Annotated in this window: 57 protein-coding genes and 1 tRNA gene (2 of these 58 running past the window's edge); 44 read left to right on the forward strand and 14 right to left on the reverse strand. The window is 42.9% G+C overall.

Going from position 1 to position 57,671, the window contains the following annotated elements:
* Together Q0R52_RS26525 and Q0R52_RS26530 are read left to right on the forward strand one after the other, a co-directional pair.
* Window positions 1–1,092, forward strand: the 3' portion of a protein-coding gene (locus tag Q0R52_RS26525) for an alkene reductase (protein ID WP_295800975.1). 54 nt of this gene lie to the left of the window's left edge; only the last 1,092 of its 1,146 coding nucleotides appear in the window; its start codon lies off the left edge, out of view; the stop codon is at window positions 1,090–1,092.
* 46 nt (window positions 1,093–1,138) lie between these two features.
* Complete coding sequence (locus Q0R52_RS26530; RefSeq protein WP_295800977.1) at window positions 1,139–1,564, forward strand: hypothetical protein; 426 nt, start codon at window positions 1,139–1,141, stop codon at window positions 1,562–1,564.
* A 225-nt stretch (window positions 1,565–1,789) separates the two neighbouring features.
* On the opposite strand, the gene Q0R52_RS26535 is transcribed toward Q0R52_RS26530, so the two are convergent.
* The 5 genes from Q0R52_RS26535 to Q0R52_RS26555 all read right to left on the reverse strand — a co-directional run bounded on the left by Q0R52_RS26535 (window position 1,790) and on the right by Q0R52_RS26555 (window position 8,445).
* On the reverse strand, window positions 1,790–2,320 hold the full coding sequence (locus Q0R52_RS26535) for a dual specificity protein phosphatase (protein WP_295800979.1): 531 nt from the start codon (window positions 2,318–2,320) through the stop codon (window positions 1,790–1,792).
* 3 nt (window positions 2,321–2,323) lie between these two features.
* Window positions 2,324–3,208, reverse strand: a complete 885-nt coding sequence (locus Q0R52_RS26540; protein WP_295800981.1) for a YegS/Rv2252/BmrU family lipid kinase — start codon at window positions 3,206–3,208, stop codon at window positions 2,324–2,326.
* Window positions 3,209–3,602: 394 nt separating this feature from the next.
* A complete protein-coding gene (locus Q0R52_RS26545) occupies window positions 3,603–6,050 on the reverse strand; it encodes a TonB-dependent receptor (protein WP_295800985.1) in 2,448 nt (815 codons plus the stop codon).
* Between the two features lie 396 nt (window positions 6,051–6,446).
* Complete coding sequence (locus Q0R52_RS26550; RefSeq protein WP_295800988.1) at window positions 6,447–8,090, reverse strand: PspC domain-containing protein; 1,644 nt, start codon at window positions 8,088–8,090, stop codon at window positions 6,447–6,449.
* 22 nt (window positions 8,091–8,112) lie between these two features.
* Entirely contained in the window at window positions 8,113–8,445 is a 333-nt protein-coding gene (locus Q0R52_RS26555) for a PadR family transcriptional regulator (protein WP_252793899.1), read from the reverse strand.
* Between the two features lie 184 nt (window positions 8,446–8,629).
* Between Q0R52_RS26555 and Q0R52_RS26560 the strand changes: the two genes are divergently transcribed.
* The 6 genes from Q0R52_RS26560 to Q0R52_RS26585 all read left to right on the forward strand — a co-directional run bounded on the left by Q0R52_RS26560 (window position 8,630) and on the right by Q0R52_RS26585 (window position 18,021).
* A complete protein-coding gene (locus Q0R52_RS26560; RefSeq protein WP_295801000.1) occupies window positions 8,630–11,869 on the forward strand; it encodes a SusC/RagA family TonB-linked outer membrane protein in 3,240 nt (1,079 codons plus the stop codon).
* A gap of 41 nt (window positions 11,870–11,910) precedes the next feature.
* The gene (locus tag Q0R52_RS26565) at window positions 11,911–13,389 is read left to right on the forward strand and encodes a SusD/RagB family nutrient-binding outer membrane lipoprotein (protein ID WP_295801004.1); all 1,479 of its coding nucleotides are present in this window, start codon (window positions 11,911–11,913) and stop codon (window positions 13,387–13,389) included.
* Between the two features lie 99 nt (window positions 13,390–13,488).
* Window positions 13,489–14,469 (forward strand): hypothetical protein, encoded by a 981-nt coding sequence (locus tag Q0R52_RS26570; RefSeq protein WP_295801007.1) that lies wholly within the window; start codon window positions 13,489–13,491, stop codon window positions 14,467–14,469.
* 197 nt (window positions 14,470–14,666) lie between these two features.
* The gene (locus Q0R52_RS26575; RefSeq protein ID WP_295801009.1) at window positions 14,667–15,647 is read left to right on the forward strand and encodes a carboxypeptidase-like regulatory domain-containing protein; all 981 of its coding nucleotides are present in this window, start codon (window positions 14,667–14,669) and stop codon (window positions 15,645–15,647) included.
* 120 nt (window positions 15,648–15,767) lie between these two features.
* Window positions 15,768–16,736: a carboxypeptidase-like regulatory domain-containing protein gene (locus Q0R52_RS26580; RefSeq protein ID WP_295801013.1), complete on the forward strand. Its 969-nt coding sequence runs from the start codon at window positions 15,768–15,770 to the stop codon at window positions 16,734–16,736.
* A gap of 256 nt (window positions 16,737–16,992) precedes the next feature.
* Window positions 16,993–18,021 (forward strand): carboxypeptidase-like regulatory domain-containing protein, encoded by a 1,029-nt coding sequence (locus Q0R52_RS26585; RefSeq protein ID WP_295801016.1) that lies wholly within the window; start codon window positions 16,993–16,995, stop codon window positions 18,019–18,021.
* Window positions 18,022–18,087: 66 nt separating this feature from the next.
* On the opposite strand, the gene Q0R52_RS26590 is transcribed toward Q0R52_RS26585, so the two are convergent.
* Complete coding sequence (locus tag Q0R52_RS26590; protein ID WP_295801020.1) at window positions 18,088–18,492, reverse strand: DoxX family protein; 405 nt, start codon at window positions 18,490–18,492, stop codon at window positions 18,088–18,090.
* A gap of 95 nt (window positions 18,493–18,587) precedes the next feature.
* A complete protein-coding gene (locus tag Q0R52_RS26595) occupies window positions 18,588–19,532 on the reverse strand; it encodes an LD-carboxypeptidase (RefSeq protein WP_295801443.1) in 945 nt (314 codons plus the stop codon).
* Window positions 19,533–19,663: 131 nt separating this feature from the next.
* Between Q0R52_RS26595 and metG the strand changes: the two genes are divergently transcribed.
* The 29 genes from metG (at window position 19,664) to Q0R52_RS26735 (ending at window position 46,708) form a co-directional block, all read left to right on the forward strand.
* Window positions 19,664–21,733, forward strand: coding sequence for a methionine--tRNA ligase (gene metG, locus Q0R52_RS26600; RefSeq protein WP_295801022.1), 2,070 nt, complete (start codon window positions 19,664–19,666; stop codon window positions 21,731–21,733).
* Window positions 21,734–21,847: 114 nt separating this feature from the next.
* Window positions 21,848–21,919, forward strand: a tRNA-Arg gene (locus Q0R52_RS26605).
* Between the two features lie 252 nt (window positions 21,920–22,171).
* Window positions 22,172–23,389 (forward strand): site-specific integrase, encoded by a 1,218-nt coding sequence (locus Q0R52_RS26610; protein WP_295801026.1) that lies wholly within the window; start codon window positions 22,172–22,174, stop codon window positions 23,387–23,389.
* Window positions 23,390–23,460: 71 nt separating this feature from the next.
* Window positions 23,461–23,997 carry an ORF6N domain-containing protein gene (locus Q0R52_RS26615; protein WP_295801029.1) on the forward strand — a complete coding sequence of 179 codons (537 nt, stop codon included), beginning with the start codon at window positions 23,461–23,463 and terminating at the stop codon, window positions 23,995–23,997.
* A 294-nt stretch (window positions 23,998–24,291) separates the two neighbouring features.
* Window positions 24,292–24,849, forward strand: coding sequence for a BfmA/BtgA family mobilization protein (locus Q0R52_RS26620; protein WP_295801034.1), 558 nt, complete (start codon window positions 24,292–24,294; stop codon window positions 24,847–24,849).
* 1,283 nt (window positions 24,850–26,132) lie between these two features.
* Entirely contained in the window at window positions 26,133–26,954 is an 822-nt protein-coding gene (locus tag Q0R52_RS26625; RefSeq protein WP_295801037.1) for a DUF2249 domain-containing protein, read from the forward strand.
* Window positions 26,951–28,237, forward strand: coding sequence for a cytochrome C oxidase subunit I (locus Q0R52_RS26630; protein WP_295801039.1), 1,287 nt, complete (start codon window positions 26,951–26,953; stop codon window positions 28,235–28,237). Before Q0R52_RS26625 ends, Q0R52_RS26630 begins: the two co-directional genes overlap by 4 nt.
* On the forward strand, window positions 28,224–28,556 hold the full coding sequence (locus tag Q0R52_RS26635; RefSeq protein WP_295801041.1) for a metal-sulfur cluster assembly factor: 333 nt from the start codon (window positions 28,224–28,226) through the stop codon (window positions 28,554–28,556). Before Q0R52_RS26630 ends, Q0R52_RS26635 begins: the two co-directional genes overlap by 14 nt.
* The gene (locus Q0R52_RS26640; protein ID WP_295801043.1) at window positions 28,556–29,740 is read left to right on the forward strand and encodes a hypothetical protein; all 1,185 of its coding nucleotides are present in this window, start codon (window positions 28,556–28,558) and stop codon (window positions 29,738–29,740) included. The genes Q0R52_RS26635 and Q0R52_RS26640 overlap by 1 nt, the downstream gene beginning before the upstream one ends.
* 79 nt (window positions 29,741–29,819) lie before the next feature.
* Window positions 29,820–30,773, forward strand: coding sequence for an iron-sulfur cluster repair di-iron protein (gene ric / locus Q0R52_RS26645; RefSeq protein ID WP_295801046.1), 954 nt, complete (start codon window positions 29,820–29,822; stop codon window positions 30,771–30,773).
* Window positions 30,774–30,816: 43 nt separating this feature from the next.
* Entirely contained in the window at window positions 30,817–31,245 is a 429-nt protein-coding gene (locus tag Q0R52_RS26650; protein ID WP_295801049.1) for an Rrf2 family transcriptional regulator, read from the forward strand.
* Between the two features lie 182 nt (window positions 31,246–31,427).
* A complete protein-coding gene (locus tag Q0R52_RS26655) occupies window positions 31,428–31,922 on the forward strand; it encodes a cytochrome c (RefSeq protein ID WP_295801052.1) in 495 nt (164 codons plus the stop codon).
* 20 nt (window positions 31,923–31,942) lie between these two features.
* A complete protein-coding gene (nosZ, locus tag Q0R52_RS26660) occupies window positions 31,943–33,925 on the forward strand; it encodes a Sec-dependent nitrous-oxide reductase (protein ID WP_295801055.1) in 1,983 nt (660 codons plus the stop codon).
* 58 nt (window positions 33,926–33,983) lie between these two features.
* A complete protein-coding gene (locus Q0R52_RS26665) occupies window positions 33,984–34,559 on the forward strand; it encodes a hypothetical protein (protein WP_295801059.1) in 576 nt (191 codons plus the stop codon).
* Window positions 34,556–34,996: a nitrous oxide reductase accessory protein NosL gene (locus tag Q0R52_RS26670; RefSeq protein WP_295801061.1), complete on the forward strand. Its 441-nt coding sequence runs from the start codon at window positions 34,556–34,558 to the stop codon at window positions 34,994–34,996. Before Q0R52_RS26665 ends, Q0R52_RS26670 begins: the two co-directional genes overlap by 4 nt.
* Entirely contained in the window at window positions 34,996–36,231 is a 1,236-nt protein-coding gene (locus tag Q0R52_RS26675) for a nitrous oxide reductase family maturation protein NosD (RefSeq protein ID WP_295801064.1), read from the forward strand. Before Q0R52_RS26670 ends, Q0R52_RS26675 begins: the two co-directional genes overlap by 1 nt.
* Window positions 36,219–36,935 (forward strand): ABC transporter ATP-binding protein, encoded by a 717-nt coding sequence (locus tag Q0R52_RS26680; RefSeq protein WP_295801067.1) that lies wholly within the window; start codon window positions 36,219–36,221, stop codon window positions 36,933–36,935. Before Q0R52_RS26675 ends, Q0R52_RS26680 begins: the two co-directional genes overlap by 13 nt.
* Complete coding sequence (locus Q0R52_RS26685; protein WP_095702892.1) at window positions 36,929–37,696, forward strand: ABC transporter permease subunit; 768 nt, start codon at window positions 36,929–36,931, stop codon at window positions 37,694–37,696. Before Q0R52_RS26680 ends, Q0R52_RS26685 begins: the two co-directional genes overlap by 7 nt.
* On the forward strand, window positions 37,696–38,115 hold the full coding sequence (locus Q0R52_RS26690; RefSeq protein ID WP_295801071.1) for a hypothetical protein: 420 nt from the start codon (window positions 37,696–37,698) through the stop codon (window positions 38,113–38,115). The genes Q0R52_RS26685 and Q0R52_RS26690 overlap by 1 nt, the downstream gene beginning before the upstream one ends.
* Before the next feature lie 2 nt (window positions 38,116–38,117).
* The gene (locus Q0R52_RS26695) at window positions 38,118–38,498 is read left to right on the forward strand and encodes a hypothetical protein (RefSeq protein WP_295801074.1); all 381 of its coding nucleotides are present in this window, start codon (window positions 38,118–38,120) and stop codon (window positions 38,496–38,498) included.
* 141 nt (window positions 38,499–38,639) lie between these two features.
* Window positions 38,640–40,916 carry a TonB-dependent receptor gene (locus Q0R52_RS26700; RefSeq protein ID WP_295801077.1) on the forward strand — a complete coding sequence of 759 codons (2,277 nt, stop codon included), beginning with the start codon at window positions 38,640–38,642 and terminating at the stop codon, window positions 40,914–40,916.
* A gap of 42 nt (window positions 40,917–40,958) precedes the next feature.
* A complete protein-coding gene (locus Q0R52_RS26705) occupies window positions 40,959–41,648 on the forward strand; it encodes a Crp/Fnr family transcriptional regulator (RefSeq protein WP_295801079.1) in 690 nt (229 codons plus the stop codon).
* Window positions 41,649–42,296: 648 nt separating this feature from the next.
* On the forward strand, window positions 42,297–43,391 hold the full coding sequence (locus Q0R52_RS26710) for a site-specific integrase (protein WP_295801082.1): 1,095 nt from the start codon (window positions 42,297–42,299) through the stop codon (window positions 43,389–43,391).
* 22 nt (window positions 43,392–43,413) lie between these two features.
* Complete coding sequence (locus tag Q0R52_RS26715; protein WP_295801089.1) at window positions 43,414–43,707, forward strand: amidohydrolase family protein; 294 nt, start codon at window positions 43,414–43,416, stop codon at window positions 43,705–43,707.
* A gap of 25 nt (window positions 43,708–43,732) precedes the next feature.
* The gene (locus Q0R52_RS26720; RefSeq protein ID WP_295801091.1) at window positions 43,733–44,482 is read left to right on the forward strand and encodes a 6-phosphogluconolactonase; all 750 of its coding nucleotides are present in this window, start codon (window positions 43,733–43,735) and stop codon (window positions 44,480–44,482) included.
* Window positions 44,483–44,630: 148 nt separating this feature from the next.
* Entirely contained in the window at window positions 44,631–45,872 is a 1,242-nt protein-coding gene (locus Q0R52_RS26725) for a family 20 glycosylhydrolase (protein WP_295801094.1), read from the forward strand.
* Window positions 45,841–46,059 carry a hypothetical protein gene (locus Q0R52_RS29415; protein WP_366520956.1) on the forward strand — a complete coding sequence of 73 codons (219 nt, stop codon included), beginning with the start codon at window positions 45,841–45,843 and terminating at the stop codon, window positions 46,057–46,059. The genes Q0R52_RS26725 and Q0R52_RS29415 overlap by 32 nt, the downstream gene beginning before the upstream one ends.
* Complete coding sequence (locus tag Q0R52_RS26730) at window positions 46,016–46,240, forward strand: hypothetical protein (RefSeq protein WP_295801097.1); 225 nt, start codon at window positions 46,016–46,018, stop codon at window positions 46,238–46,240. Before Q0R52_RS29415 ends, Q0R52_RS26730 begins: the two co-directional genes overlap by 44 nt.
* 9 nt (window positions 46,241–46,249) lie before the next feature.
* Complete coding sequence (locus tag Q0R52_RS26735) at window positions 46,250–46,708, forward strand: PH domain-containing protein (protein WP_295801099.1); 459 nt, start codon at window positions 46,250–46,252, stop codon at window positions 46,706–46,708.
* A gap of 66 nt (window positions 46,709–46,774) precedes the next feature.
* On the opposite strand, the gene Q0R52_RS26740 is transcribed toward Q0R52_RS26735, so the two are convergent.
* The 4 genes from Q0R52_RS26740 to Q0R52_RS26755 all read right to left on the reverse strand — a co-directional run bounded on the left by Q0R52_RS26740 (window position 46,775) and on the right by Q0R52_RS26755 (window position 50,017).
* Window positions 46,775–47,764, reverse strand: coding sequence for a protein-glutamine glutaminase family protein (locus Q0R52_RS26740; RefSeq protein ID WP_295801101.1), 990 nt, complete (start codon window positions 47,762–47,764; stop codon window positions 46,775–46,777).
* 31 nt (window positions 47,765–47,795) lie between these two features.
* Window positions 47,796–48,584 carry a hypothetical protein gene (locus Q0R52_RS26745; RefSeq protein WP_295801105.1) on the reverse strand — a complete coding sequence of 263 codons (789 nt, stop codon included), beginning with the start codon at window positions 48,582–48,584 and terminating at the stop codon, window positions 47,796–47,798.
* 26 nt (window positions 48,585–48,610) lie between these two features.
* Window positions 48,611–48,958: a hypothetical protein gene (locus Q0R52_RS26750; protein WP_295801106.1), complete on the reverse strand. Its 348-nt coding sequence runs from the start codon at window positions 48,956–48,958 to the stop codon at window positions 48,611–48,613.
* Window positions 48,959–49,132: 174 nt separating this feature from the next.
* A complete protein-coding gene (locus Q0R52_RS26755) occupies window positions 49,133–50,017 on the reverse strand; it encodes a hypothetical protein (protein ID WP_295801110.1) in 885 nt (294 codons plus the stop codon).
* 165 nt (window positions 50,018–50,182) lie between these two features.
* Between Q0R52_RS26755 and Q0R52_RS26760 the strand changes: the two genes are divergently transcribed.
* From Q0R52_RS26760 to Q0R52_RS26775, 4 genes are all read left to right on the forward strand, one after another.
* Window positions 50,183–50,410, forward strand: coding sequence for a hypothetical protein (locus Q0R52_RS26760; RefSeq protein WP_295801113.1), 228 nt, complete (start codon window positions 50,183–50,185; stop codon window positions 50,408–50,410).
* Between the two features lie 70 nt (window positions 50,411–50,480).
* Window positions 50,481–50,972 (forward strand): hypothetical protein, encoded by a 492-nt coding sequence (locus tag Q0R52_RS26765; protein WP_295801116.1) that lies wholly within the window; start codon window positions 50,481–50,483, stop codon window positions 50,970–50,972.
* Between the two features lie 143 nt (window positions 50,973–51,115).
* Window positions 51,116–51,454, forward strand: a complete 339-nt coding sequence (locus Q0R52_RS26770) for an RNA-binding protein (protein ID WP_295801119.1) — start codon at window positions 51,116–51,118, stop codon at window positions 51,452–51,454.
* A 46-nt stretch (window positions 51,455–51,500) separates the two neighbouring features.
* Entirely contained in the window at window positions 51,501–51,689 is a 189-nt protein-coding gene (locus Q0R52_RS26775; RefSeq protein WP_295801123.1) for a helix-turn-helix transcriptional regulator, read from the forward strand.
* A 149-nt stretch (window positions 51,690–51,838) separates the two neighbouring features.
* Here Q0R52_RS26775 and Q0R52_RS26780 read toward each other — a convergent pair whose 3' ends face one another.
* The 3 genes from Q0R52_RS26780 to Q0R52_RS26790 all read right to left on the reverse strand — a co-directional run bounded on the left by Q0R52_RS26780 (window position 51,839) and on the right by Q0R52_RS26790 (window position 54,447).
* Window positions 51,839–52,609 carry a hypothetical protein gene (locus tag Q0R52_RS26780; RefSeq protein WP_295801125.1) on the reverse strand — a complete coding sequence of 257 codons (771 nt, stop codon included), beginning with the start codon at window positions 52,607–52,609 and terminating at the stop codon, window positions 51,839–51,841.
* A complete protein-coding gene (locus Q0R52_RS26785; RefSeq protein ID WP_295801128.1) occupies window positions 52,603–53,607 on the reverse strand; it encodes a hypothetical protein in 1,005 nt (334 codons plus the stop codon). Before Q0R52_RS26785 ends, Q0R52_RS26780 begins: the two co-directional genes overlap by 7 nt.
* A 78-nt stretch (window positions 53,608–53,685) precedes the next feature.
* Window positions 53,686–54,447 carry a metallophosphoesterase gene (locus Q0R52_RS26790; protein WP_295801133.1) on the reverse strand — a complete coding sequence of 254 codons (762 nt, stop codon included), beginning with the start codon at window positions 54,445–54,447 and terminating at the stop codon, window positions 53,686–53,688.
* 196 nt (window positions 54,448–54,643) lie between these two features.
* Here Q0R52_RS26790 and Q0R52_RS26795 point away from each other — a divergent pair, with 196 nt between their 5' ends.
* The 3 genes in view from Q0R52_RS26795 to Q0R52_RS26805 are tightly spaced (each overlapping or abutting the next) and all read left to right on the forward strand, a layout consistent with a single transcriptional unit that may run on beyond the window.
* Window positions 54,644–55,861: a hypothetical protein gene (locus Q0R52_RS26795; protein ID WP_295801136.1), complete on the forward strand. Its 1,218-nt coding sequence runs from the start codon at window positions 54,644–54,646 to the stop codon at window positions 55,859–55,861.
* A complete protein-coding gene (locus tag Q0R52_RS26800) occupies window positions 55,861–56,406 on the forward strand; it encodes a hypothetical protein (RefSeq protein WP_295801138.1) in 546 nt (181 codons plus the stop codon). Before Q0R52_RS26795 ends, Q0R52_RS26800 begins: the two co-directional genes overlap by 1 nt.
* Window positions 56,391–57,671: the 5' portion of an AAA family ATPase gene (locus Q0R52_RS26805; protein ID WP_295801140.1), read on the forward strand. The gene runs 681 nt beyond the window's last position; 1,281 of the gene's 1,962 nt are visible here — the first part of the coding sequence; its start codon is at window positions 56,391–56,393; the stop codon falls past the right edge of the window. Before Q0R52_RS26800 ends, Q0R52_RS26805 begins: the two co-directional genes overlap by 16 nt.

Consider the following 57,671-nt stretch of genomic DNA (forward strand, 5'->3'; position numbering starts at 1 on the left):
CCGGTAAAATTAGGCCGGTTGGCGTTGAAACATCGTATAATTATGGCACCGCTTACCCGGCTAAGAACTGATATGCCAGGAAATATCCCCAATGATATGATGGCAGCGTATTATAGTCAAAGAGCGACTAACGGCGGCTTAATCATTTCTGAAGCGACTGTAGTTTCATCAAATGGACATGGTTATTTTGGGGCGCCGGGAATACACACCGATGAACAAACTGAAGGTTGGAAAAAGATCACCAGTGCTGTCCACAAAAAGGGAGGAAAGATATTTTCACAGCTTTGGCATGTGGGGCGTCAATCACATGTGGATTTGCAACCCGATAGCGGTCTGCCGGTAGGACCATCGGAAGTGTATCACGAAAATTTTGCTTTGACTCCCGAAGGCTGGGTTCCGGTGTCGCAAAACCGGGCATTGACTATACCGGAGATCCATGCTATTATTGAGGATTTTCGCAAAGGAGCAGAACGCGCAATGAATGCAGGATTTGATGGTGTGGAAATACATGCCGCAAACAGCTATTTACTGGACCAGTTTTTACAGGACATTTCCAACAAACGTACAGATCAATACGGTGGCAGCATCGAAAACCGTGCTCGTTTTTTGCTGGAAGTAACTGAGGCTGTAGCATCTGTTTGGGGAGGCAACCGTGTAGGGGTACGTGTAACTCCGAGTGGAACATGGGGAGGTATGGGCGACTCGAACCCAGTTGCATTATTTGGCCATGTAGCCGAACAGCTGAACCAATTTGGCCTGGCTTATCTGCATGTGGTTGATCCCCGGATTTTAAATAACATAGAAAAAGAAGAAGGATATATGGCGCCTGTTGCTGCCGGGCAAATAGGTCGGATATTTAAAGGCCCTATTTTGGCTGCCGGCGGATTTACCCGTGAAGACGCTGAAAATACGCTTCAAAAGGGAGATGCTGATGCAGTCGTATTCGGACGTTTCTTCATTGCCAACCCTGACCTCGTAGAAAGGTTTAAATATGGTTATGAGCTGAATGCCTATGATCGTGAAACATTCTACGGCGGTGATGAAAGAGGATATACCGACTATCCATTTTATCAGCCGGAAGTTTACGTCTAAATGTTTAATAGCAAATCAAAATTTAATTTTAATAAATAGGTATACTATGAAATCTGTAAATATTATCTCGATTTTCACCGGCATTTCAATGTTTATGTTTGGTTTCCTTAAATTGTTTTACCCGATCAGCGAATGGTTCCATATCCAGATTTCAAAAAGCGGCTTGTCAGGCTATTTATATTGGCCGGGCATACTAAGTGAAATTTTAGTAGGGTTGCTGTTGCTCTCGGCTGTTTTCTTTAGAAAAAGAATACCGCTGCATTTGCTAAAAATAGTTTTGCTGTTCGGATCGATGTGGGTTATTGGGAATATGGCCGTTGCCGTGTATGTGCATTTGCAACCCGCTGTTCCTGCCTATGTACTGCCGTTAAAAATTAAACCGCCATACATGCCTTTATTTTTTATCGTGCTCGCTGCAATAAATATGCTTTTGATCAGCAAGGTACCGGCGAAAGCCGAAATTGATTTTTAAAAAAGAAGGCGCTAATAATTCGTTATTTTTTGAAGGGTCGGCCACGTATTTGCATGTTGATTTGATGAAATATCTGATAATCAGTATGTTTCATATTGTTCCACCGTTCCGCAGAAAAATAGAACGCTTTAAGCATTCAGATTGTGCGGGTTTTATTTATAAAATCGGTATTCAAACAAAATGCCTTAACTGGCGAAGTAAGTTGTTGAATAACAGCCGTGGTGGTCAACTATTTTTATAATAGGTTTCCAATTCCCTTAAACGCTCCAGCTGGCCTGGTCGCGGGTTAATAAAGGGACGCGCTTTTTTAATTAGCATGAGTGCGTCATCCAGGGTTAGGCCCGTTTTCAACAGGTAAGCCGTTGCCATGGTTGGTCCGCGGCCGAGCCCCTGCCGGCAGTGAATGTATACCTTCCCGCCGTTTTTGATCTCCGCATCGGCGAAATCAGCGCCCCGTTGCAATACCGCCAATGGTGGCGGTGTATTATCGGTGGTGGGCAAATGCAGGTATTTAATGCCTTTATACTGCGCTTCGTTATACACTGAATGGATCCGCATATTTATAATGGCTGTTATACCCAGCGCCACCAGTTTACGCAAACCCACTAAGTTGTACTGGCTGCCCAGGTAAAGGCTGGCCGTAATTTCGCAACGTTTAAGGCGGGGCATCCCGAAGATTACCCGGTAAATATTATCGGCATTATATCGCAGGAATAAACCGGTGATGGTGAACAGGCTTTTTATTTTGGCAAGCATAGCTTATTTCTTTTGTGCAGGTACGAGTATCCGTATAGATTTAGGCACGATTTCTATCTTTAGTTTTTTGGCGGAGCGCGCCGCATCGTCGCAGATATAGGTTTGTTTTTTGGGCAGGCTGATGGTAACGTTTTTACAGGTCCAATGCTCCAACACGTCTGACTCCTGCTGAAACAGCGTACTGCCGGCCACTTTTAGCAAGGAACTGAGATCGGTATCATGCATCAGGATTACGTCAAGCAGCCCGTCGGTTACACTAATGCCCGGCAGCAGGTCGAAATCGCCGATCCCGATATTCCCGGAATTGGTCACTGTTAGCGCCACACCGCTTGCGGCTATTTTTTGCCCATCGATCTTCAGCCGGTAATCAACCGGCTTTGCAGCGGCTACCGTCTGCACTGCTGTTACCCCGTAGGCCAGCTGGCCAATTTTGTCTTTTAAACTCCTGTCCGCTTCGGTCACCATGGCTGCCATTATACCCAGGTTCACCCTCAGCAGGAAGGGTTCGCCATTAACCAGGCCCATATCGATGGTCCTGATGCGGTGCCCTTTTAGCAGCAGGGCCAGCGCTTCCACCGTGTCGGTGAGTATGCCCAGCTCTTTTGCCATTACGTTAGCTGTGCCGCCGGGGATGATGGCCATAGGTAGCGATTTTCCATGCAATGCTGCCGCTACCGCGGTGACACAACCGTCGCCACCGTAAACGGCTACCAGGTCGGTATTGCCGATCAGCGACCGCGCTATTTCGCCCGCCCCTTTGTCTTTTTTAGTAACCGAAATGTCCCAGTTAACCCGGCTGCCGATAAACAAACGGTTGATATAAGACAAAACGGGTTCTTCCTTGCCTGAAGCTGGATTGATGATAAAATGTATATGTTTAAATTTCACGCGTGCGGTTTTGATAGCAACACCAATTGCACGGATAAGTTTAGCTGCAAAAGAACTTCATGGTATGATAATGATAATTTAACAGCAGGTGGGTGGGATAATAAGGTGCCGGCAATTGCCAGGTCAGCTTTGCAAGCTAACATAAGCGGTTTGATGGTTTTTCGCGGTTGATATCAATAGATTTATGTTGCATAAGCTATCGACATGTTTTGTCAATCAAAAAAGCGGACGTGAAAAGTACTGACACCAATTTGTCAGTACTTTTCACGTTTTTTAGCCTGGCAGATAATGTAAAACCGCGTTACTGATACAGAAACGCGGTTTTTATATTGCCTGGTTGACTTTCCACTGTTCCACCCTGTTCCTTATGTTTCACTGTGAACAGGAACACTGTCTAATTCCCTTTCACCCTTCCTTTTTCGTCGTCGGCGCCGCTTTGGTGCTGGCGGGCCTTTATTTTACTGTTGCCAAAATTGTAGGTGAAGGTAAGGCGGGCCACCTGGCTGTCGCGCTTTTGGCGGATGTCGAGGTCAATGCTTTGGTACTTGCTGGTAACATCGTTGCGGCGGGTGTTAAAAATATCGCTCACCGAGAATTTAATGTTAGCCTTTTTAGCGGCGAATGAATGACTCACCCCGGCATCTACCGAATATTGCGGATGAACGCTAAACAAACCATAAGTTAATGCCGACTGGTAATTTGGCGTTAGCTCAAACCTGTACCCTTTAATAGGTGTAAAGGTTTCAGTAGCGCGGAACTGGTAAGCAAATTGCCCCTTGTCTAAATTACCCCCCTCAAGCCCCTTCGATTTAAAACCCAGGTAAAAGGCGGTGAGGTTTACGTCGCCGGTCCACCATTTGGTAATGGTATAGCTGGAGTAAAGGTTAGCATTGTAGCCGTTTTGCACCTGCAGGTTTTGCTGGGTTACAAAGGCAACCTTGGTTGCCGGGTCGGTTCCGGGTACTTCGGTCATTACGTCGGTAGTACGGTTGTAACCCAGTGTTAAAGTGGTGTTCTTATTATAGGTGTAATTCAGTTCGAAATTATTGGTGTATTGCGGCTTTAAGTACGGGTTGCCTTTTTGGTAGGTGTATGGGTCGAGCCTGTAAACAAAGGGGTTAAGGTTGTCGTACTGCGGGCGGTCAATTCTGCGGCTGTACGAAAAGCTAAGTTCGTTTTTGTCGTTAAAAGTATGGTTAACAAATACGCTTGGAAAAAGGTTGAAATAATTGCGCGCAATGTGCTGAACAATATTTGACGAGTCGCCGGTAGCGTTTGAGCGGGTGTACTCGCCACGTAAGCCAAGCTGTACCGATGTGCCTTTAAAATCTTTGTTAAAGTTTAAATAGCCAGCCTCAATTTTTTCGTCGTACATAAAATGGTTGGTGCTTTGGTACGAATCGCCTGCCGCCAATTTTTCCATCAGGTCGTTATCAGTTTTTACATCGCTGAATTTTGCGCCGGCTTCCATTTTTAACGATTTGCCGAGCGGCTTGCTGTAGTCAACTTTAGCCGTTTTTATTTCGATGGTTGATGGTGTAAGATTTCCCAGGAAAGCTTGTGGGTGCTGCAGGCTGCCATCGGCCAAAAAGAAGTCAGTTACATACTGGGCTGTAGAGTTATTGGTAAATTTAGAATAGTCCAAGTCAGCGCTGATCTGCTGGCCGGTGGTATCTATTTTATATGTGTCGTTTAAATTGGCAGCAAAGCTGTGGAAAGTTTGCCGGATGCTGGTAACCGTACGCAGCGACGAATCGACCTGGTTAAAATTACGGCCGATATTTGTGCGGTTGTCATTGCTGTCATTTTCTGAGTTAAAATAGCCGTTAACTACAAAGCCCAGCGTGTTTTTCGACGATGTATTAAAATCGGCGCCAAGGCGATAGCTGTTGTTGTGGCGGCTTTGTGGCATGGCGGTATACTGGTTAAAGTAAGTTTGATGGCCGGCAGTGTCGGTAACAATACGTTTTAAACCGATATCCTGCATACGTTTATTATCATCGTGACTGAATGAGCCGAATATATTCACCTCGCCAACTTTATGGTTTAACTGGATGGTGCTGTTATCGCGGCCATATTTGCCTTTGCCAACACCTACGGTAACACTACCGTTGGTGCCGCTTTGCTTATTCTTTTTTAGTTTGATATTGATAATACCTGAGTTGCCAGCCGCATCGTATTTGGCAGAGGGGTTGGTGATTATTTCGATAGATTGTATGGTTGTACCATCGGTTGAGCGCAAAAGGGTAGCCAGCTGTGCCGAAGTAAGATAGGTGAGTTTATCGTTTATCATTACGGTTACGCCCTGTTTGCCTTTCAGGCTGATGTTGTCGTCTTTATCAACAGAAACACCCGGAGCACGCTCCAATATTTCCAGGGCAGAGTTACCGGCGGCAAGCACGCTGTTTTCGACGTTCATAACCGTGCGGTCGACTTTGCGTTCGATCAATGGTTTTGTAGAGGTTACAGTCACCGCATTTAATGCATGACTTACCTGCTGCATTATCAATTGCGGCACGGTAACAGTAGCGCCATCCGCAACGGTAAACGGCTGACTGGTGGTTTTTTGATAACCAACAACAGTAGCCTTTATTATATAGGTGCCATTAGCCACACGATCGAAAGCATAGGCGCCGGCATCGTTACTTAGAGTTCCTTTAACAACCGATGAGTCGGTGGCTTTTAGCAAGGATACGGTGGCAAAGTCCATCGGTTTGTTTTTATCGTCGAGCAAGGTGCCGGTTATTTTTGCCGAAGATGATTTGGAGGGTTGCGCATACGCAGCAATCCCCGCGGATGTTAGAAGAATAATGGCAAGTAGTTTTATAAATATTGATTTCATGATGCTTAATTTTCAGGCAATAAATTGCCAGGTAAAAGAATTTTGTTCTTTTTTAAAAGGTGTTAAGTAAATTTTGATTGTTCCGGCTATTTGCCGGCAGATGGTGTTATTTTATGTAGTCGTTGTTTATTTCATAGTCGTTAAGTGCGTTATTCGTGTTTCCGGGCAATAGCACAGGCGTAGCCTTTGTATTGCTTTGTTTGTAAGATGTACAAAAGGCTGCAAAGGTTACATCGTATTTCCTGCTTTTTGGTCAAAAGGTGGTTTTCATCGGTAAACTGCCCTTTTTCATCGGCGAAATTTTCAGTTTGTTTGGCGGCGCTTACGGTAAAAAAATAGCGATGGGTTTCAAACCCATCGCTATAATAATTTTTCTGATTGTTATGTACCGGTGAATTACTGCTTCACCGCGCTATCAGTCCTAACAGTATCCCTTTTAACCGGCACAATAGTATCAACCTTGCATTGCAGCCCGTTATTGGTCATATTAAATACCGAAAAAGTAGCTTTATTATCAGTGTGGTTTAAATCGCGGCAATCATACAGGTTAACGCCTTGTACATAATTATCAAGCTTTTGGTCGATGATCACTTTTGCGTTTAACGGCAATTTTAAGGTAAGCACAACTTCTTCGGCATGCCACACGCGATTTGGCCTTTTACGCAGGGTATAGTCAAATTTTAATACAGTATCCTGTTGTGCAAAAACGTACGTGGTGTTACGGGCATTATATAGTGCGGTTTCGTAATTGGAGCCGCTGGCCCGGTATGATTCTTCCAGCACGGGTTTGTTTATGTCGCTATGTTCAATATATAGCGTAACGCTGCGGGGGCCGCTGTGGAAGTCGTTGTAATCCTCATCGGTAACTACCATGTTTTTAAAGTGGTTTTTAATATCCAGCCTCAGGCTGTCTTCGTGCGAGAAATATTTGATATCATTCAGCTTTAAATAATAGGTGTTGTTTTTTGTTGGCTTTAAATCAACTGTTTCGGTAAAGCTGGCTTGTTCCCTAAAGCCTGTTGCAACTTTGGTTGCATAGAATATAAGCATCCCCAATGAACACAGCCACAGCACCAATAAAACGGTACCTGTAGACCTGCCGATACTGCCCACGTTAAACACGCCTTTAATAGTTACCAGTATAATGGTGATAACCGGGATAAAGGCCACGAGGAAGCCGGTTGTTAAAATGTTATTGACAAGCTCACTGTTGGCCAGGCGGAACGGCAGAAAATGGTCGCCAAAATCGGCGCCGAAGCCAATAGTGCCGATGAACACCACCACCAGGAAAATAGCAGCTCCAAATGCCGCCAGCAGCAGGCATACCCCGAACATTTTTATGAGCACTTTACCTGCGCCGTTAAAAAAGATACCCAGGTGGTGGAAAAAGTCGCCGGCAAAATCGCGGGCTTTGTAAACAAATGGCCTGGCTTCATCTCCGAAGTTTGAAAGATTTTGACGCATCGAGCTCATTTCCTCTTCGAAGTTCTTTTTAAAGCCCTGCAGGTTTTGTTTTTCGCCTTTCATGGCCATCCTGTCGGCACGGCTTACAGCTTTGGGTATCACTATCCATAGTATTATATATAATAGCAAACCGCTGCCGCCAACCGGGATAAACAATGCAAATGCAAGCCTCATCCAAACAGGGTTTATATTAAAGTAATTTGCAATGCCAGAGCAAACACCAGCTACCAAATGATCATCAGGGTCGCGGAATAGTCTGCGGCCTTCGGTGCTATAATTGTATATAGGAGCGTGAGCTTCGTCGTTCTCGGCGCTTTCAAAATCAGCCACCGATCCCATTTGCTCAATAACCTGGTTAACGTCCTGCTCCACAATAACCTGCCGGTTTTCTTTCTCAAGCAGTTCGCTGAACATTTCGGCAATGCGGTTTTCAATATCGGTAGTAATTTCAAGGCTGTCGGCCGAGTTTGAAAAATGACGTTTTACCTCCGTCATGTAGTTTTTAAGTATCTCGTAGGCATCCTCTTCAATGTGAAACACGATGCCGTTTATATTTATGATGATAGTTTTGTTCATGATGATAATAATTTGCGGTTTTTTATTTTCTGTCTCCAATAGCTGTCTGAACAGCAAATAATAACTCTTCCCAGGTCTTGTCCAGTTGCGCCAGCACCGTTTTACCCTCTTCTGATAAGATATAGTACTTACGAGGCGGCCCCGATGTGCTCTCTACCCAGTTATAGGTAAGGAGCCCATTGTTTTTTAAACGGGTGAGCAAGGGATACAAAGTACCCTCAACTACAAGCAGTTGGGCTTTTTTAAGCTCGGCGATGATATCCGAAGCATATGTTTCGCCCTTTGCAATTATGGAAAGAATGCAATACTCCAGTATCCCTTTCCGCATTTGGGTTTGTGTGTTTTCAACAATCATACTACAAAGATATATGTTTTAAATTGTATTATGCAATACATAGTACTAAAAATATTTCAACTATAGGCGAAACATAGTTTATTTTAAAAAAAAGCAATGTTTTTTAAGATTTAGCTTGACAATTTGATAATGTAACACTACTTTTATGATTAATTAACTATTAACTGATCTTATTATTAACGAAATGAAAAAACTTTTACTAGTAAGTTTGTGTTTCATAATGTTTTGCGCTACGCAGGCATTTGCACAAAATCGAACAATTACTGGTACGGTTACTTCAAAGGATGACGGTTTTCCGCTTCCAGGAGTAAGCGTTACAGTACCCGGAACTCAAGTTGGTACAGTAACCAACGACTATGGTAAGTTTACCATCAAGGTGCCGGCATCGGCAAAATCATTAGCATTCACATTTGTAGGTTACAACAGGGTTGTTATCGCAATTGGTGCAACTGACATTGTAAATGCGACCCTTGAGACAAATGCAAAAGAGTTGAAAGAAGTTGTGGTAACCGGTGGTTACGGCATTAAGCAAACAGCCCGTTCAAACTCAAACTCTGCACAGGTGGTTACCGCTACCGAACTGAACACTGTTCGTGAGCCAAACATTAACAACGCTCTTGCCGGTAAAGTTGCTGGTATCCAGGTGCGCAGCCAGTCGGCAGCAGCTTTGGGCCGTAACACCGAGGTAAGGTTGCGTGGTGCATCAGGTTTTGGTACTGGCGTTGGCGCACTTTATGTGGTTGACGGTACTATCCTGCCTAACATTGATGACTTAAACCTTGATGACGTTGAAAGCGTTACAGTTTTGCAAGGTGCAGCAGCAGCAGCCCTATTAGGTTCGCAAGGTGCTAACGGTGCAATCGTAATCACTACTGCAAAGGCTAAAAAGAATGGCGGCTTAAACGTTGATCTGCGTATTGGTGCAACCTGGGACAAGGCTTACATTGAGCCTAACTACCAAAATACTTATGGTGGTGGTAACAACCCGGTATTTACCCAGTATGTTTGGAAAGCAGGCGATCCTGATCATTGGAAATCATTGAGCGGTAAATATTACCCTGATTATTCTGATGATAGCAGCTGGGGCCCCAAAATGGTTGGCCAGGAGTATATTCCATGGTATGCATGGTATGCCGGTACAAAATACACCGGTAAAACAGCTTCATGGACACCACAGCCGAATAATACTTCTGAATACTTCCAAACAGCGCCACTGCTTGACAACAGTTTAACTTTTAACAAAGCAGGCGACGATTACAGCTTTAAATTAAGCTATGGTAACGTTTACCAAAAAGGTATTATTCCTGACCAGGACTTGAAGAGAAATACGCTGAACTTAAATTATAACTATGATTTAAGTAAGCACTTCTCGTTATCAGCTAACATTAACTATACCAACCAAAAACTGCACGGTATAGTCGACGATGGTTATGCTAACCTTGGAACAGGTGGCTTTACTCAATGGTTCCACCGCGATATTGACATGGGTATATTGAAAGAGCTTAGAGGCTTACAATACGGCCCTAACCAGTATGCAACCTGGAACCACAACGACCCTAATGCATGGAACCCGGCTAACCCAACTTCGTTTTATGGCGCAAACTACTGGTATAACTACTATACCTTCGAAGATTTGGAGCAGATTCACTCAAACCGCGACCGTTTATACGGAAATATAGCCTTCACGTACAAAGTTAATAACGACTTAAACTTTAGGGTTACTTACCGTAAACAACAAAATACTACATGGGGCGAAACCATTGTGCCTACTGCGCTTGAAATTGGTGCAACACAAACAGGTGTAAAAGCAGGCTATTCTACAGGTACAAGTTACTCAAACCGCGAAAATTTAGAGTTTTTAGCAACCTACCACAAAAAGGTAAAGGATTTCACTGTTGACGCTAACTTCGGTACTGACCGTTTTAACTCAACTGCAAAATCAAACTCAGCAAGTACTGTTGACGGTTTAACCATTCCTGACCTTTATACTATAGGAAACAGCGTTAGCGCTCCATCTATTGGTAACGGAAGAGTAACTGAAGCTTACAATGCTGTATTAGGTCACTTAGCCTTGAGCTGGAAAGACCTGATTTATTTGGACGGTTCGGCACGTAATGATTGGTTCTCGACTTTCCCACAAGCTAAAAATGATGTGTTATCAAAATCAGCAGGTTTATCATTCGTTTTCAGCGACTTGCTGAAAAGCCAGGATAAATGGTTGAGCTACGGTAAAGTTAGGGCCAGCTACGGTCAAATACCTAAAGCGTTAGGTTTTGGTAACGAAGATTTTGGTGCTTACCGTTACCCTGGTGCATCATACGGCGTAAACCCTCAGAAATTTAACGGTCAGTTGATAATGACTACTCCTGACCAAAGCGTTGACCCTAAGATTCACGGTTCAACAGTAACTCAGAAAGAGTTAGGTTTGGATCTGCGTTTCCTGAATGACAGGATCAGCATTTCCGGAACTTACTTTACCGCTTCTGAAAAGGACATTCCATTCTCAATTGGTGTGAACGGTGCCAGCGGTGTAAACTCTATTCTGACTAACTTTGGTGATGTTGAACGTAAAGGTTTCGACATAAACGTTAACATTTACCCGGTAAAAATCCCTAATTTCTCTTGGCAGGTTTCATTAGCCTACGAGAACTTATTACAGGATAAAGTTGTTGAAATCAGTAACAAGTACAACGTACAGCAAGTTATTGTTAGATACAATACGTTCTCACAAGTGCCTTACCTGGTTCAGAAAGCCGGTGCTGCATGGGGCCAGATATTTGGTTCAGGTATCCTCCGCAATTCTGCAGGTGTGCCAATCCTTGATGGTTCTGGTTTCTACCAGAGAAACCCTGCTGTATATTACGGCAGCGCGCTTCCAAAACATACAGGTGGTATACAAAATACATTCAACCTGTTTAAGGATTTCGCCTTTAACTTTAACATAGATTACCAGTTTGGCGGTAAATTCGCTTCATTAACTGATGCCTTCGGTTCATTCTCTGGTACAACTTACCGTACTGCAGCATTAAACGACAAAGGTAATCCTGTTCGTGATAACGTTGCTGACGGCGGTGGTATCCACCAAACAGGTGTTGATGCAAACGGCAAACCGGTTAGCATGTATGTTAGTGCTTATGATTACTATCACAACAACTTTAACAACGGTACTGAAGATGAGTTTGTTTATGACTTAACCTTCATTAAATTGCGTGAGGCTGGTATCTCATACAAAATCCCTGTTAAAAAATTGGGAATTGGTAATGTTATCAAGAATGCAACATTCCAGATACAGGCACATGACCTTTGGTTAATATATGCTAAAACAAAAGATTTCGATCCATCACAGATTAGTGCAGTATCAGGGGAATCAGGACAATTACCTGGAACAAGAGGTTTCGGATTTAACTTAAAAGTTGGTTTCTGATCGGTAGATAAACGAAAATTTAATTTAAATATTTAAAAACGATGAAAAAGATTTATATATACACGCTAACGACCCTTACGTTATTGGGGGCCGCAAGCTGTAAAAAACCAAGCGACTTCGGCACGACCAACAACGACCCGACCGCGGTTCGGAACCCTGTTGTGAGCGCGTTGCTGGCAAACGTAGAAAATAACCTGCCAAGTTACGTGGCAAATGGCGCATTATCCGGAGGATCGTATGCTCAATATTTTTCTGAAACCCAATATCCCGGCACTTCGCTTTATTCGGCGCCTACTAATAGTTTTGTAGGAACTTACAATGGCGACCTTGAAGATTGCCAGAACGTTATTAGCCTTAATCAAAGCAAAAACTCGGTTGCTGCTGCCACCATATTGCAGCAGTACATTTATTGGATAACAACAGATTACTGGGGCGATGTCCCTTATAGCCAAGCCTTACAGGGCCTTAAGGCTATCACTCCGGCTTATGATAAGCAGGAGGATATTTATAAGGGCATCGTTACCAAGGTTCAAGCCGCTGTTGCTTCAATGGACGGTGGTTCGGTACCGGGAGACCTTTTTTATGGCGGCGATGCTGCATCATGGAAAAGAGCAGGTAACTCGTTAGTAATGCTGGTTTCTATCCAGGCATCTAAAAAAGTACCGGGAGCAAGTGATTTTTATGCAACTGCATTTAAAGCTGCTTTAGCTGCAGGCCCTATTACAACAAATGCACAAAACTTTGGTGTAGCCTATCCTGGTGGTAGCTTCAAATCGCCATGGTACAACCTGTTTAACGGAAGACAAGATTGGGCTGAAAGTAAAACCTTTACTGACTACCTAAAGTCTACTAACGATAACAGGCAAACTGTTACTGGTGGTTCGTATAGCGATCCGGCCCAAACTACCGGTGGTACAGTAGGTTCGGCCGACGGTGTTCCTTTCGGTGTTGACCGTACTACAGCTAATAACTACATTGCTGCAAACTCTGATTGGGCGATGGTGTTGCGTGCAGACAAACGCACCCAGGCTTCGAGGGTTGAAGTTATAACTGCTTCTGAAATTGCCCTTGCAACCGCTGAAGCTATTAACATAGGCTGGACAACCGGCGACCTGGTTGCCACTTATCAAAATGGTGTTAACCTTTCATTTGCACAATGGGGACTTGATGCACCTACAGCTACATATTTCAGCAACGCTAATGTTGTAGTAAGTGGGGCACCCGGTATTGCAAACGAAAAAAACATTGCTGTACAACAATGGGTAAGTGCATATCCTGATGGCCATATGGGTTGGGACATCTGGCGGAAAACAGGGTACCCTGCTCTTAAACCAGCCCCTGCCGCATCAAACTCGTCAAAACTGATTGTTAGAAGGTATATGTATGCAACTTCTGAACAAACAACTAACGCTGCAAACGTAAAAGCTGCCAGTGCCCGCGAAGTAGGCTATGCGCCTGGGGTAGATTCACAGGATAATGCAGTTTGGTGGGATGTTATTGGTTTAACATTGCATCCGTAAGCCGAGAGCAGATAGCAAAAACATAAATGAAACTGTCATGGACTTGTGTTCATATGGGAAGGTCCATGATAGTTTAGTAACAATTAAAAAATTATAAAAATGAAAAATAAATTTTTAAAATATGCGTTTCTTGGCTGCTCGCTGATGCTTATTTTCAGCGCCTGCCGTAAGGACCCCTTTAGCGGGACAGAAACAAAGCAATCAGGCACTACGTTTGTTTATATAACAGAAGCTGGCGGTAGTCCGTATTATCAATTTTTTGATGTATTTAGCGACGTTAAGCCTGTGGTACTTTTCACTGTTAGGCGTGATGCTTCCAGTAATTCTGATTTGCAGAAAGCTGTAACCGTTACCCTCACTGCTCAGCCTGATTCTACAGATAATTTAGGTTTGACACCTTTTACCAGCGATCTTTACACTACTCCGAGTGCTGCTGATCTTGCAGCGGGCGGTTTGTATTCAAGCTCGAAAGGTGTTACGGTTAGCGGCGATGGTTCCGTTATAACTTTAAATTTTGCGGCAGGCGAATTCATTAAGAATATAATTTTTAAGGTGGATGGTAGCAAACTCGACCTTTCAAATACTTACGGCTCGGTTTATAAAATTACCAGCATGAGCGCTTTCAAACAAAAAGCAAGTCTTGGCACAGTTGCGGCGGGTGTTGCTGTGAAAAATGCGTATGACGGTACTTATGCTCTTACCGGGACAGTTTTTCGGTTTGTAGCAGGCGGAGCTCCTGAAGATAATTCTAATGGTTTGAGTGGTTCTATTACTGCGGGTGTGACAAGCACAGTTATAACTAAAGGCCCCGTTAGTAATAACTTCAACATCGCTTGGGCAAACGGCGGTGGTGTAGGTGGTATTGATGGATTGTATTTTACTGTAGACCCGGCAACTAACAAAGTTACAGTGGCTTCAACAGGTAATCCAAATTTGCACAATATTGATGGCATGGACAATTTTTACGATCCGGCTACCAAGACATTTACATTGAATTTTGCATGGTTCGGCGGAGCGCCGCCACCAGTAGGCTCGAGCAGGCAAGCACACGTGCAGCTTGCTTACTCAGGTCCAAGATAACAATTAGCATACTTTGCTTAAGCCGCCCCACTAAATTTGGGGCGGCTTTTTTTATGCCCTGCATTTAACTGTTCGTAGTACCGGTCGTTTACAACAATAGGCTCATTGTCAGCGTTTATAATTGGTACTGCCTGTTACAGCAACATATAATTTGTAATTTTTTCGTATATTACCAATAACAAAATCAAACGCAATTAATGAAAACAATCTGGGTGCTTTTTTTGACAGCTGTTATCAGCGTCAATTCGTTTGGCCAAACAACCTCAATTAGTGGAACGGTAAAGGATGCGCAAGGTCAGCCTATTCCCCTGGCTTTTGTGCGCGACGTGCAACATTATTATGCAACTTATGCCGACTCGGCAGGCTCGTTTCTGCTTAAAGCCGATCCTTCATCGGTGTTAGTTGCAATTGCCAACGGTTTTGCAGATACGCAGGTTAAAATAGAGAATAAAACCGTTGTGAATATAGTTATGCCGACAGGTACATCGTCGTCGGCAAATGCGGCAGGTAATTCCGCAGGTTTGGCTGGTCCGGAGACTGATGGCGGCGGTGGTGTGCCTTATTATCAAACCCTGATGACGCAAACCGGCTCAAGCACAGCCGTTGCCGCCGGGTTTGCGCACGAGCCTACAAGAGGCAGCCAGTTTTTGCTGCCGCATTGGGTACACGGTTTTGCCATTGGTATTAAAGATTCGCTTTGGTTTGATATTAATAATTTATATAATTACGACAAGGCCAGCGGCTCCCTGTTGTTTACTAAAGATATGAAGACGGTGATGCGGATTAATAAGCCGGGGATAAAATACTTTAGCCTTTTTAACGGCAAATTACTTCCTCTTACTTTTGAAAACGCCCCGGCAATAAGTAAAAAGCCTTACATCGAGGTGCTGTTAAATAACGCCAAATACAAAATATACAAGCAAACAGATAATAAGCTCGTTCAGGCCGATTTTAAAAGCGACGGGGTTATTACGTCAGGTAACAGGTACGATGAATATGTTGACTATGAGCATTATTATTTCGTTAAAGCGGGCGATAAGCCAAAGGGGATTTCTTTAAAGAAAAAGACGCTGAAAGAGTTGCTTGGCGGGGATGCCGACAAATTTATAGCCGCCCAGGGCGACCGGGATGTAGATGACGACTACGTACGCGAACTTGGCTACAGCCTGGCCCAATAATTTCGTTGTAACATTTTTTTTACCTTCAAACAACCCGGTTTATCTAAATGATGGGAACCGCACGTGCGTTCTGCAAAGAATATTTTTATCTTTAGGCCTTAAATCTTTTCAATATAAAATATGAAGACTATTACTACAAGCTTATTACTTATACTCACCAGCGCAGCTGCGTTTGCACAAACAATTGAAGTTAGGGGCACGGTGAACAATCAGAAAGGCCAGCCCGTTCCATATGCTTTTGTACGCGATGCACAGCATAATTATGCAACCTTTGCCGATTCAACCGGTACATTTATGCTAAAAGCGGATCCGGCGTCGGCGCTGCAGGTGTCTGCCGGCAACTATAAGGAGACACAGGTAAAAATCGAGAATAAAACAAATGTTGCGGTGGTTTTGCCGGCCGATGCTCCACAAGGTGGCGTTGCATCTTTAAAATCGGTAAAAGCCGAGATAAATGACGAGTTTTTGCATCGCGGCCAATTGATGTTTGGGGGTGATGCAAGCCAACAGCAGGTTAAGTCCGGCTTTACGCAGGAGGCTACCAGGGGCAGTCGCTATTTGTTCCCTGATTGGATTCCCGGATTTGGCATAAACAAAGGAGACTCGCTTGTTGTTGAGAAAGCCAATATGTACAACTACGACAAAATAAGCGGCAACATCTTATACACAAACGACGGTAAATCAATGGCCGCTGTTTCGAACAGCCAAATCAAGAGCTTTAGTTTGTTTGATAAAAGAGGACAGGCGCACGTTTACGAAAGCTCACCGGTTATAAAGGACAAGTTGTTTGTTGAAGTATTGTTGAGCACTCCTAAATATAAAATATACAAAAAGAGTGACTCAAAACTTAGCAGGGCTGATTTCCATACAGACGGCGTGCTTGAAATGGGGCATAGATATGACGAGTATGTGGATAATGACCGCTATTATTTTGTAGGGGCAGACGGTAAGGCGCAGTCCATTTCGCTTAAAAAAAGCACCTTAAAGAAACTTTTAGGCGGTGATGCCGATGCATTTATTGCATCACAAGGCTCGAAAGATGTTGATGACGATTATGTTAGGGAACTGGGTAATAGTTTAGCCAAATAAATTTCGGGAGAACCGAGCCAATGACTTTTAGTAAGCCGGACAAGTAGTCCGGCTGTAAACAGGCGGCCTTTAACAGGTCGCCTGTTTTTTGTAACAATTTTGCGATGATTGGGGACTGTTGTACAAGGGTTGACTAAGAAATTACGTTGTTTGGCGGTTTTTCGACTGATTGCCAACTGGTTGTTGTGCTAACAGTTTTTTTTTGGTAACTTAAAGGCCCCTGACGGAAAATTATTTAATCTTTTAGAAAATAAAAATGAAAGCGATTATCACAACAACAAGTTTACTGTTGGTTTTGGGCACGGTCGCCCTTGGCCAAACGGTTACGGTAAAAGGTACGGTAAATAACCAAAAGGGGCAGCCGATCCCTTATGCATTTGTAAGGGATGCACAACATAATTACGCAACATTTGCCGATTCGACAGGGGCGTTTAAAATTAAAGTCGACCCTTCGTCAACACTGTCGGTTGCGGCCAGTAATTATAAAGACACTGAGCTTAAGCTTGATAATAAAACAGATGTAAACATAGTGTTGAGCGAAGGCACTGATGACGGTAACGTTGCATCGCTTAAGTCGGGTGAGCAGGGCGGCAACTCAGAGTTTCTGCGGGCGAGGGATCAGGTAGTTAAGGGTTCCGGGGCGATATCGGCGAGAGCGGAATCTGGAAGGGAGGGAGGCGCCGGCGGGAGTGACGTTACCTTAGTAAAGGCTGGGTTTGTAGGTGAACCAACCAGGGGCAGCCGCTATTTGTATGAAGATTGGGTGCCGGGTTTTGGGATTAATAAAGAAGATGGCCTTGTTGTTGAAAAAACCAACATGTATAACTATGATAAAATTGGCGGCGACATATTGTTTACCAACGATGGCAAATCAATGGCGAAAGTATCAACAAGCCAGCTAAAGAGCTTTACATTATATGATAAAAAGGGCCACGCCCACCTTTACGAAAATGCCCCGGAAATAAACGACAAGCCTTTTGTTGAAGTTTTGCTTAAAACCCCCAAATATATCATCTACAAAAGAGTAGATACCAAACTAAGCAAAGCCGACTATCATACTGATGGTGTGCTTGAAATGGGGCACAGGTATGATGAATACCAGGATATAGACCGTTATTTCTTTGTGAACACAGCCGAAAATAAGCCGCATAAAATATCCCTCAAAAAAAGTGTGCTTAAAAACCTGATGGGTGGCGATGCCGATGCATTTATTACAGCGCAAGGCTCACGGGATGTTGACGAGGAGTATGTTAAGGATTTAGGGGCGAGTTTGAATAATAAGTAAACAGCTCTGAAATATAATAGAGAAGCCGGGCAAAAGTCCGGCTTCTTTGTTATTGATTAAGTTCAATTATCGCTTATCAACGCTATATTTTCCAGGCCCTATAAAAAACAACCCGGCAAACGTAACGGCGTCCTCAATGGCGTGCGCTGCGTCGTCCAGTCCACCACTGTGCAGGTGCATAGCGATAGCTACACAAAGGTTAATAACAAGCACCAGGCAAACCGGCCTGAAGGCGAGGCCTAAAATTAGCAGTACGCCACCAATGGTTTCTGTTAATGCTGCTGCAAGCCCCCAAACAATGGGCAGGAAGTGGATGCCGACATAGCCCATAGCGCCGCCAAGCTCTTTCCACATTTTGGGTCCACCCATAAGTTTGGGGTACCCGTGCCAGATAAACATAAGGCCAAGGCCAAGCCTGATAACAAGCAGGCCGAAATCTTTGTATTTTGCTAATTTGCTGAATAGTGCCATTGATTGGAGATTAGGGATTAGTTTGATATAAGTTATTAACCAGTTTCTCAAAGAGTGAACATGGCGCAAGTTAAATGTTTATGAAAAATTTTATGCTAACTGTAAGAGATATTTGCCCCGCTTTTGGTGACGGACAGGTGCAATAGTTTGCCTAACACCAGGCTGCAGTTATCGGGCACATGCCCTGCGGGGAAATCAAAGCATACCGGGTAATCGTAGTCTTTTACCACTTCCATTACAATTTCGGGTACTGTTTGCCCAAAGGGGATATCGTTGTCCTTCACATCGGTAAAGCCGCCTACAATGAGGCCATTTAGCTTTGCCAGCTTACCCGCCCGCTTAAGGGCGCGCAGCATACGGTCGATGCTGTATAGATATTCGCTTACGTCTTCTATAAACAATATTTTGCCCGTATAATCCATGTCTGAAACGGAACCGGATAACGAAAGCAGCAGCGATAAATTCCCGCCTATCAGCAATCCTTCGCCCTCGCCGTGCCGGTTTAAAGCATGTGGTTCAAGTTGGTAGCTTATTGCTTCACCGAACAAGGCCTTTCGTAACGTATCTAATGAACGTTTGGAAGCATCAGGGATGGTCATGGGCATTTGTCCGTGGATGCTAGGCGCATTAAAATTGGCAAACAAATGGGCGTGCAGCAAAGTGATATCGCTAAAACCGACCACCCATTTGGGGTGTGTAGCAAAGCGGCTAAAATCAACCATATCAATCATCCTAACCGTTCCATAACCGCCGCGGGCGGCAATGATGGCCTTTATGCTGTCGTCATCAATAAAACGCTGAAAATCCTTTGCCCTGAACTCGTCATCGCCGGCGAATTGGTGCCAGGACGCATTTACGGTATCGCCAAGCACCACTTCCAATCCCCATGATTGAAGCAGATTGATGGCATCCGTCATCGGGTTAGGCAGTTTTTTTGCCGGGCAGGTGACGGCAATTTTGTCGCCCGCCTTTAGGTATGGCGGGTTAGTCCGAAAGTCAGTAAAGTCCGAAAGTCCGGAAGAAGTTGCAGTTGTATCCATCATAAAATCGCTGCCGGCAAGGTACGCAAAATCTAAAAACTTTCTGTCTTCGGCGCCTCTAACCCCTTTTTGTCTTCGGACTTTACCGACTTTTCCGACTTTCCGGACTAAAACGGTATCTTTGCCCCATAATGTCACAATTGAATAAATTTAAACGGTTTACAGTCACTTCGGCGCTACCTTATGCAAATGGGCCGCTGCATATTGGCCACCTGGCGGGTGCATATTTGCCTGCCGATATTTTTGTGCGCTACCTGCGCCTCCAAAAAAAGGATGTGGTGTATATATGCGGCTCCGACGAGCATGGCGCTGCCATTACCATAAAGGCCAAAAAGGAAGACACTACCCCGCAGGCAATCATTGATAAATATCATCACCAGATAAAAACCAGTTTTGAAGAGTTTGGGGTATCGTTTGATATTTATCACCGTACCTCGTCGCCCATACATCATGATCTTTCGCAGGAGTTTTTCCTGAACTTATACGAGAAGGATGAGTTTATAGAGAAATTTTCGGAACAATATTTTGATGAGGATTACCAGCAGTTTTTAGCCGACCGCTACATCATTGGTACCTGCCCCAATTGCAGCAACCCCAATGCATACGGCGATCAATGCGAAAACTGTGGAACATCGCTAAATCCTACAGATCTTATAAACCCCATATCAACCTTAAGTGGTAAGCCTCCGGTATTAAAACTTACCAAGCACTGGTTTTTGCCGTTGGATAAATATCAGCCCTGGCTGGAGCAGTGGATTGAAACCAAGGAAGACGAATGGAAGGTAAATGTATACGGTCAATGCAAGTCCTGGTTGAAATCGGGCCTGCAACCCCGCTCCATGACACGCGACCTCGACTGGGGTATCGATGTGCCGCTGGAAGAAGCAAAAGGCAAAAAGCTTTATGTGTGGATGGATGCGCCGATTGGCTACATATCGGCCACCAAACAATGGGCTATAGATAACGGCAAAGACTGGAAATTATACTGGAAAAAACAGGAGAATGAGGCTGACGAAGCTTGCCTGCTGCATTTTATAGGCAAGGATAACATTGTATTCCACTGTATTATTTTCCCATCGATACTGCATGCGCATGGCGAATATATTTTGCCTCAGAATGTGCCTGCCAACGAGTTTTTGAACCTGGAGGGTGATAAACTTTCAACCTCGCGTAACCATGCGGTTTGGCTGCACGAATATCTGGAAGAATTCCCTGGTAAACAGGACGAACTGCGTTATGTGCTAACCTCGATACTGCCCGAAACCAGCGACAGCGAATTTACCTGGAAAGATTACCAGGCGCGAGTTAATAATGAGTTGGCAGATATTTTAGGCAACTATGTTAACCGTATAATGGTATTGATGCACAAATACTACGATGGAAAATTAGAACATGAAACCGGTAAAATAGTACTAACGGACAAAAGTGTCAATACGGAGATCGGAAGGCTGTACGACGAAATACAGGTAAATCTTGAAGCATACAGGTTCAGGGCAGCATTGCAAAGTGTAATGAATATGGCTCGTTTGGGTAACGGTTATTTAACCGAGCAGGAACCATGGAAGAAGATAAAAACAGATCCGGGGCAGGCTAAGGAGGCATTGCACAATGGTTTGGTACTAATGGGACATTTGGCGGCCTGTTTACAGCCGTTTTTACCCGCTACGGTAAGGAAGATGGTGGAAATGCTAAACATTCCATTTAGTGCAATAGCAATGGATGCTGAAATGGCTTTTACAAGCGGCCATCAGCTAAATAAGCCGGTTATACTGTTTGAAAAGGTTGAGGACGAAGTGATAGAAAAACAGTTGCAAAAACTGGCAGATAAAAAAGCTGCGACAGCACCAACACAACCGGCAATTGTACCTGCAAAGGAAAATATTAACTACGAATCCTTCGCTACGATGGATATCCGCACAGGTACCATTGTGACTGCTGAAAAAGTAGCCAAAACAAAAAAACTGCTAAAGTTAAGCATCGATACAGGTCTCGACACACGCACCATCGTATCCGGCATTGCCGAATATTTTGAACCCGAAGCCATAATCGGCCAAAAGGTAAGTGTGCTGGTAAACCTGGAACCCAGGGAGATCAAAGGCATCCTGTCGCAAGGTATGATACTGATGGCAGAAAGCGCTGACGGGAAGTTAAGCTTTGTTGTGCCGGGTGGGGATATTCATGATGGGTCGGTGATACGATAAGCGAATTGGAAACAAAGGGTTTTGACAAATCATCTATAATTCGCACCTTTGCACAAATTCAGGAACCGGTAAGGTAAATCCGAAATCAACCATCCGAATTCCGAAATAAAAACAGGTCCCGTAGTTCAACGGATAGAATAGGAGTTTCCTAAACTCTAGATATGAGTTCGATTCTCGTCGGGACCACAAAAATCAATATCAAAACATGATAAAAGCCTGCAAATCAAATGATTGCAGGCTTTTGTTTTTTGGTCAAAACACCAAAATATGCACCAAATCACGTTAAAAAAGTGAGTAATTCGGTGAGTATCAAAAAGCAAAGTTACTACTCACCAAAAAAGCTGTAAATTATTGACTACCAGCCAGTTCAATAATTGAACATCTTGATATCTATTACTTGCAAGCATACATTTGTTTAACTTTTTAATGCTTGTAATCATGAAAACTAATTTCAATCTGCTCTTTTATTTAAAGAAACAAAAAGCTTACGTATCAGGTACTATGCCTGTTTATATGCGTATTACCGTTAATGGGAAACGTTCCGAGGTGTCTGCCGGGCGGGATTGTGAGCCGTCAGGGTGGAATAACCACTCCGGGCGGGGCATTGGCACTAAATCGGAAGTAAGGGCTTTAAACAGTTACTTAGACACCCTGCAAGCCAAAGTGATGAACGCCCACCAGCAACTAATTGGCGCATGTGAAAGTATTACCGCCGACAGGTTACGTAATCAATTTATTGGCCGTGCAGAAAAACCCTACTATATAGTAGCGTTATTTAATGAGCACAACGAACAGGTAAAAGCATTAATTGGCAATGGCTTTGTAGCCAACACCCTTAAAAGTTATCGCAGTTCCTATAAGCACTTATCGTTGTTTGTGCAGCATCAATATGGCATAGCTGATATGGATGTTAAAAGTTTGAACCATGCCTTTATCGTCAATTATGAATTTTACCTAAAAACGGTATGCAAATGCAGCGGGGTATCTGCCGCTAAATATGTAAAGCACCTAAAAAAGATCGTTAACAATTGTTTAGCTAACAAATGGTTAAGTGATAATCCATTTATCAATTACAGATCAAAGGCCAAGGCGAAAGAAAAGGAGTTCTTAATGCAGGATGAATTGGAAGCCATAGTGATTAAGGGGATTACTATTGAAAGACTGATACAGGTGCGGGATATATTTATATTTTGCTGTTATACCGGCTTATGTTATGCAGATGTGCAGAAATTACAACGCCACCAAATTGCCAAAGGTGTTGACGGTGAACAATGGATATTTACAACAAGACAAAAAACAGATACCAGTTCAAGAATACCGTTATTAGCCATAGCCGCCGACATTGTAAACAAGTATGCCGATCACCCGCAATGCGTAAATAAGAACCTTGTTTTGCCCGTTTTGAGCAATCAACGGATGAACAGCTACTTGAAGGAAATTGCTGATATATGCGGCATTACCAAAACACTCACATTTCACATGGCCCGGCACACATTCGCTACAACGGTAACTTTATCCAATGGTGTACCTATTGAAAGCGTTAGCAAGATGTTAGGCCACACCAATATTAAAACCACACAACACTATGCAAAGGTTTTGGATTTGAAAGTGAGCAAGGATATGGCTTTGCTAAGGCGAAAATTTGCTAATGAATAAACTACTCAAAAACTTGAGGTCGCAATTTGCGATCTTAAGTTAATTTAAGACAAATTAAAACCATCCAAATTATGGAAGAGAAAGCACTAATACCCGATGAAATAGTAATGAACCAAATATATTACATAAGGGGTCAAAAAGTCATGTTAGATCGTGACCTGGCTAAACTATACCAAGTAGAAACAAAGGTTTTGAAACAGTCTGTAAAACGTAATATCGCAAGGTTCCCCGAGGATTTTATGTTTGAAATGAGTAAAGAGGAATTTCAAATTTGGAGGTCACAATTTGTGACCTCCAAATCAGACCAACAGGGTTTAAGGTATATGCCTTTTTGTTTTACCGAACAGGGAGTGGCTATGTTATCCAGCGTTTTAAACAGCGAACGGGCTATAAATGTCAACATACAGATCATTCGCATTTTTACCAAACTGCGGAAAATGCTGTTTGATAATACTGATTTACGGTTGGAGGTGGAAAAAATAAAATCAAAGTTGGATAACCAGGATAAAAACATGGAAATCGTATTCCGCTATTTGGATGAACTATTGGAAAAGAAAAATGAACCCAAACCGCGCAAAAGAATAGGGTATAAATCGGACGATCTGTAAGTGTTAAAAGTGAAGTAGTCGCCATTTCTTCACCGCGACAGCGAATTTAGCCCACAGGGATGAGCGCTGCCCCGGTGCAGCCCGCAAGCGGCTTCGGTGCGAAGCATCGGGCGGCGTTTTAGCCGCGTCCATTTTTGAAAAAAAATGGAGCAAGCGGAAGTTGGGCAGAGCCCTACTTTGCTTGCCCTACGCTTCGCTACGGGGGTTTAACTTATACTCCAGGTATAAGTTGAGGCCCCACAACTATCAGCAAGACCGAAATAACCATAAGTCAACTTATAAGTACATACAAAAATGAGCACAAAAGACAATTATAGCAAAACGCTCCGTTTTTCAACGGAGACCGATGAAAAGCTTAGTAAACTTTCCCAAAAATTCAGCTTAAGCAAATTCCAGTTCTTTAACAAGATGGTAGAATATTTTCACCGTACAAAAAAAGACCCATCAGATATTAATGATGAGGTACTTAAAAACACGCTCGTTAAAAATCATGACACCTATATCCGGTTCATCCGGGCGCAGGAAGAAAAAATACTAATCCCGGTCAAAACTGAAGTTGACCGCATGGTACAATCCCAAATCAAAATACTGGACTGCTTTAACGGGCAGGTATTGAAAGCTAATAGAGATTTACTGAATAACCAACAGGCACAGGTTGAGAAATCGGAGGAAATGCAGCAGCTGATGAAAACAATCGCGGAAAAACTGGAAACCAAAGAAAGTCTCAAACTCAAATTCCAATACATCCTAAACCAATATGCCAAAGCACGGGAAAATTTCGGCTTCACAACATCGGTTAAAGAAAAAGAGGAACTGGTACAGGAAGCCCGGCAAATGGTGGCTAAACTTTAAAATTCAAATCAATTTATATTATTATCGTCGGCAGAAAAATAATAAACTCCTATAAGCTTCGGTGAATTATCTGCACCACACTGACTATGCCAAGCCGCATTGACACCAGTTATCTCAGCAGTTCCAGCCGCTTCATTCGTCCCTCATTCAGCCGCTTCACTGCATTTTAAAAGACCGCGCGATTTGAGTGTCGCCTGCGCTCACTCAAACCACACGGACTTTTTGCCGCCACTTTATATTTTTAAGAAGCGTTTTCAATGTCCTTTTAAAAATCCCCCCAGGCTTTTTGGTTAGCAAATTTCTGAACAAGCCCTTTGACGTCAAGACCAGGGCCCTGCGGGTTTGCTGAAAAAAAACCTTCCTTGCTCGTTCCTCGCAAGCGTATTTTTTTTCGCAAAGTCTTGCCTTACAAAGGGCTTGTATTCAGGTGAGGTTGCTTAACAAAAAGCCAGGAGGCCCTGCCGACTGACTTTAAAAAGAAAAGCAACCATGAAAACAGCAAACGGCAGAAGCCCACCACACACAGCCCAACAGCGGAGCGGACAGACCGCCTAGCCATTGCAAAACACCCTATTAGGGCAATTACTGAATTTATTAAAATCATTCAAAAATTAGAAATTATGAAAACCGCAGAAGTAAAAACAACAGGGATTAACAATAACAAAGTTGAAAGCAAGGCAAATAGTGCAGGTACCGATAACACACCATAAGCCCCCTTGCTTAACTATGTTTTATTAGTACACATTGCCGCATTTGCGGCAAAAGAAACGAAGAAAAGCTCTTAAACTTCGACCAATTGAACAATCAATGGCCGGCAATCCGGGTTTTTTGCCGCGCTCTAAGTGTCTGAAAACTCCTGATAAGTGCTATTTATCTCTCTATAAATTCGGTTTACTTTTATGAAATAAATTCATTTGAGCGCTTTCAAGTAATGTTCAGGAGGCTGATTACAACAAACCCGATGAAGGCTGTAAACCTGTAGGAGGGTTGGCTGCGTTGCAATCCTGTTTTTGAGTGTTTATCAAATCAAAAAATAATCTCTGGAATATCCATCCGGAAAGATTTGGTAGAATTTCCGAAGAATTGTTTGAATATACATGATCAAGTTCAGCGAAAGAAGAAGTGAACCATATACTTAATAGTATCGTAATCTTGTCCGTCGAAGTTTTTATGTCGTCAATATTATGATTGTATCATATCAGTGTCCATTTATTGTGTTGAAATCACCATATAACATGATTTATATCATATTATAAAGCTTCGAGCATGTGCACTTTTGCGCGATGGAACTTACAATTAACGCCCAAACAAAGATCAGCCAGCTGCTTGAAGTTGACCGTGACCTGGTGATCAGAACACTGGTCGGTTTGAATAAGAAATTTTCAAGGCTGAAAAATCCGTTGCTGCGGAATTTATTGGTCAAAAGGGTAAGCATCGCCGATGCCTGCAAAATATCAAAAACTGAGCTCAGTGATTTTATGTGGAGCATGAAGCAGATTGGGTTCAAAGTAACCGCGGACACTTCCGTTGAAAATGATATAGCTGAGCGGACTGTTTCTTTTCAGGAGCCTTTAGATTACCTTGAACTTGATGTACGTCCTGTATTGGCACAGGATAAAGACCCGCTAAAAGAAATATTAGCGGCTATCAAAAAACTCGAAGAAGGTCAGGGACTCAAACTCGTCAATACCTTCGAGCCGTTGCCATTGATCCATTTGCTGGCAGACAAAGGGTTTTCATTCCGCCTGGAACATCCGGAACCAAACCTGGTCGTAACCTATTTCAGCAAAGCAGGATCTATTGCGGACGAAACGGTTACCACTCCCTTAACAGCCCCGGCCGCTGATAATGACCAATTCGACCGGCTGCTGAAAAGATTTGATGAACACAGAATTACTTTTCTTGATGTTCGACAGCTGGAGATGCCTAAACCGATGCTGACCATCCTGGAACAAACGCCGAACCTGGTTGCCGGTAGTGCCCTGTTTGTGTATCACAAAAAAATACCGGTATACCTGTTGCCGGAGCTGGAGAAACAAGGATTGACCTATGTCTTTAAAACAATCGGCCCCGCCGATATCAACATGCTGATCTATAAAAAATGAGCGGGATCAAACAGAACCCTGGCCTTTATAAAATCGTGGTGACCCATTATGTGGCTGCCGCGTTTTGTTTTTTGGTGCTTTCTTTGATGATGTTATTTTCGGTGAAAGCATTTACCGGGCATTATTTTCACCCGCAGATCCTAGCTATAACGCATATGGCCGCGCTCGGCTGGGGAACGATGATCATCCTCGGGGCGTCTTATCAGTTGATACCTGTTGTGTTGGAAACGGAACTGTACAGCGAAAAACTCGCCTGGATAAGTTTCGCGCTCTTTGTGCCGGGGTTGATTGCGCTTGTCTATTCATTTTGGGTATTTGTGCCAGGCATTCATATGCAATGCGGCGCGATCTTATTGCTTTTGGCCGTCCTCTTATTTACGATCAACGTATACCTGACTGCTAAAAAGAAAAAACAGGAAACCATACAGGAGGATTTTATCTTTAGCGCTTGTATCTGTCTTTGCCTGACAGTAGCATTAGGCGCGGCTTTAGTCTTTAATTTTACAAGGCCCATATTTCCGCAGGATCAACTGCATTTCCTGAAATTGCACGCGCACATGGGGCTTATAGGGTGGTTCCTGCTGATGCTGATCGGCGTGAGTTCCAAATTGGTGCCAATGTTCCTGGTTTCATCCTACCAAAATACCAAACTACTCACCTACAGTTATTACTTAATCGTTGGGGCATTGCTTTATTTCCTTGTTGATTCTTATCTTTTCGGGCTTAGCCTTCGCACCTATCTGATATTCTTGATCGGTGTTTCAGGATTAGTCTGCTATTTTATCTTCATTTTAAAAAGCTTGCGATCACGGTTAAGAAAACACATAGATCTGCCGATGATGAACAGTTTTCTGTCGTTTATCCTGTTAAAGATCGCAACGCTGACTGTTCCGTTCATCATCTACTTCCACCTTAAAAACAACCCGGTTACTATTCGCTTTTCGATGATCTATGGCGAATTCATGCTGATGGGCTGGATCACCGCATTAATATTAGGGCAAACCTTTAAGACATTGCCGTTTATTGTTTGGGTTAAACACTACGAACACCTGACGGGCAAATTCAAAACCCCGATGCCCGCAGACCTTTTCGCGGATAACCTCCTGAAGGCACAAACGGTTTTCTACCTGATCTTTTGTGTGACCTTTATGCCTGGCTGTTACCTGCTCTTCCTGCCGCTGATCTATATCGGCATCGCGGCACTGATGGCTACCGCTATGCTGTACCTGTCGAACATCTTTATTGTACTATTTCATAAAACAGTAACTTATGGCAAGCTTTGATATTACCGACCCGCTTTCTTTTTTGAAAGAGCAAATGATGGAAACACTGCGGCTGGTGATCGATCCGGAACTACACATTAATATTATTGATCTTGGCCTGGTTTACGGTATAGAAATAGAGGCCCCGAAAAAACAGGTCAAGGTTGAAATGACCTTGTCCTCCTCGTATTGCCCGATGGGTGAAAGTATTGTATCCGCTGTAAAAAATTGTATCGAGGGCCATTATGAAGGTTATGAGGCTGCCGTCGACCTCGTTTGGGAGCCGGTTTGGTCTTATGATAGTATTACGGATGAAGGTAAACGATTATTAGGCCTGTGATGAAATGGTATCAAAGCCTGAATTATCCCCGGTGGGCGATCATTAATTTTATCGTGCTGAGTATTTTCGGTGTGTTACTACGTTATATACAGCTTTACGATGTCCCAAAGCTTGACTACCAGTTCATCCTGCATGCCCACTCGCACTTTGCTTTTTCAGGCTGGATGTTTTTCTCCATCGCCTTATTGATCGCCTCTTTATGCAATGAAGGGAAAATAGGTTCCGGTTTCAAAACCATACTTTTGCTAACGCTTATAAGCGCGTACGGTATGCTTGCCAGTTTTTCATGGCAGGGCTATAAACTGGTTTCCATCAGCTTCTCAACTCTTTTTGTATTGGTGACTTTTCGCTTTACCTACCTCGTGTTCCATGGAAACTTGCTTAAAAAATGTTTGAATGAACCAGCATATATCCTGCTCCGGGGAAGCCTGTTCTTATTATGCCTTTCGGCGCTGGGGCCATTCACCTTAGGCCCGTTGGCTGCATTGGGACTAAAAAACACACCGTACTACCAGGACGCAATTTATTTTTACCTGCATTTCCAAATGAATGGGTTTATGCTTCTGGCTGTTTTGGGACTATTAGCTGCAGCTTTGCCGCTTAAGCCATTAGGACGACCCTCAAGGATTTGGGTATATCTTTTTGCCTTCTCCGCGATCCCGCTCTATTTTATTTTTACGCTATGGAGCAAACCCGGTAATGGGCTGTTGATAGTGGCTTGTATTGGCGCAGGGTTAAACTTCGTCTGCTGGCTGGCATTGTGTTTTAACTTTAAAAGTAATTGGCGATATCTTCATTTTTTGGAAAAAGCAGCACTCATCGGCCTGACTTTAAAATGTTTTTTTCAGTTATTGGTTTGTATCCCGGCTATAGGAGATTGGACCTTTCTCAACCGTAACCTGATCATTGGTTATATCCATTTGCTCACCCTGGGAATAATCATGCCACTGCTGATCGGGCAATTTGTAAGGAAAAGGATGATTAGCTCCTGTAAATCTATTTCCACCGTAAACACCCTTTACGTCATCCTCGCCGTAACATATCTCGGTCTGCTCTTTGTGCAGCCTTTGCTAGCGCTGTTTTCTATAACGATCCCATCTTACCAGTTCCTGTTGTTCTTACTTTGCTTTTCCTTCCTTCCGGTCGGCGTTTTTTTGCTTTTTAAGACTAAAAACAACGTCTGAGAGCCTGATGTGACGACAATCACTTTTTTACCAAATAATAAAAGATACATTCATCCTTTATTATTTAACAATTTAGAAAATGGAAGTATTAGACATTCTGGACGTAACCGTGATCGAACCGCGGTTTAAGCATCCAAAGATTTTTGACAAGTTCGATTCCCTGTTAGCAGGCGAGGCTTTTATTATTCACAATGACCATGATCCTAAACCTTTGTATTATCAGCTTCTGGCTGAAAGAGGCCAGGTATTCATCTGGGATTATCTGGAAAGCGGCCCGGAAGTATGGCAGGTGAAGATCGCCAAAAAGACCGAAGCGGAAAACACGGAGACCATCGGAGAGATAGTGGCCAAGGATTACCGCAAGGCGCAGGTCTTTAAAAACTTAGGCATTGACTTCTGCTGTGGCGGTAAAAAAACCATCGCTGAAGTTTGCGAGAAAAAGGGGATCAGCCCCGAGGAAGTGGAGCGCCAGCTGGCAGCCGTTACAGGCGAAGCAGCCACCACCAGTGAAAACGATTTTCAAAACTGGGACCTGGGTTTCCTGAGTGACTACATCATCAATACCCACCATCGTTACGTACGCGAGAATACCCAGTTTATTCTGGAGATTGCCCAAAAAGTAGCACGCGTACACGGTGAAAGACACCCGGAACTGATCAAAGTGGCTGAATTATTCGAACGGATCGGAAATGACCTGACTCTGCATATGATCAAAGAAGAAAAAATTCTGTTCCCCTTTATCAAGGAACTGGCGCAGGTTTATAACTCAGGCGGTATGCTCCCCTCTGCAAACTTTGGAAAGATCTCCGTACCGATACAAATCATGGATTCTGAACATGAGCAGGTAGGCGGCGATTTTGAAACCATACGGACAATCACTTCAAATTACCAGTTGCCTGTAGACGCCTGTAGTTCCTATACTATACTTTTCAAGAAATTGGAAGAGTATGAAAACGACCTGCACCGTCACGTACACCTGGAAAGCAATATCCTGTTCCCTAAAGCCATTCAGCTCGAAAAGGAATTATCTTAAAGGATAATTATATATTTAGGTTTGTAAAATCAACAGCACAAAAATGATACTATCCAAATCATGTGAATACGCCATCAGGGCGACGGTTTATGTCGCCCTTAAAAGCAGGAAGAATGAAAAGACGGGGATCATCGAGGTTGCTGAAGCAATTGGCTCGCCCATGCATTTTACAGGCAAGATATTGCAAACGCTGGTGCGCAAGAAAATCCTTTCGTCGGCGAAAGGACCTACCGGCGGTTTTTATGTTGAAAACGGACAGGACCTTTTCCTGATCGACATCGTCAGGGCGATCGATGGCAACGGTCTTTTCACCTCTTGTGTACTTGGATTGGAGAAGTGTTCTGAAACACAGCCCTGCCCGATGCACGATCAGGTCAAACCGATCCGGGATCTGTTAATGGCCGAATTCTGCAAGAAGCCGGTAACCGAACTGGTGGAAGAGTGCCAGCAGCATAAATACTTTTTGAAGTAAAAAAATTTGATTTAATAAAAGACAATAACATCTTTTATTAATATGATTTAAAGTAAATAAAACAAACATAAATCAAGTAAAACTATCATATTATATGATTTAAATCATATAATATACTGGCGGACATCATGTCAGACCTGCTTGTTCACTGGTAGTTTTATCAAAAATTAAAAACAAGAACAATGAAAAATCTAAAAACCTTACTTATTGCGACACTCGTGTCAGGTTTGACCTTTTTATATGCCTGCGGTCCGTCAAACGGTGGCTCAGATACAGATAATAAAGCTGCTGCCACACCTGCCGCAACAGCAAGCGCGGATATTGATCCGGCTGCGAAAAGCGACAGCAAAGGTGTCGGCAAATTTACTGAAGTAAAACTGGCTGCCATTGACCCCGCCATGGCGGATAAAGGGCTGGTTGTGTTCAATGCCAAATGCGCCGCCTGCCACAAAGTGACCGATCAGAAAGTGGTCGGCCCGGGCTTGTTGGGTGTGACCAAAAGACGTACACCCGAATGGATCATGAACCAGGTCACCAATCCGGTTGAAATGGAAGCAAAGGATCCAGTTGGGCAGGCTTTATTAGCAAAACACCTAACTCAAATGACCTTCCAGAATGTAACGGACGATGAAACCCGCCAGATACTGGAGTACCTTAGAAAGAATGATAGTAAATAACATTTAAACACTTACAGATTATGAAATTCTCACCTTATAAATTACTGGCACCCGCCTTAGCTTTATTAGCGGTCGGTACCATTTATGGCTGTAAACCGGGAAAAGCCGGGTCTTCAGTCGATGCCGATGCGGCGCAAAAAGTATATGTAGCCCCGGGGAAGTATGACGAAGTATATGCCTTCTTATCCGGCGGGTTTAGCGGGCAGGTAGCTGCCTACGGGATCCCGTCTGGCCGTTTATTGAAAGTGATACCCGTTTTTTCTCAAAACCCTGAGAATGGTTATGGTTATTCGGAAGAAACCAAACCAATGCTGAATACTTCACACGGATTTGTACCATGGGATGACTCTCACCACCCGGAACTGTCCAAAACAAACGGCGAGGATGATGGCCGCTGGTTATTCATTAACGGAAATAATACGCCACGCATAGCCCGTATCAACCTGGCAACCTTTAAAACAGCAGAAATTTTAGAATTGCCGAACATCGGCGGAAACCACGCTTCTCCGTTTTGTACTGAAAATACGGAATATGTCGTAGGAAATACACGTTTCAGTGAGCCGCTTGATAACAATAGAACTGATAACCCGATCAGCAGCTTTAAGCAAACCTTCAAGGGTGCCGTATCATTCGTTAAAGTGAATAAAGACAACGGTGCGATGAACCTGGCCTTTCAGCTGATCGTTCCAGCGTTCAACTATGACTTGGCACATGCCGGAAAAGGCCCGTCGCATGACTGGATCTTTTTTACCTGCTACAATACTGAACAAGCACATACGCTGTTAGAAGTCAACGCGAGTCAGCGTGACAAGGACTTTATCATGGCCGTGAACTGGAAAAAAGCAGAAGAGATGATCGCGGCAGGAAAGGGAACTAAAATACCGGCGAGGTACGCGCACAATGTTTACAATGAGAATACCCACACCGCTACCTCGGTTATCGAAACAGAAACACAAACCATCGATGTTACCAAATTTCCCGGCCTGGTTTACTATATGCCCTGCCCGAAATCTCCGCATGGTGTAGACGTGACCCCCGACGGATTAAGTATAGTTGCGAGTGGCAAGCTTGCCGCTGTCATCCCGGTTTTCTCCTATCAGAAAATGCTGGATGCTATTGATAAAAAACAATATGACGGCATGGTTGAAGGCAATATTCCGGTATTGAAATATGAAGCAGTACTGCGCGGTGAAGTTAAAAAACCAGGCTTAGGCCCTTTGCATACAGAATTTGACGATAAAGGTTACGCCTATACGACCATGTTCGTTTCTTCAGAAGTGGTTAAATGGAAAGTGGACAACCTGGAAATTATCGACAGGATACCGTCTTATTATTCACCCGGCCACTTATCCATTGTTGGCGGTGATTCCCAAAAGCCATATGGTAAATACCTGCTATCACTTAACAAGATCACCAAAGACAGGTATCTGCCAACAGGTCCGGAACTTGCCCAGGCTTGCCAGCTGATCGATATCACCGGGAACAAAATGAAGCTTTTGCTGGATTTCCCGACTATAGGAGAGCCACACTATGCGCAAATGATCCTCGCCGATAAAATTCTTAAAAACCAGGTAAAATTCTTTAAACTGGAAGAGAACAAAAACGCTTACGTAACCAAGTCCGAAAAAGACACCAAGGTAGTACGAAACGGCAACCGTGTGGATGTTTATATGACGGCTATACGTTCACACCTGGCCCCAGATAACATTGAAGGGATTAAGATCGGGGACGAAGTTTATGTCCATGTAACTAACCTGGAACAGGATTGGGACGTGCCGCACGGTTTCGCGATCAAAGGTGCAAATAACGCAGAACTGCTGGTCATGCCGGGTGAAACCTGTACCCTAAAATGGGTTCCCGGATTAGCTGGCATTGTTCCGTTCTATTGTACTGACTTTTGCTCAGCGCTTCACCAGGAAATGCAGGGTTACTTCAGGGTATCACCAGCAGGTTCCAATGTGCCGATTAAATTCTCTATCGGTGAAAACCCGGTAACTCAATAATTATAAATCAAAGTGTATAGTGTTGGAAAACACTATACACTTTGTTAATCGTCTGATCATGAAAACCCATACAAGAGTGTTGATCTTCATCAGCTCCCTGCTGATGCTGAGTGCCTATTTTCTTCCGTTATGGCATATTTTACTGGACGCACCCCAATACCCCGAAGGCCTGGAAATGAAGATCTGGCTGAACGGGCTATCGGGAAATATTGATCAGATCAACGGCCTGAACCACTATATCGGCATGAAATTTATTTCGGTCGACGACTTTAAAGAATTTAAGATACTTCCTTATGTTTTTGGAGCGCTGACGCTTATCGGTATTGCCGCAGGCATCGCCAAAAGCCGTAAACTTTTATGGACCTGGTTCATTGGCTTAGGCCTGTTCGCCATAGTCGGCTTTAGCGACTTTTATATGTGGGAATATCGCTACGGACACAAACTAAATCCACATGCCGCAATCAAAGTAGAGGGAATGAATTACCAGCCGCCGCTTTTTGGCTATAAGCAACTGCTCAATTTCACTGCCGGTTCGTTACCTGATACCGGTGGGATCTTAGTAGGGTTAGGCGGGGTACTGGCCGCCGTCGCACTTTTTTATAAACCACGAATTTCTCCAAACAAGATCAAATGAAAAGGTTAAATATCATTACAATAGTGCTGTGCTGTCTTTTGACAGCTTGCAGCCATGAGCCTGATCCTATTCGTTATGGCAAAGACGCCTGTGCACATTGTAAAATGACGATCATGGATAAGCGTTTCGCTGCTGAGCTGATTACCGCCAAAGGCAAAGTATTCAAGTTTGACGCGGCAGAATGTATGGCTGGTTTTTTAAAGGAAAACCCCGCCATTGCTGCCGATGCTAAGAGCGTTTTCTTAGTCAATGATTTTACCAATCCAGAACAATTTACAGATGCCCGGAAATCCTTTTTCCTCCGGGATAGTTCGCTGTCCTCTCCTATGGGAGGAAACCTGGCGGCTTTTCTTTCCCGCCGGGCGGCAGAGTCCGCAAAAAAAAACAGGTCAGCGCAGGTCTATGACTGGACACTATTATTAACTAAAAATAAATAATGAGATCGCTAATCGTTAAAATAGGTTTGCTGTTTATGCTGCCGTTTCCGGTATGGGCCCACACGATCATCGTGGCTCCCGGAGCCAAAGTGGCAACGCTCAAACAGGCGGTAACCCTCGCTAAAAATGGCGATACGATACGCGTCGAAAAGGGAACCTATATCTCCCTGAATACGATAGTGGATAAAGAACTGACCATTTTAGGACAGAACCAACCGATCCTGGATGCCCGTTTCCAGGAAGAAGTATTGACGATCACTTCCGGCCATGTGAAACTGGATGGGTTTATTATCGAAAATTCAAAAACTGGTTCTATGCGTGATTTTGCAGGCATAAGGCTAAGTAATGTGGAATTTGTTACCATCAGCAACAATATACTCGTCAATAATTTTTTTGGTATTTATTTGTCGAACTGCAAGCACATCGAGGTATTGCATAATCATATTACCGGCTCCAACAACATCGAGAACTCGGGGAACGGTATTCATTTATGGAAATGTAAGGAAATATTGCTCAACGGCAATTACGTGACCCTGCACCGGGACGGCATCTATTTCGAGTTTGCTAAAAAATGCCTGATCGAGAATAATTTCAGTGAAAAGAATATACGATACGGCCTGCATTTTATGTTCTCGGATGATGATACCTATCGTCACAATACTTTTAAAAATAACGGATCAGGTGTTTCCGTGATGTACACCCGGCGCATCGCCATGCTGGATAACACGTTTATCGAAAACTGGGGCAGTTCTATCTATGGCGTATTGCTGAAAGAGATCACCGATGCGCGGATCGAAGGCAACCATTTTATCCGGAACACCACCGGCATTTATATGGAAAATTCAGATCGCATCACCGTTACCCATAACGATTTTATATCTAATGGCTGGGCCATGCGGGTACTGGCCAGCTGTAACAAGGACTATTTTACCCAAAATAACTATAAAGGAAACTCTTTTGACGTGACCACCAACGGTACTTTAAAAGAGATCTATTTCAACGACAACTATTGGGACAAATACGAAGGCTATGACCTGAATAAGGATGGTACCGGTGACATTCCGTACCGCCCGATAAGCCTTTACGCACAGATCATCGAACAGAACCCGCAGAGCGTCATGCTGATGCGAAGTTTCATCGTCAACCTGATCGACAAGGTAGAACGCGCCATTCCTTCCATTACGCCCGAATCTGTTAAAGACGAAAAACCAAGAATGAAACCATGGAAAAGATAATAGCGGTCAAAGGACTTAAAAAATCATTTGGGCGACTGGAAGTCCTCAAAGATGTCAGCTGCGATTTTGCAAGCGGCGGGGTGGTGTCTATCCTCGGTCCAAATGCTTCAGGAAAAACTACACTTATCAAATCCATCCTCGGGATGGTTATACCGGATGGCGGAGAGATCCTGTTTCAAGGCAGGTCAATTCTGAACACCTTTGATTATAAAAGGAACATCGGGTATATGCCCCAAATAGGTCATTACCCTGATAATATGAAAATCGGCCAGCTTTTTAAAATGGTTATGGATATCCGGCAGCAGGACGCGGTTGACAAAGAACTGCTCAAAGCTTACCAGCTGGAAAGCATGTATCAAAAAACCATGCGCACCTTATCCGGCGGCACATTACAAAAAGTAAGCGCCGCGCTGGCATTTATGTTCAATCCTGATGTACTGATCCTGGATGAACCGTCGGCAGGCCTCGATCCGCTCGCCGCCGAAGCACTGAAAGAAAAAATACTGGAAGAAAAATCTAAAGGCAAGCTGATCCTGGTAACCTCCCATATTCTGAGCGAAGCCGATGAAATATCCGATCATATCCTCTATCTTTTTGAAGGCCAGATCAAATTTTATAAAACCTTAACAGATCTGAAACTGGAGACAGGCGAGCAGAAACTAAGTAAGGCCTTAACACAAATATTGAGTTCACCATCATGCTAAAGATCGCGAAATATATCATTCTCGATATCGTACGCAGCAAGGTATTGCTGGCGTATACGCTTTTATTACTGGCGATCAGCCTGACCATTTTCTTGTCAGATGCGGACGTAACCAAAGGCCTGGTGAGTATTACGACGGTTATCCTGATCATCGTTCCGCTGGTGAGTATCGTTTACGCGACCACCTATTATTTCAATGCGGCTGAGTTTACCGAAATGCTGGTATCGCAGCCCATCAGCAGGCGAAATATCTTACTGGGAAAATTCATCGGGATCAGCAGTTCCATTTTGCTTGCCTTTTTTATTGGCGTATGCATCCCTGTTTGCCTGTTCGCTTTTTCTGCAACCGGTATCACACTCATGATCTCGGGCTGCCTGCTGACATTAAGCTTTATTTCACTGGCTTTCCTGACATCGACTATTACCCGCGATAAAGCCAAGGGCATTGGCCTTGCTTTAATGCTCTGGTTCTATTTCTCGATCATATTCGATGGCCTGGTTTTAATGTTCCTGACCCTTTTTGCCGATTACCCCTTGGAAAAGGCGATGATCGTTTTAACGGCATTAAATCCTATAGACCTTGCCCGAATCCTGATCCTGCTGCAGCTCGACATTTCCGCGTTGATGGGCTATACCGGTGCATTATACCAGGAATTTTTTGGAAGTGGTATCGGGATCGTCTTCTCGCTGTTGATGCAAATGATCTGGATCATTGTACCGCTATTTTTTGCACTTAAAATATTTAAAAAGAAAGACCTATAATGAAAAAATTGACCCTTGTTATTGTGTTTGTCCTCGCTTTTTCTGCACTTCATGCAACAGGCCGCTATCAGCATGAAAAAGCTTCCGAGGAATTAGTGCTGAATAATGGCGCTAAGTGGAAGATCGACCAAGCTACCGGTAATAATGTTGCCCGTCTCCAGCAGATCGTCAAAAAAGTCAACGGCCATAAATTGGCTGATTTTCACCAGGCAGGCACCTCGTTACAGGCAGGTATCGATCAAATGATCAAAGAATGCCGGATGAAAGGCCCGGATCACCTGGCCCTGCATAAATGGCTGGAACCGCTGATGGGGCAAATTTCCCAGCTTAACCAGGCAACTAACGCAGTATCGGCCAAAATCCACTTTAGTGAAGTGAAAAAACGCTTAAATATATTCCATCAATATTTTAAGGTATAAAGATGTTAAAGCAGTTAACGGCATGGCTTTTGATTTTCTCGGTGCTCGCCGTTAACTACTCCCGGCTGTTCGTTTACGCCGGGTTCAAGATGAACCAAAGCTATATCGCCGCCAAACTGTGCGAAAACCGCAATAAACCTTTCCTGCATTGCAACGGTAAATGTTACCTGATGAAAAAGATAAAGCAAGCGGAAGACAAACAAAACAATGCCGAAAGTCAGGCGCAGAAAAGCCTGTTCCAGGATGGTTATATCGTCAACACTTTCTTTCACAACAGCACCTTATGGAGTGTGGGTATCGGAAACGCGTTCCCGTTTGCAGAAAACTGCGGCAAGCTTCCCGGTGCCTTTCTCCCCATATTTCGCCCGCCCCAGTTGAGTTGATCTTTAATTAAGTCTAACAATCGAGGAGGAGCTTTTTGGCACCTCTAATGGATAATTTATGTACCGGCCGTTTCTTCCGGTCTGAAGAACAATTTTCAACGAGCAGCAAACCGCGTGCGGTTTCACTCAATATATATTCCAATGAACACGCTAAAAAAAATGGCGTTGCTTATGATAATCACCGTTTTAGGGATGCAATGGGCAAACGCACAATATATTTACAAAGGTCATATCGCCGACAATACCACTAAACAGCCGCTGGAATGTGCCTGTATCCGCGCCAATGGCAAGTTATGCTGCACCAATAAAACCGGGGACTTTCAGCTTTCGCTCTCGTCAGATACAGCGACCTTAACGATCACTTACATCGGTTATTCGACAAAAATTCTCCCGGTACGCAGTTCGGCTGTGCCGGTGTGCATTGTGATGGATAACGGGCAGGTTGACCTGAAAGAGGTGGTGATCGCCCCCTCGCTGATGTGTAGCCCTTTTCACACGCTGAGCACTTTAGATCTGCGGCTTCGCCCGGTTAATTCTTCACAGGACCTGATGCGCCTGGTTCCCGGCTTGTTGATCGCACAGCATATGGGCGGCGGCAAAGCGGAACAGATATTTGTACGGGGCTTCGATGCGGATCACGGCACCGACCTGAGTGTTTCGGTTGACGGAATGCCCGTGAATATGGTTTCCCACATCCACGGGCAGGGTTATGCCGACCTGCACTTTCTGATCCCTGAAACGGTGAAGAATTTTGATTTCGGCAAGGGCCCGTATTATTCCGCTTATGGCGATCTGGCCACGGCAGGCTATTTAAGCTATACCACCAAAGACGCCATAGACCGGAGCATGATCAGCCTGGAGGGCGGACAATTCCATACCTTCCGTATTGCAGGACTGGTTGACCTATTAGGGAAGCAAGCCGCTCAAAGCGGAACAACGGCCTATATTGCCGGGGAATATAATTATACCGACGGCGCTTTTAAGCTGCCGGAACATTATAAACGGACCAACCTGTTCGGGAAGTACACCCAAAAAATAGGAGCAAATAATAAATTAACCCTAAGCGCTTCAACCTTTAGTACCAGCTGGATCGCTTCCGGAGAAATACCTGAACGGGTAGTTGCGGCTAATACAGTTGCGCTGGATGAACAGGGAAACGCGGTGAGGATAAATGCCGCTCCGGTAACCATTAACAGGTTTGCAGCAATTGACAGCGCCCAGGGGGGTAAGTCAACAAGGATCAATGCGATCGCGCGTTTAACTACTGATCTGAAAAACAACTGGTCCATGGAAAATCAGTTATACTACACTCAATATACTTTTGCATTGCATGTAAATTCCACTTTTTTCGCGGCAGACAGTGTTAACGGAGACGAACGCCAGCAAGCGGAAAGCCGGGATATGTTTGGATATACCGGCAAAATTACGAAGCGAAAATACTGGGGCAATAACCTGCTGACTTCCATCATTGGAATAAGCACCCGCTTTGACCGCACCTACGGTTCTTCATACGATCATGTTACAGAACAATACCAGTTTTTGAATAATATTACCCAGGGAGATATCAGACAAAATAACACGGCTGCTTACCTGGACGAAACATTAGAAAGCGGGAAGTGGCAATTCAATGCCGGTGCGCGGCTGGACTACTTTAAATTCAATTACCATGATTCCACAAAAAACAGTTTGGTCTTGAGCCCAAAACTGAACGTCCAGTATACCGCTAACGAACAGGTACAGTTTTATCTGAAAGCGGGTAAAGGGTTTCATTCCAATAACGCGATCGCTGTCATCGCCAATAACGGCCTGGAAACTATCCCGTCAGCCTATGGTGCAGACCTTGGGCTGAACTGGAAACCAATACCGCGCCTATTCATCAACGCAGCAGTCTGGTACTTATACCTGTCGCAGGAGTTTGTTTACACCGATGATGGTGATATTGCACCTGGCGGCAAAACCAAACGTTCGGGCATTGATATTTCTGCCCGGTACCAGCTGGCCAAATGGTTTTTTGCCGACCTGAACGTCAACTTGGCCCGTCCAAGGTACGCCGATAGTATAAAAAGCACCGGCTACCTCGCGCTTGCGCCTACGTTGACCAGCACTGGGGGGCTGGATTTTAAACTAAATAACGGGATCAACGGCGGGTTGAGCTACCGGTATATGCACGATCGCCCCGGAAATAACACGAATACCTTGATAGCCGACGGATATTTTGTTACCGACCTGAAGATCAATTACAGTCAAAAGCGTTATGAGGTTGGACTCACGGTAGAAAATCTGTTTAACAGGCAGTGGAACGAATATGCCGTGGAACAGGTCAGCCGGCTGAAAGGTGAAGCTGCGCCGGTTGACCAGATGAGTTTTACACCAGGTACCCCGTTCTTTACGAAACTGCGGGTGGCTTTTTTCTTTTGACAAATTATCCTATCATTACCAACCGAATATAAACGAAAGTCCATGAATAAGCCCCAGAAAGGATGTAACCTCGAAAAATGTTTCCTATGCAGCAACACGGTGCCGGAATGGCGCGAAACCATCAACCTCCATAAACAAAACCTGAAATTCAAAAAAGGAGAGGTGATTTTCAGCGAAGGGCAACCCGTAACGGGCATTTATTTCGTTTATTCCGGCACAGCAAAAGTTCACAAGAAATGGGGCGATGACAAAGAACTGATTATCAGGTTTGCTGCTGACGGCTCCATACTGGGTCACCGTGGCCTGGGCAGCAAAATGGTTTACGGTGTTTCCGCCACCGCTGTGGTGCCGCTGGTCGTTTGTTTTGTGGATATCAAGTTCTTTGAAGCGTCGCTGAAAACTAATAGCGATCTAAGCTATAAACTCATGGTGCTGTTTGCAGAAGAGTTGGACATCTCTGAGCGAAAAATGCGCGATCTGGCGCATATGCCGGTAAAAGGGCGCGTAGCACAGTCCCTGCTTTCGGTGGAAGAACAGTTTGGAAAAGACTCGAATGGATACATCAATTTGACACTATCGAGGCATGATCTTGCTGCATATTCAGCATCTACATATGAAACGGTGTTCCGCGTTATCATGGACCTGATAAAAGAAAATATCGTTATCGTGACCGGTAAGCAGATCAAGGTCAATGACCGCCAAAAACTGGCTGGACTTACGATGGGTACCTGATGGCCGATAGATCCATTTAACGAATGCCGTTTAATTTTTTCTGGGAAATTGAAGAATAATCTGGCGTCGAGAGCCCCATGCAGGCATAAAATCGACCGGCAGCGAACAGGCGTAAAAATGATCTTCGGCAACGATTGGGGTGATGCAACTATTTATAGACTGTAAAAAGGACGTTAATTAAACCTAATTATTTCGGAAGAAAGTTTTCGAAAAATTATTATATAATATTTGCGCTTTTGTTAGAAAAGACTATCAAAATATCGATATTTGTATTATAAAATTTGCAATTAATCTGTATCAAAAAAGCGGTGAGTAATTCGGTGAGTGCCCAATTTAAGCCACTGTAAAATATTGAAAGTCAAGACGTTAAGAGTACAAGGTTATTCTCGTCGGGACCACAGATAAAAGTAGTAAAGACAGCTAAAAGCCTGCAAATCAAATATTTGCGGGCTTTGTTTTTTTGAAAAGGTGAGTAAAATTCCGACTTTTCCTGTATAAAAGGTGAGTAATACGGGAGTTCTTTTCAAAAAACACAATGTACTCACCAGAATTGACATAAGTTACTGTCAATCAAGATGTTTCATAGTGAAACATCTTGATTTGAGCGGGTTGCAAACATAGTTTTGTCACCCTTAAAAAAGTAATATTATGAGTACCAATTTCAATCTGTTCTTCTACCTGAAAGAACCAAAACGTTACAAATCCGGCCCCGTTCCTGTTTATTTGAGAATTACCATTGACTGCCAGCGATCCGAAATTGCTGTTGGAAGAGAAATGGAACCCGGTCTTTGGGATCTCGAAAAAAGACGGGCGAAAGGCACAAAGGAAGCCGCCAAACAGCTAAACCATCATTTGGACACCATTCGGTCAAAAATAATGGATATCCATACTGGCATGATTGCGACCGGTGACGAGATAACCGCCAGGAATGTAAAGGATGCCTATTTAGGTATTAATGCCCAATCAAGAAAACTGCTGGAAATCTTCCGGGAGCATAACACGGAAATGGAGAGCCTGATTGGCAACGGCTTTTCAGATAACACACTCAGGACTTTCAAAAGTTCGCTAAAACATTTGACGGAGTTTTTGGAGGTTAAATACGGGCTTGAAGATATTAGTATCCGAAAAGTTGATCAGCCGTTTATCAAAAACTACGATACATTCCTGCGGACAAAGCATTATAAGTGCACCCCTATTTCAGCTGATAAGTATGTCAAGCATTTAAAGAAAATCATCTTGTTAAGCTTAGGAAACCGGTGGATAACAGAAAACCCATTTCAGCATTATAAATCAACCGCAAAGCCCACCCCAAGGACATTTTTAACAAGAGATGAAGTAGCTGTTATCAAGAATAAGGAATTCGCTGTAGCGCGTCTAACCCTAGTCAGGGACATTTTTATATTTTGTTGTTATACCGGACTTGCTTACATCGATGTTCAAAAGCTAAAGCCTACCGAAATAGGGATCGGTGATGACGGAAAGAAATGGATTTTTACCAGCCGTCATAAAACTAATACACCTGTTCATCTTCCATTACTTCCTGAAGCGGAATTTATTATCGAACAATATAAGCATCACCCATTGTGTGTTGCTAAATCGACTGTTTTGCCTGTATTTACCAATCAACGCATGAACAGTTATTTAAAGGAAATCGCTGACTTGTGTGGAATTAAAAAGTGGCTGACCTTTCACTTGGCCAGGCATACTTTTGCCACTACCGTCAGGCGAAAGTGTTCTTGGTAGTTTAACTAATGGACTGAAGGTATTGGTAGAAGATAATGTTGCCAAATTACTCGACCGCAGCGCATTTGCCGGAAGCGTTGCAACTGCTGATCAGCTTGTTAAAAATATGATCCGGTTGGCCGATGTTCCATTAATAGATGCTGTTAAAATGATGACTGCTACGCCCGCTGTCATTATGAGAATTGACTCTAAAAAAGGATCACTAGTTGAAGGAAAGGATGCGGACCTAGTTATTTTTGATAACAACGTCAATATTCTTCAAACGATTATCGGAGGAAAAGTCGTGTATAGTTCAGCGAATCATCATAACAAATAATATTATGCTATACAATGAATTATATGTGGAAAACCTTAAAGTCCAGGTTTTCGGCGATAGAAAGTCTTTAGGACTTGAAGCTGCTCAACTTGTAGGTAACAAAATCAAAAAGCTGTTAAATAACAAAGATGAAATTAATATCATTTTTGCCGCGGCTCCGTCTCAAAATGAATTTCTTGAGGAGTTTGTAAAAGATGATACGATACCTTGGGAATCGATCAACGCTTTTCATATGGACGAATATTTGGGACTGCCTGACGGAGCGCTTCAAACATTTGGTCATTTTTTAACGTCGAGGCTGTTTGATAAGCGTCCGTTCAAATCCGTAAATCTCCTCAATGGCGCTGCCCAGGATTTTAATGAAGAATGCGTTAGATATGCTAAATTACTGCTGAAATTTCCTGCCGATATTGTTTGTTTGGGTATTGGAGAAAACACGCATATCGCTTTCAATGATCCCGGACAGGCCGATTTTAATGACAGGGAATTAGTCAAGGTAGTTCAATTGGATACAGCCTGCCGGCAACAACAGGTGAACGATAAATGTTTTCGGCAAATCAGTGACGTGCCGGAATTCGCTATTACACTAACTATTCCTGCTTTGACCTCGGCCCAGTTCATTTCCTGCGTCGTCCCGGGCAGGCTGAAAGCTACTGCCGTGTGTCATACCTTGCGTCAACCTGTTTCCGCTGCCTATCCCTCAACCATCCTGAGAGAAAAACATGGAGCTGTTCTTTTGTTGGACAAAGATGGCTTTTCAGCATATAATTCCTAACATGGTTAAAGTCATCATACGTTCGTCTATCTGTTTGGCTCTCATATTGGGAACCTTGAATAGTTTCGCATACCACTCAACGATGCAATCAAATGATTCGTCCGAAGTTCGAGGCTTTCACATAGATCTGAGAATACAGCCCATGAAAATGCCGGTGCTAAAAACCTTCGTGGGGCAGCTTGCAGCCAATGGTATTAATACGATCCTGATGGAATGGGAGGGGACTTATCCTTATGCCGAAGAACCCGTGATCAGTAACCGATATGTATATTCCCGCAAACAAATTGTCGACTTTATCAGCTACTGTCACCGACTTAAACTTGACGTTATCCCACTCCAGCAAAGTTTTGGACATCTCGAATATGTTTTAAGACATTACAAATATGCTGGAATAAGGGAAGACGCTACAGACTTTTCCCAAGTCTGTCCCAGCAAACGGGAACAGGATAAAAGGCTTTTTACACGGCTTTACAAAGATATGATCCTGACCCATAACTCCCCATATATCCATATTGGTGGAGACGAAACTCATTTACTGGGTCATTGCGAAATATGCCAGCGAGAGGCAGAAGAAGTTGGATTGTCAAGGGTCTACTTTGATTACATCAAAATGCTTTGCGATATCGTGGTGAGCTTGGGGAAAAGGCCATTGGTATGGGCAGATATGGCTTTAAAGTACCCCGAATATATCCATGAGCTTCCGAAACAAACCATTTTCGTAGACTGGAATTACGGATGGAGTGAGAACAAATTCGGCGATCATGAAAAGCTCATCAACAGCGGCTATGAGATATGGGGCGCCCCGGCTATACGAAGTGATCCGGACGATTATTATCTGACCGACTGGTACAGGCATTTTAAAAATATCAAAGATTTTGTTCCGGAATGCAGGTTAATGGGATATGAAGGGATCATCATGACCTCCTGGTCGACATCCGGTGTTTACTCACCAATTTTTAATGCTGATAACGACTTGGCCGATCTGTACCCGGTCCGTCACGTTTATCCCATCAGTGGTTTCGAACTACTGGCCAGCGCATTTATGACCTCTTTAAAAGATACAAGTGCACTGGTTATTGATGATTTTATCAATTCGTATTGCCGGAAAACATACGACTTCAACGCAGAACAAGCCATTATTTTCAAGAAAGCCCTATTCAAAACACCATACAAAGTTGTGCAGGGAAAGGTGTTGTCTCCTGTAGGTATGACTATTGGACAGCTTATTGATAGCGCGACATGGTCGGCTAATATCCTACGGTCAATAATACCAAAAAAAGGAAAAAAAGGGTTTCAACACTACGTTTTAATGGCGGATATCCGAGTCTTTTACTTAAAGGTTACGGCTATTCGCTGTCATGGCGGGAAGGATCATAGCTACAGGTTATGATCGTTTTTTGGGAGTCTTTGTCCAGTTGGGTAATGGGGATTTTCAGATCACCTATGGCCATCTGTCGCAGGTGTTTGTGTTGCCGGCAGATTCTGTGGAGGCTGGTTGCCCTCTGGGGGTAAGTGGCCGTAGCTTCCGTGAAGATGGCAGCCGGTTTACGCAGGCTACCGATGGAGGTTTATGCTGAAGGTACAGATGAGATTTCGGTTAGCTTCCGTTCACGGATTTTCTCTTTCAGCCAGGATAACTTTAGCCTGCATGCTTTTGAAAAAGCCGCCAAATTTCGTTTTGGCATTCGCTGCGATCTGCCCAAAGACCACCTCACTTTTTTTGACGGATTAAAGGCGGATGCCTTTTTAAACTTTTAATTTTTCTTTATGGAACCAAATGAAACTATTCAGTTAAGGCCTGCCGGCATTTTTGCCTTTATCAAGATATTTCCGCTGATACTGTGCGCTGTTGGATTTTTGCTTTTCGCATGGCGCTTTTTTCCTTTCCTGATAGGACTGAGCATGATCAGCACCGTGCTGGCCTTTTATCGTTTTGTCTATATCCGGAATATACGGTATGAGGTCAGTCCTGAAATTATCCGTATTACCCGTGGTATATTTTTTAAACGGGTCGATCAGGTCGAGCTGTTTCGCGTGAAGGACTATGTTTTAACGCAGCCATTTTTATTACAGCTATTCCGTTTAATGGACCTGGAACTGAAAAGTACAGACCCGGTAAACCCGGTGATCTGGTTGCGGGGCATACCTTATTCTGATCTGGTGGACACAATCCGCGCACATGTACAAGAGGCCCGGCAGCATAACAGAATTTATGAGCTAAACTAATGCAAAGGAATAGTTTTAGTTAAAAAAATCAGTCAAAAGTAGCGGTAGTTAAGCAACTTGTTTGATTCATTCGAATGTTGGTGTATCACGATGATCCGACAGCCATATATTTGTATAATGGTAGTTATCGTCAAAACTTGTGTAATTTCCTGATGAGTTTTTTCTCCCATAGCACTTGCCGTCTACAATATCATACGAATATAAAGTAGCATGCCCACTGCAACTATTTAATTGAATATTCCTCCATTGTGTTATCGTTAATGGCATTGCTGCGACAGAAGGATCAATAACATATTGTTCATTAATTCCCGTAGTAGAAACGACCGTAACAACGGGCGCGACATGCCATCCCCAGGTTACACAATGATTGTATGCCGCTACAGCAAGGCTTCCATAATTAAAGATTTTTTGACAGGTAACATTAAACTGGCTTTGCATTACTTCTCGCATTTTATGTGCCCGCGCAAAACAACCATCCCAAACATATTGAAATGTGATACAATAGTCAATATTGAGGGGGTTTAATGTGCAAGCCTCATTAGCGAGGTAAGTGAAAATCTGAGCAAGTTCCGCTTCTGTGATAACTGGTTTTAACGTCGATGGCTCAAAGGAATATTGCCTGCTGTCCCTGAACCAATTATTAGCAACCCCGTCATAAGGTCTGACATTGTATATTAATCCGTTTTTAACTGACATCAAAACTTGTTCGCCGCTATGTAAACTTTGGGTTAAGAGATCGAGATAGGCTTGAGCATGTTCAATGGTCATCTCCAGTTTTAATAAGGCAGAATGATCCCAAAAGGTTACGTGCACAAAATTGTCTTCCATTTTACGGATGGATTCAACGATAGCCCCGGCAGATTGCAACACTTCGATTTTTTTATCTGCAGCTTCCCCGATTAATAAGCAAACCGATTCTTCTTTCTTAACAGCAGAACTTAAGCGGACAGCAAATAGTTCATTTCTTAAAAAGGAATAATCTGAAAATGTTATTTGCCTTGTGTCGAGTTGGATTTGACCATCTTTAATGATTGGTTTTACGATTATTATTTGCATGGTTTTTTAATTTAATTAGAATTGATAAATTTTAAGGCTTTACAATGTCAAGGGATATGACGATTCCCTGCCAAAGCTTATTTTGATACACCCAATACTTATGACCGTCACCTAATACGTTGTCAAGTCCGACGGCATAGCCAAAGTTGATATTATTGATGCCAAATAACACAAAAGTCCCATAAGTAAAAGTCGCTGAAGTACGGTCTACGGGTAAGCCTGGCGCATTGGTAGCGGCCTTTAAAGCAGTTGAACCTAAATTTAATAGTATTCCGGTGTTGATGCTATAGGTATTCAGCAATTTGCCCATTGTCTTCTTTATGGGATTAAATACGTTATAATTGAATTTAATAGTTGGCGCAAATCCAATATTAACTCCGGTTTCAACCTGGCTTGGGTATTTGCTTCCATCCCCGATCTGGTTTCTGAATTTAAGGGGGATGGTTAAGGCCTGTAAGGCAAATTTTGTATCAAAATAAGTTAATGACCGAAAATACTTGCCTGCAGGTTCAATATCGACTTCAGGGGTGTAAACCACTCCATTAAGTTTCACCTTGTCGGGCAGAGGCCGTGGAAATTTTATAGTCTTGACGGTGTCTTTTATTGTAGGATTTGTTTTGATAACCTGATAAGTGGTTTTGTCATCAATTTTTGATTTAAGCGGCTTTGATAACTGATAAATATAAAGTGAATCTTTTATGGTGCTGTCTATCGTATTGGCAATATGGTTGTCCTTATACCTGAATAAATAATTTCCGGAGGTTAATGTTTTTGTTTCACCACAACTCATGATCAAAAAGCCGGCAAGCGCGAGTAACACAGGGAAAATCCAACATTTAATGGTATTCATTGGGAACCCCCCTTCAGTCTGAAAACATCGTTTCCGCTATCATACGCCAAATCTTTATTCGCTAACAAATTCAATAGTGCTGATAATTGGGATGCATCTAATTTGGATGCGGTATACTGGGAATTGTCAGCTAACGTAATGACGATCACGCCATCTGTTTTTGGATTGTATGACATGAAATAGGATTTGACGCTGTGGCTTGCGGTTGCACTGCTTAAGGTTGCATTTTTTGTCTTGGTAAAAGCTATTCCGTTATCGCTGTTTGGGTTACATCCGGTTAAGTAAATCAAGAGGCAAATGGGACCTACAAATTGCCATTTTAGTTTTTTTAAGTGATCAGTCATGATGGTTTATTTTAAGTTTTAAATACTATTGCTATATTTTTACCTTTCTAAATTTTCCTCTTTGTTCTGAACTTCAATTCTGCTGCTCCGACGTCAACTCATAGTTTTCAATCACATGACTGTCGGGGTCAGGGAAATTAGGAGATCCTTCGTTTACATCTGTTCAAATTCAGTTTAATAGGCAGAGCTGGGGTCAAATAAATTGACGAGGTTGAAGCCAATTCCGAAGCCGATATATGGACTAGCGTGGAATTTCTCCACTCCGAAGGAGGCTACGAAATTAATACCGTGGAGTGAATACAGTCCGGATGCTCCCCAGGTAAACGAAAAAGCCTTACTCGCTTCGGTATCGCCCGGGATGGGAAGCAGGCCGACAAATGGGCCAATTCCGAAATAGGTGTTCCGCGGATCGATATCGGTATTTTTAAAGAACTTAGTGCGGCCTATCACATAGAAACAGGCCACATTGAGGTCAAGGATATCGGCATTCGTTTTACCTGTTTTCAGGTCAATGCGGTAAGGGATGGCCGTTGCGGTTAGCATGAAATAATTAAAGGGCACCTTTAGGGTCCGCCAATCGTCCCCGATGTAATAGGCAAAGGTATCGCCATTATTATCACTGTTAACATAGGCTGGTTTTGTTTTCAGCGGGTCGTTTGCTGGGCCAATGGTCCAAAAATGGATGAACAGCGTGTCGTCTGTCCGGCGGTCGATTAGTCCATATAGGTAATGGTGTTTTATGTTTTTGACATCATTGATCAGCTTGCTGTTATCAGGAATGACAATCGGCAGGTATGGCGCTTTATGGATCGGTGTGACCTTGCCAGCAATAATTGCATAGCCCACGATCTTATCCTGCCCCTTTGGTGTTTCAGGTACCTTGTATAGACCTACCAGAGCTTTGGAGCTGTTGGCATTAAATTTTTTAGCCTTGAATTTATAACGGTGCCGGAACTGCTGTTGACCATAGGCAGATGAGCCAAAACTGGAAATTAGCAAAACAGTGGCACAGATTCCCAAAAGAAATCTCGAGGCGTGTTTAATTGTGGTAGATTTCACGATATGGTTAAGGTGTTAGTGTAATTTACTCGCTAATATACAAAGGTTTAGCTATTATTTTTTCATAGCCTGTATATTTTTTTGGTTACCAAGCGGAACGATTTTTTTAGCGTAAATTATTAATAAAACACTTGCAAAAAGCTAATATTTTTAGTATATTTAATTATGAAAACGTTTGTTTATTTAATTTTCACCTGCTTTATTTCCACCGGCGCCTTTATGGGTGCTTTGTATTCTAAAACGCCATTTCTGCTTTACGCAGTCGGTTTTGGTATATGGGCGCTGTTCCTTTCGGGCGTTAACCGCCGGATGAAGAAGAATGCCGAACGCCGCAATATGGAACGCAATTTTCAGGACTATATGCGTTACAAGGTGCGCAAGCCCAATCGTTAATCAAAATACCCTTCCTAATTTCTCAAGTCCCTGTTGTATCCGGGGCTTTTTTTCTCCTAAATTATTGCTTATGTCTAATTGGTGCTCCAACAGCGTGGTGTTCTCCGCAGCAGAAGATAAGCTGGAAAACATCCGTAATTTATTTGCAGAGATACAACAGCAACAAATAAGCAGCGACCATTACCACCTGCCCGATTTTGTGGAGAGTAAGCAATATATTCGGGATATTGTTGTACGGGACAATCGCATATCCTTTGAAAGCAGGTGGAGTCCACCTACAAGCCTGCTTATCGAAATTGCTGATTTTTACCATGCAGGATTTGTCAACAGGTTTCACGAAATGACCAACCGGCTTTACGGGGAATCGCGGTATGATTACATCAGCCTGGTCACCGTTAGCCTGGACAAGGATGAATATGAGGCGATCAGGTGTGACAAACGAAATACAGGAAATAACCTTGGCGGGGAGATTTTCAAACAGGAAGGGGATCTGCTGGATTATATACTGGAACAAAAAATAGAAGAGCAATTCCGGATAGAGATTAGTAACCGGATACGGTAAGAATATTTACAGGTGACCTACCTACCGTTTTATTGGATCAAAAGAAGCTGCTGACATCCTCAAATTATGATATTTCCCGGTAAGATGTTTTGCCGCCGCTTCAATTTTAATGGATTATTTATATTTGCACCTTCAAACTTCCTATGACTAAACTATTTGTTGTTGGCCTCCCACGGGAAATGGACGAAATTCAGCTGGCACAGCTGTTCGGACCTTATGGCGATATAAAGTTATTAACGATCATACGCGATAAATCCAACGGCGAAAGTAAAGGCTACGCCTTCATCCAGATGGATGACCAGGGTGCTAACGAGGCCATTGCAGGATTAAATGGTCATGCCATCGGCGACAGGCAATTGGAAGTAAGAATTGCTGATGAGAAACCCGAACCTGCTGCAAAGCCGGTGTTTAAAGCCAAACCTGTATACGTTCCCGTATCCCCAATCACGGCAAAAAAGAAAAGACCGCGAATTTCAAAATAATATAAAGATGACTCCATAGGAAGCACTGGCACAAACCGGCCTTAATTTGAGACAGATCAGGACTGATAAAGGCTGGTCGGTCGAAGCTTTAGCCGTGCTATCACAACTGGATGCGGATCTGATAGCCGGAATAGAATGCGGTAATGTAGACTATTTTGTTAATGATATTTTTGCGCTTGCAGCTGCATTGAATGTAGATTTCCGGCGTATCATCGTAGATAATGTTACCATTTAATTCTCTATTTTTACACCATTATAAGCAGGCATTTCTTTGCCTGCTTTGTGATAAGGTTTAGGTTAAAATCCCCAAGCAGCGAGTGCAAGGGGATTTTTATTTCTACCTGTTCCCTTTAATCAAAATGCGGATAAACATTTAGAACAATTTTATCCTTCCAACTGGAAAGCCGATAATAGTCGTTCATAGATGTTTTTCACAACTATGTTTCCCAAGCCCATTACTTTAAAAATTTCTTTATCGGGCAATTCCTCCGCTGCTGTAGCCATGAACGCCTGCAATTTCTCCTTTATCGGTGCGGGCAGTTCATGTACTTCACCTTCCTGCATCATAACGGCTAACCTGAACACATCTGCTTTGTGTTTTTTGAGCTGTTTCTTGTCTTCTGTGCTGCCCGCCGCTATTCGTTCAGCTATCTCTAAAAATGCTTTGGCTTTCAAACAAATCAGTGCTTCGGTATTAGCGCGGTGTAGGCCATCCTCATCAGTACTATGCTCGATCATGAAGTTATAATAATCGTCATCCATGAGAATTGCCGACAAGCTTGATAGATCGTCGTCTACAGGTATAGGCGTTAAATGTGCGCCCGCCTGTAGATCTATGGTATCAGGTGTCCTTGAAAATAATTCTACCTGGAACGGGAAGGAGGTATCCTCCGGTTTCACAAAGCGGTAATATTGCCGGGTATCATCGCTTTTTTCTTGGCGCTCATATTTACCATCCTGTATGAATTGCCAAAATTGCGTAACAAAAGCAGGTGTTAATGCCTCCACCACCAAAATAATATCAATATCTTTTGTAGCCCTTGGGATAAATCCTGCTTCTTCTATAATTACATCGCATGCCGTACCACCGATCACTACATAATTGTCGGGGAACGCCTCAAAATATTTTTTAAAAACATCTAATCCTCTTACCATATATATTTAGCAATAATTTGTTCCAAAGCCATTTCCGTACGTTCGTCTGCATCTGCCTGCAAACTTAAATATAAAGACAACGGATCAACCACACCCAAGTCATTTGGCAGTTCCCCCACGAGCTTTTTAGGATCATATTTCCAAACTTCCAACCCGAATTTACCTTCCTGCTCATTCAGGTTGACCAGGCTGCCCTGCTCCTGTAAGTTATAAAAACTGGTTCGGTCGGTTGCATAATGCAATTGCCTGCTCGGGTTCATATCGCTGTATTCCGGTAAAGCGGAAGCTCCGGCCAGTAGCATAAATGGCTTATGGGGTTTATCGTCGACAAACACCTTTTTCAGTACCGGGTTGTTCAGCAGCTTGCGTTTCATCAGGTCACCCCATAGTTCAGCGCTATCCAAACGGAAGCGTATGAATTTCTCCTTCTCCCCAGTGACATCTATAATCTCCTCGTATCTCAAATTTTCAATAGCCTTAGTAATCGCCATCGCGGTATAGCCTGTTTTTTCCGCTATAGCTTTAAAAGGATGCTCTTCCAGTTTCCATTTATCGTGACGGTGTATAATATGATAAATGACCAGAAATTGCGCTGAAGGCAAAAGCGTAGTATTTTTGCGCTTTGTGTTTTTACCTAAGTCCGATTCGCGCAGGTCGATCAGCAGATCCGGCAAAAACAATTGCTTTCCCGGAACAATAAAATTAATCCCTTTGTCTATCAACCGTTTCCTGTTATAAGCAGTGATCTGCGGCATTAGCAGCACTATCGTAGGAAAATTCTTTTTTAGCTGTGCAAACTGCTTTTCTGTTTGTAGGATGCTGAGGTATTCTAAATCCTTTGGCTCGGCAAATACCAGTTCTTTTTTATATAGGTTCCCCAGATATAACTGGTACCCCTCGTTGATATAAACAGGCAAATGTGCCATCCTGTTTTTTGGTAAAGGATGGAGCCCGATATCGCGGCCTAAGACCTCTTTTATATAAAATTGAATATCCATTATTTATATAATAAACTAAATTATATCTAATAAACCTGTTAGGTTTATTGTGCAAATATAAGTTTATTATATATAATTTTATAATAAAATTATTTTATCAGACTGGAATAGAGCTTGTTCTCCATAACGCACGTAACCTAACTGATTAGTCAATAGCTGCGTTTTCCCAATTTCAAAGCCAGGAGTGTTGATGTGGTGATGACCATATATCCAGAAATCGGGTTGTTTTTTTTCGATTAACGGGAATAGCTCAACAGTAAATGCGTCACTTAACAAGCTGCCTTTATATTGCTCCGGGTAATTCAGATAGGTCGGTACGTGATGGCTGACCACTACCTTTTTTAAGCTTTCACCAGCAGTATCCAGCGCATTTTCAACAAAGGCAAGTCCCTGCGCATGTAACTGGTTATAATGATCAAATGAAAACCGGTAGCCATCATATTTAATGATGCGAAAATCGTTCATGTTCTTTTCAATATGCCACCAATTATCAGGGCTTATTCTTGACCACAGCGTGGAAAATATCAAATGAACCGAATCCAATACAATCGTCTGGTTATTTAGCAGGCTTACATTGCTACGGATATTTTCACAGAAAGCACCGCTTTTTTTAGCAGCGTCAAAATGGTAATACTCGTGATTGCCAGGCACCCAATAAACCTGTTCAAAATTATCTGAAACATAATTGAAAAAGTCCTTGTGCTTATCGATCAGGATAAAAGGCAATACATCTCCTGCTAATACCAAGATATCCCCTTTCGGTTCAATCGGGTTGTTTTTAATAAATACCTTATTCTCAGGAAACTCTAAATGCAGGTCGGAAACGTATTGTAATCGCATGAAAAAATTATTGATACTGTCGCTAAATTTACAAATCTTTTGAGCGGGCTAAACCAACGCTTCGGAATTGCAGTACCATCGCCAGCTTACAATACCAATATATAGGATTTTTCACTAAGAAATATTCTGAAAAATAGTTCTTAGTGTTAATTTTATTAGTAATATTTGGCAACTAAACTAATTATCAACTATCTGCATGACGATTAACCGGGAAGCATCTGATAAAACTAAAGGCTTCAGGCTTCAGAAGATACGTGTTATCGAATATATGCTTGATGGTATCGCCACTTGCGAAAAACCTCAATTTTATTCTGCCATTGAGCACATCGAAGATGTGTACGTCAAAGACCGGGCTGATGACGGTAGCGAAACCCTGGAAGAAAACAAGAATTATAATCCCGATACCAGTTTTACGTTTAATAGCCATGAGGTTATAAATACGATGGTTAGTTTTATCGATATTTGGCTAAAAAATCAGTTCAGCGACAATCTTAAACTATCGTTTTACTCTACAAACAGTTACGGCAAGGAAGGGACTTCCAATGTTGTTAGGAACAACGGGATCAATCTACCGGATAAGGCAATATTAGAACTTTTAATCGACAAGAACTACGACTATAAAGATCTAATCCCTAGTATAAAAAAATTTATAATCGCTGAATATAAAGCTCAATACGATAAGCCTGGTCACCCTGGACGAATTGATGTCATCGAAAAAATGTCCGACAATCAATGGAGAAAATTCATAAGTTCAATAGACTGGAAATTTGGTGAGTTTGACGAAGTGGCCAAAAAACAGGAAGTATTGGACAAAATTAAAGCCTGCAAACATTTTTCAACTTCGCAAGTGGGAAAAGAAGCGTCGATATTTGCGGAATTAATGGAGATGTATGATGAGCGGCAAAATATTAAGGACCCAACTGAAAAATTTATTCATTCTTCAGAAATTGAACTCGTTTTTATAAGGGCAAGTTCAGATCCAAACCATCTGATAGCAGACCCAGTATGGCAGCTTTGGGCAACTATGCCGCAGTCAGACAGCCGTAATCTGAAAGATAAGATTATAGATGTTTGCACGAGTTATAGTGAACGTAAAATAGAACAACATGCATTAAAAGTTGCCCGTAGTCTTATTGAACAAAGTAGCTTCGTCACGGATAAAAGTCTGCTTTCTTTGAAGTACAGAGTGTTTGAACATTGTAACGACTTCTTACTAGCATACTTAGGCAACCGCGATGTCAGTAATCCGATTACCGAACAGGAGATTGATGAACTTTTAAAAAAATTGATTGAAGAGGCTAATGATGTTATAAATAACTTGAGCAAAAAATTTAGTTATACCTATAACAATCAGAAGCTGATAGATGGCCTGATTTTAGAACTATTTGATAGCTGTTATTTAGCATTTGACTGATGAGCCAGCAACAAGTATCCGGAAATAAGAAACGATTGATGTTTATTAAAGGGGAGGATTTTTATTTTCTTACCTATAACATCATTATTATCCTAAAAACATTGGGTTGTAATTCTGCGGAAAAAACTTTTAAGGACTACCGTAAGCTGGCTTTTCTGGTGGATTTTTCAGCGGATTGGACGCTGTTGAATATTTTAAGATCATACCCTTCGGGTCGTTATCTTAATTATCGCGATAAAGAAATGTTGATGAGGTCTTATTCATCTGGTTTGGTAAGAATTAATGAAATTCTGAAATTATTATTTGCACTCGAAAAGAAAGGACTAATAGGGATTTCTAAAAACGCCGCCAGCAGTCAACTTGATATATATCTAAGGGAAGATTCAGTCCCATCCAACCTTTTTGAGAATAATATTTTTAAGCTGGAATTGGATAATGCAAACATGTTAAAACGCGTTGTGCCAAGGCTATCAATGATTAAGTTGGAAACATTACTAAGCAGCATCTACTATGATTATGGAATTACAAAATGGGTAACTCATTAATTAATAAAGTCCGTTATATAGGTACGAAATATAACTTCGAATCGCCTCAGCTTTCCAAAGGTCTAAATATTTTGGAAGGGTCAAATGGTTCTGGGAAGTCTACCTTTATGAACTTAATCTATTATGGATTGAGTGGGACCGTTCCAGAATTCCGCACAAGTAATAAAGAAACTCACATTGAAATCACTGGGGACACTGAAAATTTTGTGGAGCTTGATATCCTAATTAATGATGTCCCATTCTTATTACAGCGGTATATAAATCGTAATGATATCAATATTATTCCTACCGATGGCAACGTCAAAATTTTGCCGATAAATCGATCAAAAAACGAAAAATATATTTTTTCTGACTGGATATTGGAAGCGCTGGGTATAACAGCCGTTGAGATATTTCAGGGTGTCAATCATTTTACTATTAATTTCCGTGACCTCTTAAGGCTTATTTTCCATGATCAAGAACCGAATCCTAGAAAAATTTACAAAGCTGCGGACTTTGACAACATAATCGCCGATTCAGAGTTAGTACGAAAAATAATTTTTCAACTGTTGGTCGGTAAATCATTTTCCGAGTATTATTCCTCTTTGGCGAAACAAAAGGAAGCTGAAAAAGATGTGTCCGTCAAAAAGGCTCTTTTAGACGAATATATTATGATTTCGCGCAGTCTGAAAGAAAATGACGACGATCTCAATTTGACTTTTTTACTAAAAGATCTTGAGGAGCGCGAAGAGCAATACAAACGTTTGCAGGAGTATCGAGCTTCCCTTAAAGTTGACCGTCCGGCATCTACTGCATCTTTTGGCGAGATTTCACGGTTAAAGACCGATATTTTAAACAATGAAATCCGGTTAAATACTTTACAGCGCAAAGAAGCAGATTCTTATGAAGAACTTTCCAAACTTTATCAGCTGAAAGAAAATTTGATCCTTGAGGTCACTCAAATTAAAAAGATCATTCATTCGCATGACAAGTTGAGTCTGTTTTCAGCAGACACCTGTCCTTATTGCCTTCGCCTGGTTGACCGACAAGAAGGTCATTGTGTATGCGGTAACAAAGTAGATGAGGACCAATATGAAAGGTTTTTCTATAACAGCGACGAGTATTTGCAAATATTCAAAGCCAAGCAAAAAACCGTTGAGACAATTGACCTTGCAATTAAAAGTGCGCAGGAAACTCAAATACAACTACAAAGCGGAAAGGCCGAACTTAATCAGCAGAATGAATTGCTTAAGAACGAGATTAAAACTTTGTTACGGGACGTTGAC

Source organism: Mucilaginibacter sp., from assembly GCF_025359345.1.
Taxonomy (GTDB): domain Bacteria; phylum Bacteroidota; class Bacteroidia; order Sphingobacteriales; family Sphingobacteriaceae; genus Mucilaginibacter.

Bases quoted from the DNA above. Each gene is read 5' to 3' on its own strand.
- Q0R52_RS26560 (WP_295801000.1), top strand. From the start codon at position 8,630: ATGAAAAAACTTTTACTAGTAAGTTTGTGTTTCATAATGTTTTGCGCT.
- ric (WP_295801046.1), top strand. From the start codon at position 29,820: ATGGAAGTATTAGACATTCTGGACGTAACCGTGATCGAACCGCGGTTT.
- Q0R52_RS26790 (WP_295801133.1), bottom strand. From the start codon at position 54,447: ATGCGATTACAATACGTTTCCGACCTGCATTTAGAGTTTCCTGAGAAT.
- Q0R52_RS26640 (WP_295801043.1), top strand. From the start codon at position 28,556: ATGAAATGGTATCAAAGCCTGAATTATCCCCGGTGGGCGATCATTAAT.
- Q0R52_RS29415 (WP_366520956.1), top strand. From the start codon at position 45,841: ATGGCGGGAAGGATCATAGCTACAGGTTATGATCGTTTTTTGGGAGTC.
- Q0R52_RS26555 (WP_252793899.1), bottom strand. From the start codon at position 8,445: ATGATTGTTGAAAACACACAAACCCAAATGCGGAAAGGGATACTGGAG.
- Q0R52_RS26685 (WP_095702892.1), top strand. From the start codon at position 36,929: ATGCTAAAGATCGCGAAATATATCATTCTCGATATCGTACGCAGCAAG.
- metG (WP_295801022.1), top strand. From the start codon at position 19,664: ATGTCACAATTGAATAAATTTAAACGGTTTACAGTCACTTCGGCGCTA.
- Q0R52_RS26580 (WP_295801013.1), top strand. From the start codon at position 15,768: ATGAAGACTATTACTACAAGCTTATTACTTATACTCACCAGCGCAGCT.
- Q0R52_RS26700 (WP_295801077.1), top strand. From the start codon at position 38,640: ATGAACACGCTAAAAAAAATGGCGTTGCTTATGATAATCACCGTTTTA.
- Q0R52_RS26575 (WP_295801009.1), top strand. From the start codon at position 14,667: ATGAAAACAATCTGGGTGCTTTTTTTGACAGCTGTTATCAGCGTCAAT.
- Q0R52_RS26655 (WP_295801052.1), top strand. From the start codon at position 31,428: ATGAAAAATCTAAAAACCTTACTTATTGCGACACTCGTGTCAGGTTTG.
- Q0R52_RS26570 (WP_295801007.1), top strand. From the start codon at position 13,489: ATGAAAAATAAATTTTTAAAATATGCGTTTCTTGGCTGCTCGCTGATG.
- Q0R52_RS26750 (WP_295801106.1), bottom strand. From the start codon at position 48,958: ATGACTGATCACTTAAAAAAACTAAAATGGCAATTTGTAGGTCCCATT.
- Q0R52_RS26615 (WP_295801029.1), top strand. From the start codon at position 23,461: ATGGAAGAGAAAGCACTAATACCCGATGAAATAGTAATGAACCAAATA.
- Q0R52_RS26530 (WP_295800977.1), top strand. From the start codon at position 1,139: ATGAAATCTGTAAATATTATCTCGATTTTCACCGGCATTTCAATGTTT.
- Q0R52_RS26740 (WP_295801101.1), bottom strand. From the start codon at position 47,764: ATGCAAATAATAATCGTAAAACCAATCATTAAAGATGGTCAAATCCAA.
- Q0R52_RS26695 (WP_295801074.1), top strand. From the start codon at position 38,118: ATGTTAAAGCAGTTAACGGCATGGCTTTTGATTTTCTCGGTGCTCGCC.
- Q0R52_RS26795 (WP_295801136.1), top strand. From the start codon at position 54,644: ATGACGATTAACCGGGAAGCATCTGATAAAACTAAAGGCTTCAGGCTT.
- Q0R52_RS26735 (WP_295801099.1), top strand. From the start codon at position 46,250: ATGGAACCAAATGAAACTATTCAGTTAAGGCCTGCCGGCATTTTTGCC.
- Q0R52_RS26595 (WP_295801443.1), bottom strand. From the start codon at position 19,532: ATGGATACAACTGCAACTTCTTCCGGACTTTCGGACTTTACTGACTTT.
- Q0R52_RS26705 (WP_295801079.1), top strand. From the start codon at position 40,959: ATGAATAAGCCCCAGAAAGGATGTAACCTCGAAAAATGTTTCCTATGC.
- Q0R52_RS26780 (WP_295801125.1), bottom strand. From the start codon at position 52,609: ATGGTAAGAGGATTAGATGTTTTTAAAAAATATTTTGAGGCGTTCCCC.
- Q0R52_RS26680 (WP_295801067.1), top strand. From the start codon at position 36,219: ATGGAAAAGATAATAGCGGTCAAAGGACTTAAAAAATCATTTGGGCGA.
- Q0R52_RS26785 (WP_295801128.1), bottom strand. From the start codon at position 53,607: ATGGATATTCAATTTTATATAAAAGAGGTCTTAGGCCGCGATATCGGG.
- Q0R52_RS26710 (WP_295801082.1), top strand. From the start codon at position 42,297: ATGAGTACCAATTTCAATCTGTTCTTCTACCTGAAAGAACCAAAACGT.
- nosZ (WP_295801055.1), top strand. From the start codon at position 31,943: ATGAAATTCTCACCTTATAAATTACTGGCACCCGCCTTAGCTTTATTA.
- Q0R52_RS26730 (WP_295801097.1), top strand. From the start codon at position 46,016: ATGGCAGCCGGTTTACGCAGGCTACCGATGGAGGTTTATGCTGAAGGT.
- Q0R52_RS26690 (WP_295801071.1), top strand. From the start codon at position 37,696: ATGAAAAAATTGACCCTTGTTATTGTGTTTGTCCTCGCTTTTTCTGCA.
- Q0R52_RS26670 (WP_295801061.1), top strand. From the start codon at position 34,556: ATGAAAAGGTTAAATATCATTACAATAGTGCTGTGCTGTCTTTTGACA.
- Q0R52_RS26585 (WP_295801016.1), top strand. From the start codon at position 16,993: ATGAAAGCGATTATCACAACAACAAGTTTACTGTTGGTTTTGGGCACG.
- Q0R52_RS26635 (WP_295801041.1), top strand. From the start codon at position 28,224: ATGGCAAGCTTTGATATTACCGACCCGCTTTCTTTTTTGAAAGAGCAA.
- Q0R52_RS26725 (WP_295801094.1), top strand. From the start codon at position 44,631: ATGCCGGTGCTAAAAACCTTCGTGGGGCAGCTTGCAGCCAATGGTATT.
- Q0R52_RS26535 (WP_295800979.1), bottom strand. From the start codon at position 2,320: ATGCTTGCCAAAATAAAAAGCCTGTTCACCATCACCGGTTTATTCCTG.
- Q0R52_RS26565 (WP_295801004.1), top strand. From the start codon at position 11,911: ATGAAAAAGATTTATATATACACGCTAACGACCCTTACGTTATTGGGG.
- Q0R52_RS26800 (WP_295801138.1), top strand. From the start codon at position 55,861: ATGAGCCAGCAACAAGTATCCGGAAATAAGAAACGATTGATGTTTATT.
- Q0R52_RS26545 (WP_295800985.1), bottom strand. From the start codon at position 6,050: ATGAAATCAATATTTATAAAACTACTTGCCATTATTCTTCTAACATCC.
- Q0R52_RS26765 (WP_295801116.1), top strand. From the start codon at position 50,481: ATGTCTAATTGGTGCTCCAACAGCGTGGTGTTCTCCGCAGCAGAAGAT.
- Q0R52_RS26610 (WP_295801026.1), top strand. From the start codon at position 22,172: ATGAAAACTAATTTCAATCTGCTCTTTTATTTAAAGAAACAAAAAGCT.
- Q0R52_RS26630 (WP_295801039.1), top strand. From the start codon at position 26,951: ATGAGCGGGATCAAACAGAACCCTGGCCTTTATAAAATCGTGGTGACC.
- Q0R52_RS26770 (WP_295801119.1), top strand. From the start codon at position 51,116: ATGACTAAACTATTTGTTGTTGGCCTCCCACGGGAAATGGACGAAATT.
- Q0R52_RS26650 (WP_295801049.1), top strand. From the start codon at position 30,817: ATGATACTATCCAAATCATGTGAATACGCCATCAGGGCGACGGTTTAT.
- Q0R52_RS26625 (WP_295801037.1), top strand. From the start codon at position 26,133: ATGGAACTTACAATTAACGCCCAAACAAAGATCAGCCAGCTGCTTGAA.
- Q0R52_RS26760 (WP_295801113.1), top strand. From the start codon at position 50,183: ATGAAAACGTTTGTTTATTTAATTTTCACCTGCTTTATTTCCACCGGC.
- Q0R52_RS26675 (WP_295801064.1), top strand. From the start codon at position 34,996: ATGAGATCGCTAATCGTTAAAATAGGTTTGCTGTTTATGCTGCCGTTT.
- Q0R52_RS26550 (WP_295800988.1), bottom strand. From the start codon at position 8,090: ATGAACAAAACTATCATCATAAATATAAACGGCATCGTGTTTCACATT.
- Q0R52_RS26620 (WP_295801034.1), top strand. From the start codon at position 24,292: ATGAGCACAAAAGACAATTATAGCAAAACGCTCCGTTTTTCAACGGAG.
- Q0R52_RS26665 (WP_295801059.1), top strand. From the start codon at position 33,984: ATGAAAACCCATACAAGAGTGTTGATCTTCATCAGCTCCCTGCTGATG.
- Q0R52_RS26590 (WP_295801020.1), bottom strand. From the start codon at position 18,492: ATGGCACTATTCAGCAAATTAGCAAAATACAAAGATTTCGGCCTGCTT.